The 57671-nt window shown below is 49.5% G+C and carries 45 protein-coding genes and 2 riboswitches (1 of these 47 running past the window's edge); of the genes, 28 read left to right on the top strand and 17 right to left on the bottom strand.

Features of this window, described 5'->3' with window-relative positions; genetic code table 11:
• On the top strand, positions 1-814 hold the 3' portion of the coding sequence (locus tag R6242_RS06285; protein WP_318425151.1) for a GAF domain-containing sensor histidine kinase. The gene continues 2015 nt to the left of window position 1, outside the view; the window shows 814 of its 2829 coding nt (coding positions 2016-2829); the start codon falls outside the window, past its left edge; it ends in the stop codon at positions 812-814.
• Positions 815-915: 101 nt separating this feature from the next.
• Positions 916-2937, top strand: a complete 2022-nt coding sequence (recG, locus tag R6242_RS06280) for an ATP-dependent DNA helicase RecG (RefSeq protein ID WP_318425148.1) — start codon at positions 916-918, stop codon at positions 2935-2937.
• Between the two features lie 206 nt (positions 2938-3143).
• On the opposite strand, the gene R6242_RS06275 is transcribed toward recG, so the two are convergent.
• The 12 genes from R6242_RS06275 to R6242_RS06220 form a co-directional block, all read right to left on the bottom strand.
• Positions 3144-5099: a BglG family transcription antiterminator gene (locus R6242_RS06275; RefSeq protein ID WP_318425146.1), complete on the bottom strand. Its 1956-nt coding sequence runs from the start codon at positions 5097-5099 to the stop codon at positions 3144-3146.
• Between the two features lie 607 nt (positions 5100-5706).
• A complete protein-coding gene (gene dagF, locus R6242_RS06270) occupies positions 5707-6456 on the bottom strand; it encodes a 2-dehydro-3-deoxy-phosphogluconate aldolase (RefSeq protein ID WP_318425144.1) in 750 nt (249 codons plus the stop codon).
• Positions 6447-7571: a DgaE family pyridoxal phosphate-dependent ammonia lyase gene (locus R6242_RS06265; protein ID WP_318425142.1), complete on the bottom strand. Its 1125-nt coding sequence runs from the start codon at positions 7569-7571 to the stop codon at positions 6447-6449. The genes dagF and R6242_RS06265 overlap by 10 nt, the downstream gene beginning before the upstream one ends.
• Positions 7555-8691 (bottom strand): amidohydrolase/deacetylase family metallohydrolase, encoded by a 1137-nt coding sequence (locus R6242_RS06260; RefSeq protein WP_318425139.1) that lies wholly within the window; start codon positions 8689-8691, stop codon positions 7555-7557. The genes R6242_RS06265 and R6242_RS06260 overlap by 17 nt, the downstream gene beginning before the upstream one ends.
• A 552-nt stretch (positions 8692-9243) precedes the next feature.
• Positions 9244-9906: a DUF4310 family protein gene (locus R6242_RS06255; protein ID WP_318425136.1), complete on the bottom strand. Its 663-nt coding sequence runs from the start codon at positions 9904-9906 to the stop codon at positions 9244-9246.
• Positions 9907-9916: 10 nt separating this feature from the next.
• Positions 9917-10690, bottom strand: coding sequence for a DUF4311 domain-containing protein (locus tag R6242_RS06250; protein WP_318425133.1), 774 nt, complete (start codon positions 10688-10690; stop codon positions 9917-9919).
• A 12-nt stretch (positions 10691-10702) separates the two neighbouring features.
• Positions 10703-11011 carry a DUF4312 family protein gene (locus R6242_RS06245; protein ID WP_318425131.1) on the bottom strand — a complete coding sequence of 103 codons (309 nt, stop codon included), beginning with the start codon at positions 11009-11011 and terminating at the stop codon, positions 10703-10705.
• Positions 11012-11374 carry an SFCGS family glycine-rich protein gene (locus R6242_RS06240; RefSeq protein WP_318425128.1) on the bottom strand — a complete coding sequence of 121 codons (363 nt, stop codon included), beginning with the start codon at positions 11372-11374 and terminating at the stop codon, positions 11012-11014.
• A gap of 45 nt (positions 11375-11419) precedes the next feature.
• Positions 11420-11740 (bottom strand): hypothetical protein, encoded by a 321-nt coding sequence (locus R6242_RS06235; protein ID WP_318425126.1) that lies wholly within the window; start codon positions 11738-11740, stop codon positions 11420-11422.
• 444 nt (positions 11741-12184) lie between these two features.
• Positions 12185-12865 (bottom strand): amino acid ABC transporter permease, encoded by a 681-nt coding sequence (locus R6242_RS06230; protein ID WP_318425124.1) that lies wholly within the window; start codon positions 12863-12865, stop codon positions 12185-12187.
• On the bottom strand, positions 12862-13596 hold the full coding sequence (locus R6242_RS06225; protein WP_318425120.1) for an amino acid ABC transporter permease: 735 nt from the start codon (positions 13594-13596) through the stop codon (positions 12862-12864). Before R6242_RS06225 ends, R6242_RS06230 begins: the two co-directional genes overlap by 4 nt.
• A gap of 212 nt (positions 13597-13808) precedes the next feature.
• Positions 13809-14612, bottom strand: coding sequence for an ABC transporter substrate-binding protein (locus R6242_RS06220; protein ID WP_318425117.1), 804 nt, complete (start codon positions 14610-14612; stop codon positions 13809-13811).
• A gap of 289 nt (positions 14613-14901) precedes the next feature.
• Between R6242_RS06220 and R6242_RS06215 the strand changes: the two genes are divergently transcribed.
• Both R6242_RS06215 and R6242_RS06210 read left to right on the top strand, forming a co-directional pair.
• Entirely contained in the window at positions 14902-15687 is a 786-nt protein-coding gene (locus tag R6242_RS06215; protein WP_318425114.1) for a M949_RS01915 family surface polysaccharide biosynthesis protein, read from the top strand.
• Between the two features lie 187 nt (positions 15688-15874).
• Positions 15875-16417 carry a putative metalloprotease CJM1_0395 family protein gene (locus R6242_RS06210; protein ID WP_318425111.1) on the top strand — a complete coding sequence of 181 codons (543 nt, stop codon included), beginning with the start codon at positions 15875-15877 and terminating at the stop codon, positions 16415-16417.
• Positions 16418-16491: 74 nt separating this feature from the next.
• On the opposite strand, the gene R6242_RS06205 is transcribed toward R6242_RS06210, so the two are convergent.
• Both R6242_RS06205 and R6242_RS06200 read right to left on the bottom strand, forming a co-directional pair.
• Positions 16492-17247 carry a type IV pili methyl-accepting chemotaxis transducer N-terminal domain-containing protein gene (locus R6242_RS06205; protein ID WP_318425108.1) on the bottom strand — a complete coding sequence of 252 codons (756 nt, stop codon included), beginning with the start codon at positions 17245-17247 and terminating at the stop codon, positions 16492-16494.
• A gap of 487 nt (positions 17248-17734) precedes the next feature.
• On the bottom strand, positions 17735-18037 hold the full coding sequence (locus R6242_RS06200) for a c-type cytochrome (protein ID WP_318425105.1): 303 nt from the start codon (positions 18035-18037) through the stop codon (positions 17735-17737).
• Between the two features lie 175 nt (positions 18038-18212).
• Between R6242_RS06200 and cysG the strand changes: the two genes are divergently transcribed.
• The 6 genes from cysG to R6242_RS06170 all read left to right on the top strand — a co-directional run bounded on the left by cysG (position 18213) and on the right by R6242_RS06170 (position 31183).
• A complete protein-coding gene (cysG, locus tag R6242_RS06195) occupies positions 18213-19595 on the top strand; it encodes a siroheme synthase CysG (protein ID WP_318425102.1) in 1383 nt (460 codons plus the stop codon).
• Between the two features lie 594 nt (positions 19596-20189).
• The gene (locus R6242_RS06190) at positions 20190-22181 is read left to right on the top strand and encodes a S41 family peptidase (protein WP_318425099.1); all 1992 of its coding nucleotides are present in this window, start codon (positions 20190-20192) and stop codon (positions 22179-22181) included.
• 233 nt (positions 22182-22414) lie between these two features.
• A riboswitch (glycine riboswitch) is annotated at positions 22415-22533 on the top strand.
• 38 nt (positions 22534-22571) lie between these two features.
• Positions 22572-22669, top strand: a riboswitch (glycine riboswitch).
• A gap of 265 nt (positions 22670-22934) precedes the next feature.
• Positions 22935-24335 (top strand): L-serine ammonia-lyase, encoded by a 1401-nt coding sequence (locus R6242_RS06185; protein ID WP_318425096.1) that lies wholly within the window; start codon positions 22935-22937, stop codon positions 24333-24335.
• Between the two features lie 353 nt (positions 24336-24688).
• Positions 24689-25966, top strand: coding sequence for a 4-aminobutyrate--2-oxoglutarate transaminase (gene gabT, locus R6242_RS06180; protein WP_318425094.1), 1278 nt, complete (start codon positions 24689-24691; stop codon positions 25964-25966).
• Between the two features lie 600 nt (positions 25967-26566).
• Positions 26567-28027 (top strand): NAD-dependent succinate-semialdehyde dehydrogenase, encoded by a 1461-nt coding sequence (locus tag R6242_RS06175; RefSeq protein ID WP_318425091.1) that lies wholly within the window; start codon positions 26567-26569, stop codon positions 28025-28027.
• Between the two features lie 393 nt (positions 28028-28420).
• Positions 28421-31183 carry an insulinase family protein gene (locus tag R6242_RS06170; protein WP_318425087.1) on the top strand — a complete coding sequence of 921 codons (2763 nt, stop codon included), beginning with the start codon at positions 28421-28423 and terminating at the stop codon, positions 31181-31183.
• 60 nt (positions 31184-31243) lie between these two features.
• Here the strand turns inward: R6242_RS06170 and R6242_RS06165 are convergent, their stop codons facing one another.
• The gene (locus R6242_RS06165; protein ID WP_318425085.1) at positions 31244-31780 is read right to left on the bottom strand and encodes a DUF2087 domain-containing protein; all 537 of its coding nucleotides are present in this window, start codon (positions 31778-31780) and stop codon (positions 31244-31246) included.
• A 220-nt stretch (positions 31781-32000) separates the two neighbouring features.
• Complete coding sequence (gene nhaR, locus R6242_RS06160; protein ID WP_318425083.1) at positions 32001-32903, bottom strand: transcriptional activator NhaR; 903 nt, start codon at positions 32901-32903, stop codon at positions 32001-32003.
• Between the two features lie 344 nt (positions 32904-33247).
• Between nhaR and R6242_RS06155 the strand changes: the two genes are divergently transcribed.
• From R6242_RS06155 to R6242_RS06115, 10 genes are all read left to right on the top strand, one after another.
• Positions 33248-34090, top strand: coding sequence for a M48 family metalloprotease (locus R6242_RS06155; protein WP_318425080.1), 843 nt, complete (start codon positions 33248-33250; stop codon positions 34088-34090).
• Positions 34091-34112: 22 nt separating this feature from the next.
• Positions 34113-35069, top strand: coding sequence for a TerC family protein (locus R6242_RS06150; RefSeq protein WP_318425077.1), 957 nt, complete (start codon positions 34113-34115; stop codon positions 35067-35069).
• Positions 35070-35173: 104 nt separating this feature from the next.
• Entirely contained in the window at positions 35174-36112 is a 939-nt protein-coding gene (locus tag R6242_RS06145) for a sodium-dependent bicarbonate transport family permease (RefSeq protein WP_318425074.1), read from the top strand.
• Positions 36112-36420: a P-II family nitrogen regulator gene (locus R6242_RS06140; RefSeq protein ID WP_318425071.1), complete on the top strand. Its 309-nt coding sequence runs from the start codon at positions 36112-36114 to the stop codon at positions 36418-36420. Before R6242_RS06145 ends, R6242_RS06140 begins: the two co-directional genes overlap by 1 nt.
• A gap of 260 nt (positions 36421-36680) precedes the next feature.
• On the top strand, positions 36681-38621 hold the full coding sequence (locus R6242_RS06135; protein ID WP_318425070.1) for a helicase-related protein: 1941 nt from the start codon (positions 36681-36683) through the stop codon (positions 38619-38621).
• 171 nt (positions 38622-38792) lie between these two features.
• Entirely contained in the window at positions 38793-39992 is a 1200-nt protein-coding gene (locus tag R6242_RS06130) for a hypothetical protein (protein WP_318425068.1), read from the top strand.
• 299 nt (positions 39993-40291) lie between these two features.
• Positions 40292-40606: a 7TM-DISM domain-containing protein gene (locus tag R6242_RS22275; protein ID WP_412099668.1), complete on the top strand. Its 315-nt coding sequence runs from the start codon at positions 40292-40294 to the stop codon at positions 40604-40606.
• Complete coding sequence (locus R6242_RS06125) at positions 40542-41123, top strand: 7TM diverse intracellular signaling domain-containing protein (RefSeq protein ID WP_318425066.1); 582 nt, start codon at positions 40542-40544, stop codon at positions 41121-41123. The genes R6242_RS22275 and R6242_RS06125 overlap by 65 nt, the downstream gene beginning before the upstream one ends.
• 7 nt (positions 41124-41130) lie before the next feature.
• Complete coding sequence (locus tag R6242_RS06120; RefSeq protein ID WP_318425063.1) at positions 41131-42174, top strand: diguanylate cyclase; 1044 nt, start codon at positions 41131-41133, stop codon at positions 42172-42174.
• Between the two features lie 10 nt (positions 42175-42184).
• Complete coding sequence (locus tag R6242_RS06115) at positions 42185-42673, top strand: retropepsin-like aspartic protease (RefSeq protein ID WP_318425061.1); 489 nt, start codon at positions 42185-42187, stop codon at positions 42671-42673.
• A gap of 5 nt (positions 42674-42678) precedes the next feature.
• Here the strand turns inward: R6242_RS06115 and R6242_RS06110 are convergent, their stop codons facing one another.
• Positions 42679-44580, bottom strand: a complete 1902-nt coding sequence (locus R6242_RS06110) for a B12-binding domain-containing radical SAM protein (RefSeq protein ID WP_318425059.1) — start codon at positions 44578-44580, stop codon at positions 42679-42681.
• A 331-nt stretch (positions 44581-44911) separates the two neighbouring features.
• Here R6242_RS06110 and R6242_RS06105 point away from each other — a divergent pair, with 331 nt between their 5' ends.
• The 8 genes from R6242_RS06105 (at position 44912) to R6242_RS06070 (ending at position 57645) form a co-directional block, all read left to right on the top strand.
• Positions 44912-45919 (top strand): putative 2-aminoethylphosphonate ABC transporter substrate-binding protein, encoded by a 1008-nt coding sequence (locus tag R6242_RS06105; RefSeq protein WP_318425057.1) that lies wholly within the window; start codon positions 44912-44914, stop codon positions 45917-45919.
• 236 nt (positions 45920-46155) lie between these two features.
• The gene (locus R6242_RS06100; protein WP_318425054.1) at positions 46156-47271 is read left to right on the top strand and encodes a putative 2-aminoethylphosphonate ABC transporter ATP-binding protein; all 1116 of its coding nucleotides are present in this window, start codon (positions 46156-46158) and stop codon (positions 47269-47271) included.
• Positions 47268-48935 (top strand): putative 2-aminoethylphosphonate ABC transporter permease subunit, encoded by a 1668-nt coding sequence (locus tag R6242_RS06095; RefSeq protein WP_318425051.1) that lies wholly within the window; start codon positions 47268-47270, stop codon positions 48933-48935. Before R6242_RS06100 ends, R6242_RS06095 begins: the two co-directional genes overlap by 4 nt.
• A gap of 414 nt (positions 48936-49349) precedes the next feature.
• Positions 49350-50435, top strand: a complete 1086-nt coding sequence (locus R6242_RS06090; protein ID WP_318425049.1) for a 2-aminoethylphosphonate--pyruvate transaminase — start codon at positions 49350-49352, stop codon at positions 50433-50435.
• A gap of 131 nt (positions 50436-50566) precedes the next feature.
• Positions 50567-51400, top strand: coding sequence for a phosphonoacetaldehyde hydrolase (gene phnX / locus R6242_RS06085; RefSeq protein ID WP_318425046.1), 834 nt, complete (start codon positions 50567-50569; stop codon positions 51398-51400).
• A complete protein-coding gene (locus tag R6242_RS06080) occupies positions 51397-52797 on the top strand; it encodes an FAD-dependent oxidoreductase (protein WP_318425043.1) in 1401 nt (466 codons plus the stop codon). Before phnX ends, R6242_RS06080 begins: the two co-directional genes overlap by 4 nt.
• A gap of 105 nt (positions 52798-52902) precedes the next feature.
• Positions 52903-53556 carry an HAD family hydrolase gene (locus R6242_RS06075; protein ID WP_318425039.1) on the top strand — a complete coding sequence of 218 codons (654 nt, stop codon included), beginning with the start codon at positions 52903-52905 and terminating at the stop codon, positions 53554-53556.
• A gap of 555 nt (positions 53557-54111) precedes the next feature.
• Positions 54112-57645 carry a hypothetical protein gene (locus R6242_RS06070; protein WP_318425036.1) on the top strand — a complete coding sequence of 1178 codons (3534 nt, stop codon included), beginning with the start codon at positions 54112-54114 and terminating at the stop codon, positions 57643-57645.
• Positions 57646-57671 lie beyond the last annotated feature (26 nt).

Below are 57671 nucleotides of genomic sequence, written 5' to 3'. Positions count from 1 at the left end.
GCAAAGCTTAGCTGATCGCGCACTCAGTGATTTGCGCCAAACACAGGGCGAGCTGATTCAAAGAGAAAAACTCGCCTCGCTTGGCTCCCTCGTGGCAGGGGTGGCGCACGAGTTGAATACCCCGATCGGCAATAGCTTATTAGTAGCCAGCACCATTAGTGATGATAGCGAGCGTTTTTTGCGGCAAATCAAGCAAGGTGGCGTGCGCCGCTCTGATTTAGAACGCTATTGCCTCAGCGCCGAAGAATCATCGAGCCTGCTTATCCGTTGCCTACAAAAAGCCGCTAGTTTGATTACTAGTTTTAAACAACTCGCCGTTGATCAAACCTCGGATCAGCAGCGATCATTTGATTTACGTACCGAATGCGAAGACGTGGCGCTGATGCTAGGCAGCCGTATTCGCGGCGCAGGCCACGAGCTAAAGCTCGATATTGCTGACGGCCTGCAAATGAATAGCTACCCAGGCGCATTTGGCCAAGTGCTGAGTAATCTGATTATCAACGCGATTGTGCATGGCTTAGAAGGGCGTAAGCATGGTTTGATGAGCATACAAGCTAATGCCATCAATGAAAGCCACGTCAAAGTAATCTTTAAAGACAATGGCCGTGGTATCAGTAGTGATCATATTGATCGTATCTTTGAGCCATTTTTTACCACGCAACTAGGGCAGGGCGGCAGTGGCCTAGGTTTACACATTAGCTACAACATTATTTACTCGGTGCTAGGTGGCAGCATCAGCGTGATCAGCCCAGAAGGCGAAGGGGCCATCTTTGAAATGATTCTGCCGTTTGTGGCTCAAGCCTCACCAAGTTAAGCCTAAAAATAAGGGCTTGTTTGCATAAACTCCACATCTACCCTTTCCCTTACGCCACTTATGCCCTAAAGTAGCGTTCAATCGAACGATCGTTCAAAGATATGGATCTGGCTGCGCTACCTGAAGCACTTAAAACTCGTCTCACCAAATTAGGGCTGTTGCGCCCGTTTGATCTGGTGCTGCATCTGCCCTTGCGCTACGAAGACGAAACCCACCTTTACCCCATGCGCGATGCGCCGATGGGGCAATCGGTGTTGCTAGAGGGCACGGTTGAATCCTGCGAGGTGCAATATAAGCCGCGTAAGCAGCTGATTGCTCGGGTAAGCGATGCATCTGGAACCATCTCGGTGCGCTTGCTTAATTTTTATCCCAGCGTAGCCAAGCAGCTGGCGGTAGGTAAAACGGTGCGCCTTTATGGTGAAATCCGCCGTGGATTTTTGGGCGATGAAATGGTGCACCCCAAAATACGCGCAGCTAATGAGCAGGGCCTGAACGAAGCACTGACGCCCATTTACCCAACCACGGCGGGTTTAAACCAGCTGCAATTAGCCAAGCTGATTCGCCTAGCTTTAAAGCATTGCAACTTAGCCGATACCCTGCCAGAGCGAGTGCTTGGGCCGCTGGATCTGCCGGATTTTTCATCTAGCGTGCAGCTATTACATGCCCCTACGCCAGATATCCCGAATATCTTACTGACTGAACGCACCCACCCCGCTTGGCAGCGGCTGAAGTTTGACGAGCTGCTGGCCCAGCAGCTCAGCCTGCGCACAGCCCATGCCGCAAGGCGCGAGCGTACCGCACCGGTGATTGCGCCCAAAGGTGAGCTGGCGGCAAGTTTGCTGGCGAGTTTGCCGTTTGCCTTGACCGGTGCTCAGGGCAAAGTTTTAAAAGAAATTACCCATGATTTAAACCAGCCTCACCCTATGCAGCGGCTGTTGCAAGGCGATGTCGGCTCGGGCAAAACCATTGTGGCGGCGTTGGCGGCGTGTCAGGCGATTGAATCGGGCTATCAGGTGGCACTGATGGCCCCGACCGAGATTCTGGCCGAGCAGCATTTTAATAAATTATCCGCATGGTTTGCGCCGCTGGGCATCAAGGTGGTGTGGCTGGCGGGCTCTTTGGGGGCAAAAGCCAAGCGGCTAGCTATTGAAGACGCCGCACTGGGCACCGCGCCGCTGGTGGTGGGCACGCACGCTATTTTTCAGGCCAGCGTCACCTTTGCTAAGTTAGGGCTGGCGATTGTGGATGAGCAGCATCGCTTTGGCGTAGCGCAAAGATTGGCGCTGCGTGAAAAAGGCGGTAGCCCGCATCAGCTCATGATGAGCGCCACGCCCATCCCACGCACGCTCGCCATGAGCTACTACGCCGATCTGGATGTGAGCGTGATTGACGAACTGCCACCAGGGCGTACGCCGATTGTCACTAAGTTAATCAGCGATGCACGCCGAGATGAAATCATTCAGCGTATTGCCGCCAAGGTTGAAGAGGGCCGTCAGGTGTATTGGGTCTGCCCGCTGATTGAGGAATCTGAAGCGCTGCAATTACAAACCGCCGTGGATACCCACCAGCAATTATCCGAAGAGCTAGAAGATATCGCCGTGGGCCTAGTCCACGGGCGTATGAAAACCGCCGAAAAAGCCGAGGTGATGGCGGCATTTTTAAGAAACGAAGTGCAAGTACTAGTTGCCACCACGGTGATCGAAGTCGGCGTGGATGTGCCCAATGCCAGCCTGATGGTGATTGAGCACGCCGAGCGTATGGGCTTGTCGCAATTGCATCAGCTAAGGGGACGAGTAGGGCGTGGCGCGCATGCCTCGCTGTGCGTCTTGCTTTATACCACCCCGCTGGGTGAGCTGGCCAAGGCGCGCTTACGGGTGATTTATGAAAATACCGACGGCTTTGAAATTGCCCGTCAGGATATGGAAATCCGTGGGCCGGGCGAGTTGGCCGGTGTAAGGCAATCTGGCGTGCCCATGCTGCGCTTTGCCGATTTAGAAAAAGACGCCGATTTACTCGAAGAAGCGCGCTTGGTTGCAGAAGACTTGCTGGCAAACGATGCCGCTACCGCCTTAGCGCATCTGGATAGATGGCTGCCAGGGCGAGAGATGTTGTTGAAAGTGTAAGCTGGGCATTCAAATAAATGTATTAGCCCTCATGAGGCGAAGATCAAAGATCTCTTTGTGTCTTCTCTTTGGTTTACGGTAGAGGATAAAACGCAAGTATTTGCTGTATTTAATTTAGCAGCAGAGCTGCAATATTTTGGATCGCTGTTTTTGGAATAACGAGAAGGGCGGGGAGTTGTTGGGTAAATTTCGCTGGGTGATTGCCCTTAATGCGCTTTTAAAGTGCGAATTGCAGTGGCCTTAAATTCAGCAAAATCCATACACTCCAGCAAACGCGCACTAGCGCACTCTCTGATTAAAGAGATAAATAAGTCATAAATTGTCATGGCTTCTTCGTAATCTTCTTTGCTAATTGCTAGTAAGAAAATCACCGAAGCCTCTGCGCCATCCCCCCATGAAATGCCCTGCGGGGCGAGCACGGTGTACACCACGGAACGCTTGGCAAGTAGGCCTAAGGAATGAGGCACGGCAATGCCATTGCCTTGAATCGTAGATAAAATCGCTTCGCGCTCGGCCACTGAAGGATAGAAATCTTGATTCACGATTCCCTCTTGCTCTAATTGCTGGCAAAGGCGCTGAAATAATTCATCTTGAGAGATGGGCTCATCAATGCGCAAAAAGTGGTTGGCATCAAAATAGCGATCAAGCATATAAGGATGGGTGCGGTTGATTTCCACCGTTTTAGCCAATTGCTCTAGCTGAAACTCGCTTGGAAACGGCGACAGCACAATCACAGGTTTTCCTTTGCTTTCTAAGGGTTGGGTAGAGATCACAAAGTCGTCAGCTATCCCATCTAAGGCGTAATAATCTTGCTGCGATATTGATTTGCTCAGCAACACCTGTGGAAATTTTCGCTGCAACATGGCTTCGATCATTCGCGTGGTCGAATTACCCATATCGCAGACCAACAAGGCTTGCGGGCGGCAGACAAAGGCAATTTGATAATGCCGCTCCAGCCCCACGCCAATATGTAGCACCAAATAGCCAATTTCATTTTCATTCACTTGATAAGCCGTGTGCTTGGCCCAGCTGGAAACGGCGCTCAGAGTAAAGTCATAAGCCAAAGCGTAATGCTGCTTGATATCGGTCAGTACGGGATTGGGTAAATTAATTTGATAGCGTAAACGCGTCATCATGGTTTTAACGTGGGTGAGCAAATCCAAGCGCAAACGGCTATCGTGGCGCAAATCATAGTGATAATGGTGATTGATATAATCCAGAATATAGCTAACTAGCGCATCAGCATCGTCGGCATTAATCGTATCTGGCAAGCTACCTTGCATACTGCGTGCGGCAATATTAATGGCTAAAAAGTGCTGTTCAGCACACGATAATTCGCAGAGAGTGATTTGCTTTAGCTCTGCCACCAATTCACTGGCAATGGCTGCAATCTCATGGCTAACTTCTTCTTTCGATCGCTCTTCGATGGGGAAACCATCACTAATTCTTTTGCTTGCTACGGCACAATATTGGCTCAGAAAATGAAAGCCTTCATCCGTTAAGCGCACCGTACTATGTGCAAGTAAACGCTGCAAAGCGCTCACAAACCTTATAGAAGCATTGGCCAAAACCGGATCACTCGCCAGCAGCGGATGGTGGTTTTCTTCACGGTGAAGCTGGCAGAGTAAATCGCTTAAGCACACTCGAATCGCTGATTCTTTACCCATCAGCTTCATACCGTAATGCGGCCGAGTTTCGATGCTTAATTGGTAGTGGGCAAGCTGGCTGCGCACCTCCGCCATATCAATTTGTAGCACCGCGCGGTTTACATACCAAGAATCCGCTAGATTTTGTAATTTAAGTGCATAGGCGGAAGTCAGAAAGCGCATCAATAAATATTGAACCCGCTCGCCTGCGGTACGTGGCAACGCTTTGCTTGATTGATGGCTTAAAGTGAGCTGGGCAAAGCGCTCTTCATTATGAATACTGAGCACATAGCCTTCACCGCGCTGCAAAACAAATTGCGCACCATGCTCGAGTAAAGTCTCATTCAGCGCCGTAATATCAGTGCGCACCGTGCGCGTAGACACCGAAAACCGACGCGCCAGCTCATCCTGCGGCAGCGTTTCTGCCTGCAAAGTACGATAAAGCAAAGCCAGACGCTTATAAGGAAAACGAACCATAATGACCTTGACCCCAGCAAGGCGCAGCTTCTTCGCCACAAGAAGCTCACCATAAATCGATCAATCAAAATCGCCTGAATCAGCACGAAGTGAACAGAGTGAGACAATGCTCGCTTTAGTAAGTTTCTGGGCTGCATCGTAAGCTTTTACGCTATGTACATCGAGTTAAACCACTCCCATACAGTGCATGTAGGGCGGGTGAAACCCGCGAGCGATGCTGAAAAATACGCGGGTTGCAGCTCATGTGCGCTAAGCAAAATACAAAAAGATCTTTTTAGTGCCTTCGGCACGTTGATTTAGGTGCGGGATTCCCCCGCGTGGGACTCACTTTCTTGAACGGCCAAGAAAGTAAGCAAAGAAGGCCGCCCCGACCAGCACGAAAACCCCTCACTGCGGATAATCAGCTCGGCGAAAAAGGCTGCTCGCTCGCTGCCTCGCTACCCCTTTTTCGAAACCCCGAGCAGCTTATTCCTCGCTTCGGCGTGCTTCAAGGGGGATTTAAGCCCCGTGCTGAAAGCGTGGTCATTACGTTTTTGTTGTTGTCTGCTAATACAAAAACAAACTAGTTAGCGCGTATGAAGTTCAACCCGCGAGCCAAACTAGAAAGCCCGCGGGTTTCACCCGCCCTACGAATACAGCCGCGCACTTAGCCCAGCTTTGCCTTCACCATTGCCAGCAAAGTGGCCACATCTTCTGGGCGGGTGTTGCCGCTGGCTTTGTCGATAATCGAGCTATAGATATGGGGGATGATTTTTGTTACCCCAGCGTCCAGCGCGATGCTGAGGATTTCTTCGAAATTTTGCAGATCAATTCCACCGGTGGGCTCTAACCAGAAATCATTGGCCGCGCAGGCTTTGGCCACGGCGATATATTCATCGCGGTATTTCAGGCCGTCCATTGAGAAATACTTTACCGAATTGCCGCCCATATCTTTCAGCATGGCAATGGCGGTGGCAACCGGCACAATGCCATCTGCCTGCTGGCTACTTAAAGGGCCAGTAGAGATTTTTACCATGCCAACTTGGCCGGTAGGGGAGATTAAGCCATTCACCACCGTATTATCTTGGCCAACAAGGGCACGGGCGGGGCCAACGCCGGTGAAAACTTGGTTAATATGCTGTGGCTGAATCTGGCGGCTGATCTCATTCACCATCGCTGATTGCCTAGGATCGCCTGCTCCTAGGCCCACAGAAATCGCATTCTTAATCAATTGGGCATAGGCCTGCATATCTTCAACGGCACTGGCTACATCGGGGTAGTTTTTAGAAAGTAAGCCCACCACCACTGCACCCTCTGCGGCCTGATAAATATCTACAGCATTTTGCTTAGTACCGCCTAAAACATTTAAACACACACGATCACGATAAAAATTTGGGCTTAATTGGCTTAATTGCATAGTGATTTTTCCTTTAATAATTGCTGAATCTGCTCGCTAATGGTGACAAGCTGGCTGTCACTGACGCTGCGCACATCCACCTCAACCTTGCCCTCATTAGCTTTGTACTCTCGGAAATAAATAGCGATAGGGCCACCTTTAAGCGCGGCCACCATTTCGACGGCGCTGCGGCCCAAAGCGGCCTGATCAAAGGATATTTCTGTACGGGCAATATCACGCCCTGCGCCATCCCAAACCACTTTGGCGCTAATGCCATGAATCTCGTTGAGCGCCGCAATAAAGGGCTGCATTTTGGCGACCATTTGCTCGCCGCTTTCTTTCTCCCGCAATAGATAGCTTTCGATGGCGCAAGTCAGGCCCAAAATGCCTTCTTTGCCAACCTTCATCGCGCGGCCAATACCTTTGCCCTGCTTTTTAACCCAAGCCACATACTGCTCACGGCCCAGCACTAGGCCGCTGGACGGGCCTTCGATGGCTTTTGCGCCGCTGTAAATCACCAAATCTGCGCCAAGCTGATAATAAAGACGCAAATCTTCTTCAGCAGCAGCATCCACAATCAAAGGCAGGCCATGGTTTTTAGCTACAGCCACCGCTTCTGCCACGCTCAACATACTTTTTTGCACGGTATGGTGCGATTTAATATATAAAATCGCGGCGGTATTGGGCGTAATCACCGCAGCCAACTGCTCAGCCGAGCACTCATTGGCCCAGCCCGCCTCAACCACCTTGCCGCCGCCAAGCGCCACCATCGTCGCTATTGGCGCGCCGTAATTCACGTTATGGCCTTTTGCCAGCACAATCTCGCAAGGGCCATGAATAGGCTTGGCATGTAAATTAAGCAGCAAATCTGCATCGTCTTTAATAATTACAGCGGCCACCGCCTGAGCGATTCCGGCGGACGCGCAAGACACCACCACCGCGCTTTCTACCCCCAGCAAACCCGCAATATATGTACCGGTTTTATCGACTAAATCTTGCATCTCGAAATAATGATTGAGCCCCAGATTAACCGCCGCCACCACTTCAGGCTGCGGGGTAGACACGCCCAGAATAGTCATCCGCCCAGAAGCGTTAATTACCGGCTTAAGTTGGTACTTTTTATAAATCGAAGACATGAGCTTTTTTTCCTTCTTCAGTCAAAAATACCTTAGCTGCGACAATCGCTGCCAAAGGCCTGAGTTGGTGATCAGAAATAAGCGATTCGCCCTCACAATCACGCTGGGTATTGGGCGTTTTATCCAGAGCAAAAATCGAAATATCAGCATCAAAGCCAACAGCAAGTTGACCTTTACTAGGCAAATTAAGCGCCTTAGCCGCATGGGCAGTTACGCAGTTAATGACCTGCGCGAGGCTCATACCCAAAGACAGAAACTTTGCCATCACCGGGGCCAAGCCATAGACCGGGCCAGCGATGCGGTTGCGGCAGTAAATATCCGAGCTAATCGTGTTCGGCAAAATACCCTGAGCAATCGCTTGCCTTGCCACCGCAAAACTAAAGCTCGCCCCGCCATGCCCCACATCTAGGCAAACACCGCGCTTCATCGCCCGATAGATACTGGGCCGTACTACTCCTTCGGTATTCAGAATGCGATTAGGTTTGCTGTTATAGCAGTGGGTTAAAATATCGCCCTCATCGAGTAGCTCGGCAATATCATCCAAATCGGGCGGGGTATTGCCCACATGCACCATCAGCGGCAGATGGCGATGTTTTTGCTGAATCGCCTTGGCCATTTGCAAAGGGATAATCCCATTGCCACCCACCACGCTTGCGCTTAAACGCGCTTTTAAGCCAACAATAAAATCTGGGAATTGGCCAATCGCCTGGCTGGCGGCGGCCGCATCAATATCAGCCAAATCAGCCAGCTCGTGCTGAGTGACCAAACCGATACGTGAAATATTCAATAAAGCCCGCACCTCGGTTTGGCAGTCCTGCGCCAGCTGATAAAAATGCGCAATATCATTGGCCCCACAACTACCTGCATCCACCACCGTGGTCACGCCACCTGCAATACCGACTAAATCTGGCTGATCGTTATAAATAGGGGAGGCCGAATAGCAATGCACATGGCCATCAATCCAGCCTGCGCTGGCATAAAACTGACCTTTTAAATCCATAGTTTGACGAGCTTGGGCATTGATCTGGCCAATGGCCGCAATCTTGCCGTCCTTCATCGCAATATCAAAAATGGCATCGTCTGTGGGGCTCACTGCACGACGGATGATTAAATCAAACATGGGATTCCTTTTTTTTTGCTGCTTATACCGCATCCAAGCTGAGCCAACGCCTGCAGTGTCTTTCGTAGGGCGGGTAAAACCCGCCGAGCAATACTGAAAAGTACGCGGGTTGCACCCTGCGCTAACCAAAGTCAAAAAGACCTTCTTAGTGCCTTCGGCACGTTGATTTTGGAGCGGTAGCCACCGCAGGGGCCTTCCTTTCTTGCTTCGCCAAGAAACGAAGCCAAAGAAGGCGACCCCACGAAACACGAAGGCCCCTGCGCTGCGGACAATCGAGTCGGCGGCAGGCGGGATTCGCTCGTTCCTCGCTCCCTGGCCGAAACCCCGCCCCGCTTGTTCCTCGCTCCGGCGTGTTTCAAGGGGACTTTAAAAAGCCCTATGCAAAGAGCGTGGCCATTACGTTGTTTCATTGTTTGCTAATTCAAAAGCAAACTGGTTAGTGCATATGGAGTTTCACCCGACCTGCGAATAGCTGTTTTTCTCCGTGAAACTCCGTGTTCTCTGTGGCCTCCGTGGTTCAAGATTTGGGTTTCCCAGCAGCAAATCAGTAAATCAAACAATCGCCACCGGAAACACCGAGCCAAATAACATCGCGCCTAAAATAGCGCCGCCAGTAATAGGCTTGCCCCAGAGGTAGAATGCTAATGCGCCGATTAAAGAACCCACACCAATGGGGATTGATGCGCCAATGGCCGTGATAATGATCAAGGGCCCTAAAAATCGCCCGGATGAATTACCCGCCCCCATCATCACATCGGCACCAAAGGTTGAATTGGATTGGTTCACGGTAAACTTGCGCGCTAAAATAATAATCCCGCCAATGGCGCAGCCAATCACCATGCCTGTGGCAAGCGCGGCAAAAAAGTTATCCAGCGGATAAGTCACGCCTGCGCCCAAAAACATGGCGGGAATACCTAGACCCACGCCGGTCATAATCGCGCCGCCGATATCTAAAATACCCACCAGCGCACCTTCAATAATCCGTGCAAATAAAAAGCTCGCCCCAAAGGCCGCCACCGCGCCATAAACGCCGGTATCCATTCCCGCACGCAGCATCGAAACAAAAGCCACTTCATTGAATGCGCCAATGCCGTAGACGTAATACATATGCGTTCCGGCAAATACCCCCGCTGAAAGCAAGCCTACAAAAAAAGGAAAACTCCAATCGGCGAACCAGAAATTAGCCTGTACTTCTTCTTTAGTCAGTTCAGTCATTTTTGTCTCCTTAAGGCTTCAGCGTGGCGTGCAGCAGCTCATACCAAGCCGGTATGGCTAAATGGAAGGATTGAATCATTTTTAAATCAAAGCCACGGAAGAAGGCGCTTAATACAAACAGCATCACCACGCTAAACATCATTGATTTGGTGATTTTGTTCCAGCCACCATCATCAACGCCTTTACCAATCAAGATGCCCAGCACTAGGCCCGGCACGGCATTGCCCATAATGAGCTGTGCCAAACCACCAAAAATCGTCCCCCAAAAGCCTGAGCGCTTACCCGCTTCAATCGCTGCTAGCCAAAAAATCACTGGCATGATGATATTGACCAGCATATTGGCCGCAGGCACCAAGACTTTAATGGCGGTCACTTGTAAAGAAGGCGGCACTGCCGAGGCCGTCGTATTTAAAAAGGCCACCACCGCCATGCCGATCAAGCCACAGGCCAGCGCCATTTTTCTAGGGTTGTGCAGGGTTTCGGCAAGATTTGGATTTTTGCTCATCAGCGCCGCAGCACCCCAATGTGGAATCACGCGGTGATCCACATCCTGAGTAAACGCCCCAGCGGCCACAGAAGAAGCCCAAGCATTAAAAAAGAAACCCAAGCCAAAGGAGAAATGCGAAGCCGCATCGCCCTCACAAGAATTAAGCTCGCCTAAAGTACGAAATGCCCCAATCCCCTGTGCCGTTGGCGCATGAAACATCCGTGCAGCCCCCGCTCCAACAGCAAAACCAACCAAGCCACCAATCACCAGCGACTTCATCAATATCATCAGCAACATACGGCCTTCCTCTTAGGACTTGGATGGGTGAGCAGTAAAAGACACCTGATTGGTATCAATCGCCGTCACACTCACGCTGACTTCCAGCTGCACTTTGTAATGCGAGCGAATCCGCGGCAAAAACAAGAATAAAAATCGCTCCTTCCTTTGAGCCTCCTCAGCCTTTAGCACCAGCACATCTTGCGGCTCGATACGCAGCAACACCTTTTGGCTGCCTGCCATCACGGCACGCTGCACTTGGGATAGCGCATCGGCAAAGGCCTTGTCCTTGCTGTTGCCCATGCCGCTCACAATCACCTTGCTCTGGAAGTGTTCTTTCATTTAATTGCCGTACTTTTTCTGATAAGCCACAACAAGGCGCTGGCCCAGCTCTTCCTTATCCATAAAGCCAAAGCCTAGGACGATGTAGCCTTCTTCAATCGCAGTAATGCCTTCTTCAACCGAGCGCATGCCGTATTTCGCTTTATAGCCATGCTTGGTCTGCGCCGTAATTGCCCCGGCTCCGCCGCTACCGCAAAATGAAATACCCAGCTGCGCGTTTTCAGCCTTCATTACATCGCCTAGCTTCATATCAGCAGCCATACCTGGAATCACCACCGCACGCCCCTCTGCCAATTCAACACCAGCACCCACTTTTTGGCCTTTACCTAAACGATCGCCAATTACCACGGTGATTTGAGTCATTTTTAATTCCTTTTTAATGAAGTGCTTATTGCGCGGAGATGGACGTTATTTATTCTTTGCCACTTCAAAATGAATTGATAACAGCAGCGCTTCCTTGTTTGGTAAATTGCCAAACATTGCAGTTACCGTTTCGGATAGCCGCATCGCAGGGACCGAAATTTCGTCGAACAAATCGGCATCAAAATCAGGCAAACCCTCACCGGTTAAAGAGCGCCGCGCCATCGCCTTGATATGCGAATCCATCTTCATTTGCTGCACATCGCTGAGGTATTTGTTTTCTGCCTCCAGCAGTTCAGTAATCTGCCCCAGCACCCGCTCTGCCAAAGCCTGAATCTCTACCTCGCTTACTTCTGTAACTTCACCCATGTTGTCTCCCAAGCCCGTCATAGCCAGCTGTGATTAATTCGATGACTCATCGTAAGCAATCTGGGATGCGCTTTGTACCTGTTTTATTTCCACTACAAAGTGGAAATTTGAGGGCTAGTGGAAATGGCAGGTGGAAGTCGCGATGGGGGACGTTGAGGAAATCCTATCAACGTAAGGAAATGTTTTTCGTAGTGCGGGTGGAACCCGCGAGCGATGCTGAAAAATACACGGGTTTCACCCGCACTACGATGATTCAATGTTTGTCATTACGTGGCAAACATGGCTTATTGCTAAGTTGATAGGATTGGGCTTTAAGGGGAGGTGGGGGGCATTACAAAAGGAAACAGGCAAAACAATGCTGTTTCGCCTGTAGGTAATACTAGAACTAGGGTGCAAAAATCACTTGCCTAAATGCAAGCTTAAATAAGCTACTTCTTGGCATAGCTAAGCCGCCAAACGCTTAGCCAGCACTCTCTTCCCCAGCCATTGCACGGCGGTGCAGAGCAGCAGGTACACCAGGGCGATAAAGCCGAAGACTTCCAGCGGGTAGACTTGTTCGCGGCTGTTTACTTGGCTGGCGACGAAGGTAAATTCGGCGACGCCAACGATATAGGCCAGTGAGGTGTCTTTCACCAGCACTACCCACTGATTCACAAAGGATGGCTGCACAATTCTTAAGGCTTGCGGCAGGATGACGAGGCTTAAGACTTGATAGCGATTTAAACCGCTGGCGTGAGCGGCTTCCCACTGGCCATCTGGCACGGCGCGTATGCCCGATTGCACGGTGTAAGCCAGATATGCGCCAGAAACTAAGGACAGCGCGGCAATCACGGTGAGCACGCCAGGGATATCGATGCCAAAGGCAATCGGTAGTAAGAAGTAACACCAAAAAATTAGCAGCAAAACGGGGATAGCGCGCAGCAGCTCGCAAACAGCCAGCAATATCCGCCGCAGCCAGCCTTGGCTGAGCGTGAGGCTAATGCCCCAGACTAAGCCTAAAACACTGGCGAGGATGGCGGCGCTAGAGGCCAGAATCAAGGTGAGGGCGATGCCACCCAGCGGGCCGTTGGGCCACGCGCCAACCAAAAAGAACAGCAAATTATTGCTAATCACATCCGTATTCATGCCCACCTCCGTAACGGTACAGCCACGGGGCCTGCTAAAGTGCGCTGCACCAGCACAATCAGCAGCACGTAAAACACGCTAGCCACGGCAAAAGCTTGGAATGTCAGCAGGGTTTGGGCGTCGATCTGGCGTGAGCGATAAGAGAGCTCCATCACGCCGATCGCCATGGTGAGCGAGGTATTTTTAATGGTATTAAGCCATTGCCCCAAGAGCGGCGGCCATGCGGTTTTAATCGCCTGCGGCCAAATCACCCAGCGTAAAACATCTAGGGGGCTCAGCCCCAAAGCTCGGCCCGCATTCCACTGGCCTTGGCTTACGGCATTCATGCCAGAGCGAATATCTTCGGCAATAAACGCCATAGCGTAGAGCGATAAAGCCACCCATGCCGCCATAAATTCAAACGAGGGCAAGCCTAGAAATAAATCCCCTGCCTGCCAAAGCACATGCGGGCTATTCAGCCATAGCATCCAGCTTTCAGGCAGTAGCGAGCCCACAGCAAAATACCAAAACAGCACTTGCACCAGTAGCGGAATATTAAGGATCAGCTGATGCGGCAGCGCCAAAATTCGGCTCTTTAATTGATGGCGTGCAATGCCTAGCAGCACGCCTAATACAGTGCCAGTAAAGATCACGGTGCTAGAGAGTAATAAAGTAATCAGCAAGCCTTGGCCCAGCGTCAGAATATGCGGCCAATCTAGCCAGCCATTGCCCAGCCATGCGGGGGGATTCATTTCCCTTACTCCAATAAAAAATGCGCAAGGGCAAGCCCTTGCGCTAAAAGTCGAGAATGTCGATACCAGGAGATAAAACAATGTCTAAAACAAGCTGCGTTTGTGCGGTACAACAACTACATCCACACTCACACGGCCTTTACTACACCTACACAAAAACTTGTTCCTCATCTGCCCACTGAGCAGCAGCAAAGCAGGGAGGGGGAATCACTTTAAACTTTGTCACCAATCTTAAAATCACGCGGTAGGGCTGCGCGGCTTTTGGGGCCAAACCAATGATCGTAAATCTTCTTTGCCTGACCAGACTTCTCTAGCTCCAGCAAAGCGTCATTCACCTCTTTGCTCAGGCGCTCTTCGCCACGCGGGATGCCAATAGCCTGATATTCACGCGTTAATGCAAAAGGGGAAATCTCGTATTTAGTTTTGTCCGGCGCATTGGCCAGCAATGCCAGCAGCTTGGCGTCATCTTGGGTAATGGCTTGTACATTGCCATTACGCAGCGCGGTGAAAGCCAAAGGCGTGTCGTCATAAGCCACCACTGGTGTGCTAGGGTATTTTTCGCGCAGCAGAGTTTCTTGCGTGGTGCCTTTATCTACGCCGATGCGCAGTTTGGCGATGTCTTCAGGGGTTTTTAGTACGCCTTTTCTGGCGATAAACTTTTGCCCAGTGGCAAAATAAGGGGTGCTGAATTCAACCTGCTTACGGCGCTCTTCGGTGACCGTAAAGTTTGCCGCAACCAAATCCACTTTATTTGCGGTGAGTAAAGGAATGCGATTAGCCGGATTAGTCGCCAGTAGCTCCAGTTTTACGCCCAGCTTTTTGGCAATAGCCTGAGCGATTTCCACATCAAAGCCAGCCAGCTGACGTGTTGTCTCGTTGACAAAGCCAAAGGGTGGGTTGCTATCAAATGCTGCTACGCGTAAAACACCGGCTTTTTTAATGTCATCGAGCTTATCGGCCAATGCTGGCCCAGTAATAGTTGTAAGAATAAGTGCTAGTAAAAGTGAGCGTTTCATGTTTTTTCCCGCATAAAGTTTTATTTTAAACTTGGGTGAATCTTTGCTTTAAGATTCAGAATTTGGTAATTAACTGCAATGAATGCATCATGCCTGATGGCTTAAAGCTTTAAAAAGAATTTAAAATTAGATTTATATAATTATTTAGAATATTAAGTGACGTAGATGTTTACTGAGTGGAGATATGCGTGGTTTTGCTAGGTCTTGCGTAAAATGCAATAAAAGTCATTTTTTGATAAAGGATTGTGAAAGCATGAGTAATTATTTTTGTCAAAAAGAGAATACCTAGATGCGATTTTTATTAGCGGCAGCGCTGTTGGCTTTGACGGCCTGCAAGCAACCCAGCCAGCCAGTGCAGGCGGATAGTAGCCATGCTTCTGCCCCACTTGGATTGCCAACTGAAGTGAAAGCCATTCCCGCTGGGATCAGCATCCAAGGGAAGCTGCGGCAGGCATTACGTTGGCAAGATAAAAGTGGTGATAATTTGCTGCTGCTTAGTCAGGCTGAGGGTGATTTTCAGCCCTCTAAAGATGGATCTGATGACGTACGTGATGCTCATGTCTACGCGGCACATTATTTACTCAGTGGCGATAAACCAAGGCGCTTATGGTTGCTGAAGGATGGGGTGGAGCAGTGCATGTTTGATGTGGCGGCCGAGTTTGATCTAGCCGCTACCCACGTGGCTGATTTGGATGGTGATGGTGTTATGGAAACCATCGTTGCTTATAGGCAGACCTGCACTAGTGATGTTAGCCCTTCTAATTACAAGCTTATTTTGCATGCAGGCAAGGCTAAATACGGATTGCGGGGCACAGACCGTTTCGGTGTAACCTGGCGGGATGCAGATACCGGCCAGCTGTCGGGTACACCACTACTTGCTGATTGCAGCCGCAACAGCCAGCAAGCTCTGCTTAACAGCAAAAAAACCGGTGGCTTTGATGAGCTGCCTTTACCAGGCTGCTATGCCGATGAAAAGGATTTTGCCGGAGCGCCCCCTGCATTTCTCTCTGCCATGCGCCAGCAGTGGCACAGCCTGATGCAGCAGCAAGAGGTCGAGTGGCATAAAAACCTATAATAACTTGGCAGGATTAACCGCTTTTTGCGAGCAGATGGCTTTATTGGCGCATCAATTTCACTTTGAACCATGTGTATTTCAGAACCAAAAATTTTAAATAAACACAAGAGAATACAGATAGGCGGATGGTTTTCTTTCGATTTGAGGGTGGTATAATTATCTATATCGCATAAGTGATTGACGGATCATGAGCAATATAGCCGGAGTTTTTTCTGCTGCATCTCCACCGCCCAAAGTTCAAACTTTGGCGGCACTGGGGGAGTCTGCCAGCAAAACTAAAACGGCAAATACGCAAACCAAAGCAAATGGGGAGCCATTAAGTGATGCAGAGCTTGCCACGATAGAAAAACTAGCTAAGCGGGATAGAGAGGTGCGCCAACACGAGCAAGCGCACCTTGGTGCAGCGGGGGGCTTAGCCACTAGCGGTGCAACTTATTCGATGGAGACAGGGCCAGATGGAAAGCAATATGCGGTGGGAGGGGAGGTAAAAATTGATGTTAGCCCAGGCCGGACACCAGAAGAAACATTAAGTAAGGCTAGAATAATTCAAGCGGCGGCTTTAGCCCCAGCAGATCCTAGCGGGGCGGATCGCGCTATTGCTGCAGAGGCCGCCACAATGGCACAAACCGCTCAAATGGAAATCGCCAAACGCAGCCCCTCCGCGCAAAAGCTGGCCACGCATTATGGTCAGAATGATTACCCACACAGCACTTTGGCGATATCGGCTTAGCCACTTGTAAAAGCGGCTAAGCACTTTGTTTACAACAAACTGCCTTTGCATTTAAGTAGCCTCATTGCAATGGCTTAGTTGCCCATTTTTTCGTACTGACCTGCTATCTTATCCATGACTTCTAATAAACGTTCGCTAGTGCTGGCGATGTTTTTATCTGCATCACTATCTAGCCCACTCAGCGCGTTCTCTAAAAACACCCATTGCATTTGCGCTAGATCGAGCTGCTTGATAATGGAGGGGGTATTTTGCGGGGATGCACGCAAGGTAAGCAGGCCAGCGGAAAACTCTTTTTGAGCCTGAGCTTGCTGTTGTTTTAATGCTGGGTTTTGCTTGCCCCAGGTTTGCAAACAAGCAGTTTTAGCAAGGCGCTGGCTGAGCATGCGCTGACGGCCCGCAATGCGAATCAATTTGCCCTGCGGCTTGCCGAAGCTTGCTTCTAGGCGTTTTGCCAACTCACCTGCATCGTATTGCATCACTTCGGCAATATCATCCAGCTGCTTGGCTGTTTCTGGCTTGGGTGGAGTAAGCGCGAGTGTGCGCATGTTTTGCCACTGTGTTTCTTGTTTTTTTACTGTTTCAATACTTTCTGGTGCTGTTGCGCTTTCCAAAAGATTACTTAGCTGAGCAGAGAACTGTGTAATAGACGAGCTAATTTGTAATTTTGCAGCATCGCTTTGAATCCCTCGACCTTGCTGGCAATAGGCTTTCACAATGCGTTGGGTTAGCATGCGCTGCCCGCCGATAGCACTAATCGCTGCGCTAGGGCTGAGCACAGTTGCATGAGCCATGAGGGGCAATAAAAGGAAAGGAATTAAAATGATACGCATGGAGCAATCTCGTTAAATAAATTAAATATAGTCATATTTTGTGCTTGGTTACATAAAGCAAAAAAATGACCCCCGTCTAGATAAACTCAGAGCGGGGGTTTAAATGAGCGGGGATGCTCAGAATGCCGAAGTTTAGCGTGATCTATTGATATGCAGTAGCAGGTAAATTACCCATTTATTCTATTTGATCTTGCCGTTGACATATGAATACGTTGGCATGATGTTTGCTGCTAACACACTTGGTGTTACCCAGCGAGATCACAAAACAAGCCGTTCACGAAATACACAAAAATCACGGGTAGATGCCACTTTGCGAGCAATTTTTGCTGTATTTAAACCATAAAACGCCTAATCAATCCCTTAGAATGTAAAGCAAAAAAAATACCCTGATGAAGAATAAATCGAGCAGAGACGATGCATTTTTGTCGGTTTTTTCGTGCATTGAGTGTTTTTCGTGGACGTGAGATGTTGTGCGTAATATGGGTAATTACTTAATACTTAGTACCCATTTCGCCAAATCTTTTGCTTCGGCATCGCTTACGGTATTAGGCGGCATAGGCATGGCACCCCAAACACCACTACCGCCTTTTTTGATTTTATCTGCCAGTTTTCCTGCGGCACTGGCATCGCCTTTGTACTTGGCGGCAACGTCTTTATAGGAAGGGCCAATGAGTTTTTTATCGGTTGCATGACAGGCGAAGCAGTTTTTGGCTTTGGCTAAATCAGCTGGGGCGACGGCATAGGCGCTGCTTACAATAAATAGGCTGAACAAGAAAATCACTTTTTTCATATTATAACTCCTGAGTAGTCAATAAAATACAGGCAGCATGTTTGTTTGCTGTCAGTAAACATGAGATACGGCTTTCTATATTTGATTTAGATCATATCTATAGCTGAATGTGATTTTGCAAATGCAGAAAGACTAGCTCAAACTACTGCCAAATAGAATTTAAGGTTACTTGAGTATGAATTACTTCCCACTTTTTTTAAATTTACACGAGCAAAATTGCTTGATTATTGGTGGTGGTGATGTGGCTGCGCGCAAAGTTCGCTTGCTGGCCGCTGCGGGTGGGAAAATCACGGTGGTCGCCCCACAGCTCTGTGAAGAGTTGGCGAGCGCTGCCGTTGCGGGGAAATTAATCTATTTGGCCGCTCGTTTTTGTGAAGCACAACTGCAAAATGTAAGACTAGTTATTGCTGCCACTAATAATGAAGAGGTTAATCGTCATATTTTTGAGGCCTGTGAGGCGCGCGGTATTTTAGTGAATGCGGTGGATGATCCCGCTAGCTGCCGTTTTATTACCCCTGCTATTGTTGATCGATCACCACTGATGATTGCTATTTCTACCTCGGGTGGCGTGCCGGTGCTGGCGCGGCAATTACGCACCCAGCTTGAGGCGCTTATCCCACATGGCTACGGCGATTTAGCCCAAATGGCGGCTGATTTTAGAGATGAAGTTAAAAACACCCTGTCAAGCACAGATGCTCGTAAGCAATTTTGGGAAAAAACTCTCGCCGGGCCTATCCCAGATATGGTGTTTGCTGGCCAACATGCAGCAGCGCGTCAGGCATTAAGCGATTCGATTAAGGCCGATGCCGATGCCCCCTTACAAGGTGCGGTGTATTTAGTAGGCTGTGGGCCGGGTAATCCTGATTTACTGACCTTTAGAGCCTTACGCTTAATGCAGCAAGCCGATGTGGTGCTGTACGATAATCTGGTTTCTGCGCCTATTTTAGAAATGGTTCGCCGTGATGCCGAGCGGGTTTATGTAGGGAAAAAATCCAATAACCATGCCGTGCCGCAAGAAGAAATAAACCAGCTTTTGGTGCGCTATGCCCAGCAAGGTAAAAAAGTTTTGCGCTTAAAAGGTGGCGATCCATTTATTTTTGGCCGTGGCGGCGAAGAGATCGAAGAGCTTGCTGCCGCAGGCATTGCCTTTGAAGTAGTGCCGGGCATTACCTCGGCGGCGGGGGCATCGTGCTACGCCGGTATTCCGCTCACCCACAGGGATTACGCGCAATCGGTGACTTTTGTCACCGGCCATCGCCGTGATGGTGAGGTGGAGCTCGATTGGCCTCGTTTGGTTAGCCCCACGGAAACGGTGGTAGTGTATATGGGCGTGGCGCAGCTAGAAAAAATTTGCCAACAATTAATAAAGCACGGTAGGAATCCAGACACTCCCGCTGCGATGGTCGAAAACGCAACGCTGGCTAAGCAGCGTGTGGTGGTGGGCACTCTAAGCAACCTACCGCAGCGTGTGGCCGAGCGCGGCATTAAGCCGCCAGCCTTGATTATTATTGGTGAGGTAGTCAGCTTGCACGATAAGCTGAAATGGCGTGAGGATTGATGTAAGCGCACTAAGCCCGCCTATCGCGCCAAGATCAATCGACTAAAAACTAATCTGAAATAAATGGAATCTAAGCACTAGCTCTTTTGCAAAGGGCTAGTGCTGCTTATCGTCTTGTGTTTTTTGTAAAATAAGATATTTTTTTTGCGGTATCTAAAATATTAATTAAAATTTTTTTTTGAATAAAAGTACTATTTAAACAATGACTACTTATGGATAAGTGTTTACACCACCTTGGTGACGGATGCAGATTGGCCTTGCTTTATGTTCAAGTGAAGCATGTTTTTTTAGATCTTATGTTTATTACTTTATATTAAATTGGATTGTTTTATTTTTCTGGTTTTGTTTTTTGTAATAAATATAATGCTGTTATGTTTGTTTTGTGTTGGTTTTTTTAAAATATTAAAAATAAAAAATATAATAAGATCAATGACTAATAACGATATGTATTACGGATGAGACAGGTTTTTTATGCCATTTTTTAGAAGATTGTTGACAGTATGTGTCAGTGTTGAAATACTGTATTGTCATAAAAAACCACGGTACTGAGCTTGTGAACTGTTAACCCTCATTTCATCTGAAGCAGGAAAAACCATGAAGCTAATTAAAGTTGCAACGATTGCATTGGCAATGATGTCTGCCTTTGCGCACGCAGAATTTAGAAATGATTTTTTATCGAATATCCGTTCAGAAATCAAGTTTGAAGAATTAAGCAGAAATGATAAACAGGTGTTGGCTGAGCAGGCTCAGTTATTGCTGCGCGATTTATATGTTAATCGCTATGCAAAAGATCTTTATTATGGCAATAACCCCGATTGGAATAAGGGCCACGTTAATCCGGCTGATGCAGTACAGCAGGTGATTAATAATTTGGATAAATTAAGCACTGCACAATTACATACCAAGTTAAGCCAGATTTTTTTGAATCAGCGTGATTTGCATCTAAATTATAATTTTCCTCTACCACACGCGGCATTTTTAAGCTTTTTGCCGATTAATTTTGCCCGTACCACCCAGGGTGCAGAGCAAAATGAAGTGCGCATTGATCGTGTTTATCCACGCTATTTTGATGCCTTGTTGTCTTCAATAAGAAAGCCTGAAGTAGGCGATCAAGTGCTTGAATACGGTGGGCTGCCCATTAAACAGGCGGTAAATAAAGTGGTGATTAGTGGTGCTGGGGCTAATCTATATGGCGGTTTTTCCCGTGCTATTCAGAAAATGACGTTGGTTTCACAATCATCTAATGTGCCTCCAGAAAATGATCGAGTTTTAATTAAATTACGCTCGGCTAAAACAGGTGAAATCTATTCAATTGATTTGCCGTGGCTGGTGCAATATGACGATGCTGCCTTGCAGCCTAAAGCCACTACTACGGCAGCGGCAAAAGCATTAAAAGATCAGGCTTTTTCGCAAAGCGTAGAAAAATATCAGGAACAATATAATCAGTTTGTTAGCCGCAATACGGCAGCGGATGATACTCAGGGTTTTATTAAGTATCCCACCTCAGAGCCAACTATTACATGGTCTATTGTCCCTAAGGGCGATAAGCAGCTTGGCTATATTAATATCAGCAGCTTTGTGCCGCAAAACCCCGATCAAGCTGTAGAAATTATTGCCGGTTTATTGCGCAATCAGCTGGCTAAAACGGATGCATTGGTGGTGGATGTCCGCAGCAATGGCGGCGGGTATATCAGCTATGCAGATAAATTACCGCAGCTATTTAAGCCAGGTAAAGCCACGACTAGCTCGGCACGCCTATTAAATACCAAGCTTAATAATCAGTTCTTGAATCAAGATGATTTCAGACAGTATTGGCCAGAGTGGGTAAAGCTGATTAATGACGCAGCTAAAACTAAAAATACCTATAGCAAAACAGGGGTATTTACTTCACCGGCAGAAGCCAATGCATTGGGTCAGGCTTATTACAAACCGGTGGGGGTATTAGCCAATGCCCGCAGCTATTCGGCAACCGATTTGTTTACTTGCCAGATGCAAGATAACGGCGCGGCCACAATCTATGGGGAAGACCCAGCCACTGGGGCGGGCGGTGCCAATGTGCTGGAGCACGGCTTTTTTGCAGAATTAGGCCCGAACTGGTTTAAGCCGCTGCCAGGTGGGGTATCCATGCGTGTGTCTTGGCGTCAATCAGTGCGCGGTGGTTATAACCCGAATACCATTATTGAAGACTACGGTTGCCAAGCTGACGTGAATGTACCGCGGGTCTTAAGTGATTTAAGTAATGGTGATCAAACCCAGTTTGATAAAATTGCGGCGGATTTATTGGCTAAGCCGGTGAGCAAATCTAGCTTTCAGTTCTTAAGCCCCGTTGCGGATGTGATTACGGTGAAAGATGCTGCGGGAACGCTGGATATTCAGGTAGCTGAAACAGAACACGTAAAGGTTTATGTGGATGATCAGCTATTTGAAACAAAAACCGTTTATGCCTATGGCACGCCGCAAACGGTGCGTTTATCGCTACCGAAAAAAACAGCAGGACAATCCTATGTGATTAGTATTGCTGGGGTAGATGCTGGGCAGGCGGTGTTGTGGAACACTAAACGCGTGGTGAAGGTGCTGGCTCAGTAAGTGAGAGCATTGCGCTGATTAAAAAAGAGCAGGCTTTGGCCTGCTCTTTTTTGCCTGTAATCTCTATGAAATTTAAACTTTATTGCAGGATATTTACACCATGATGTGGGCTTATCTTGCAAAGCCCTCACTCAGGCTTATTATAATTTATTGTTGATGATGATCTAGGGCTAATCGTGAATTGACAGCTTGCGCAAGCTTGACTAGATTGGCGCAGCTAGGTGGGAATATCCACAGCGATGACAGGAGAGACTGTGCCAGATTTATGGCTTGCATCAGTAAGCTGCAAGCGGCGTAGCGCCGAAGGGGAATCGCCCAGAAAACTCTCAGGCAAAAGAACTGTCATGGCTAGGTTTTGTTGGAATAGATTGTGACGCGATCTAAACAAAACCAGAGCACTCTGGAGAGTAGGCTTAAATGCCTCGCCGAAGAAGCATGGCCGACACGTCGCGCCGCAATCTCTCAGGCAAACGGACAGAGGGGCATCGCTCAGCCAGCGCTGAGCGGGCACCCTTGTCAACTGCTATCGCCCGCTTAACTCTGCTGTACTTCCCCATTTAAGATTTATAAAGAGCCGTGATGATATGTGCTGGATGATTAAGCCATTCAGCCTGCTGTTTCAGATTGAACGATAAGCGCTTATCTAGCTCAAACTAAAAATATACTTATAAACCGTTACCTTACGCGCACTGCTTGTCAGTGAGATTCCCATATTGAAATGGGGCTGCGTAGGAACCACCAGAGATACTCAAAATGGCTATCAGCGTTTTCGATTTATTTAAAATTGGCCTTGGGCCATCCAGCTCACACACCGTAGGCCCGATGCGTGCTGCGCGCACCTTTGCTCGCCGCTTAGAGAAAGACGGCCTGCTTGAAAAAGTGAGTAAAGTAAAAAGCGAGTTATTTGGCTCCCTAGGGGCCACCGGCAAGGGCCACGGCTCGGACATCGCCGTTTTATTAGGCTTACAAGGCGAATCCCCCCGTCTTGTGGATACCGATAAGGTGGATGAGATGGTGGCCGCGATCCGCGAAGGCCGCGTACTCAACTTGCTGGGCAAGCACGGTGTTGCTTTTGTTGAAGCCGAGCATCTGATCTTGCATAAGCGAAAAACCCTGCCTTTTCACCCAAACGGCATGATTTTTGAGGCCTTTGATGCAGAAGGACAGAGCCTATCTAAGCGCGCTTATTACTCGGTGGGTGGTGGCTTTGTAGTGGATGAAGCGGCCGTGGATGCTGGCTTTAACCCGCCAGGCGTCACTGAGCTAAAGCACCCATTTAAGAGTGGAGCCGAGCTATTAGCGCTGTGTGAGCGCCATGGCAAAAACATCAGCCAAATCATGCTAGAGAACGAGCTGGCTTGGCGCACCGAAGATGAAATTCGCGCTGGTTTGCTAGAAATCTGGGCGGTGATGCAAGCCTGTGTTAAACGCGGCTGCGAGCATGAGGGCATTTTACCTGGTGGGCTAAAAGTAAAACGTCGCGCCGCTGATATGTACCAAAAGCTGCTGGCATCCCCCGAAGCCGCGTTGCGTGATCCGCTAACGGTGCTGGACTGGGTGAATTTATACGCGCTGGCGGTGAATGAAGAAAACGCCGGTGGTGGCCGTGTGGTCACCGCCCCTACCAATGGGGCCGCAGGGATTGTTCCTGCCGTCATGCACTATTACGCCCGCTTTACGCCCAATCCGACGGATGACGGCATTGTGCGATTCTTTCTAACTGCCGGTGCGATTGGTATTTTGTTTAAGCTTAACGCATCGATCTCTGGTGCCGAAGTAGGTTGTCAGGGTGAAGTGGGCTCGGCTTGTTCTATGGCGGCAGGTGCCTTGGCCGAAGTGCTAGGTGGCACGCCCGAGCAAGTCGAAAACGCGGCCGAGATTGGCATGGAGCACAATCTAGGCCTAACTTGCGATCCAGTAGGTGGCTTGGTACAAGTGCCGTGTATTGAGCGCAATGCCATGGCATCCATCAAAGCGATCAACGCCGCCCGCATGGCGCTACGCGGTGACGGCCAGCACTTTGTATCGCTGGATCGAGTCATCAAAACCATGCGTGACACCGGCCGCGATATGAATACCAAATACAAAGAAACCGCCCGTGGTGGCCTAGCCATTAATATGATTGAATTGCCGGTAAATATTGTGGAGTGTTGATTGGGGCGTGATGCTTAACTGATGTTACGCAGGCAAAACCCAAATCTTGAACCACAGAGAACACGGAGTTTCACAGAGAAAAGCAGGCGCTAAATTTAGACTTTTTTAGGTTGATCGCTGCGTAACATCCGTACTTAACTGATATCAAACATTGCTACAAAAATCACCAAAAAGGACGCAGAGAGCTGCGTCCTTTTTGCATAGACATTACCGTTGGCGATAGGATGGGGCATGGCTGGATGAATCAGGCCCAGAGGCTGACGACATACATACAGGTAACACCCCTGCAGCATGGGGCTAAGTACGCGCTATATTGCAATCAAACTTTCTAAATAAAGCAGAGGATGAAAGCTATGTTGAGCAATGCATCGTTGCAGGAAAGGAAAAACCAAGCCACTCCCCGTGGTGTGGGGGTGATGTGTGCGATCTATGCCGATCGAGCGGAGAACGCCGAGCTGTGGGATGTAGAAGGCCGCCGCTATATTGATTTTGCGGCGGGGATTGCGGTGACCAATACGGGGCATCGCCACCCTAAAGTGATCGCTGCGATGCAGGCACAGCTCGAGCGCTTTACCCATACGGCGTATCAAGTGATGCCCTATGCCTCGTATGTAGAGCTTGCCGAACGGATTAATCGGGCCACACCTGGCACGCACGCCAAGAAAACCGCGTTTTTTACTACAGGCGCAGAGGCGGTAGAAAACGCGGTAAAAATTGCGCGGGTTGCCACTGGCCGCACGGGGATTATTGCGTTTCATGGCGGTTTTCATGGGCGTACCATGATGGGCATGGCGCTGACTGGCAAAGTCTCCCCTTATAAAGCAGGCTTTGGCCCCTTTCCTGGTGATGTTTATCACCTGCCTTTCCCCAATTCCCTGCATGGCGTAAGCGTTGCAGACACCTTACAAGCGCTCAGCCAATTATTTAAGGCTGATATCGAGCCTAGCCGTGTGGCGGCCATCATCATCGAGCCAGAGCAAGGCGAGGGCGGCTTTTATGTGGCCCCTGCAGAACTGATGCATGCCTTACGCCAGCTCTGCGATGAGCACGGCATCTTGCTGATTGCCGATGAGGTGCAAACCGGCTTTGCACGCACTGGCAAATTATTTGCAATGGAACATTACGATGTAGAGGCGGATTTAATCACCATGGCGAAAGGTTTAGCCGGTGGTATGCCCTTATCTGCCGTTTGTGGCCGCGCCGAAATCATGGATGCCCCCAATCCTGGTGGCTTAGGCGGCACTTACGCGGGTAATCCGATTGCGGTGGCTGCGGCCCATGCCGTGCTGGATATTATCGAAGAAGAACAACTCTGCGAGCGGGCCAATATCTTGGGTGCGGCCGTCAAAACGCGTTTAAACGGCTTACGTGAGCGCGTGCCGCACATCGCCGAGGTGAGAGGCTTGGGGGCGATGGTGGGAGTGGAGTTTATCCGCGATGGCAGTGCCGATGTGGCATTTGCCCAGCAAGTACAGGCCAAGGCGCTAGAAAACGGTTTGCTCTTATTGATCTGTGGCAGCTATGGCAATGTGATTCGCTTTTTGTTTCCACTTACCATCAGCGATGCCTTGCTCAATGAAGGGCTGGATATTCTTGAGCAAGCGCTGCTGAGCACCGTGGTGAAATTTTAAACTTAACAAGGGATGTGACGCACAAAGACGATTTATCCACGAAAAACACTAAATGCACGAAAAAAATGGGTTAAACAAGGATAATCTCCCTCTGTTTTTTAGCTTGATGCGTCAATGAATAAATCATTAACCATTTGATAAGTACTCCAAGCTAAATTTTCTTGTATTTTAAACGGGCTAAAAAAGCATCATCCCCGAGTGTTTTTGTCGGGGATCCATCAGCGTCGCTGGATTCCCGCCTACGCAGGAAGGACGCTGCTGATTGTCGTGATACACGATAACTTATGGTGTAGTAGTGATTAAATATAATTATTAAAATAAATAAAAAGAATAACCTTTTATGTCTCTTGCTTATTTTTTGTTGTTGGTCTGAGAAGATCAATGCCAATTCTGCTAACGCGTAGGGGCGCTGCTTGCTGCGCCCTCGCTGAACAGGGCGCAGCAAGCAGCGCCCCTACAACATATTCATGGCTTTGTTTGAGAAAGAGACATAAGTAGTAAAAATGATGCGGTATCTGTTCGTGCTTTTTGTGTTTCTAGTGGATTACGTATTTTTTGATCTTGCTGCGTAACATCAGTTAATAAGCATAAGGAAACCTAATGTTGAAGCTAAAAGATGCAGATCTACTCCGCCAGCAGGCATTTATCAATGGTGTTTGGCAAGATGCTTTAGATGGAAGCCGCTTTGCTGTGCATAACCCTGCAAGCGGCGAGTTGATTGCCTATGTGCCCAATATGGGCCGCCTAGAAACGCAGGCGGGGATCGCTGCGGCCCATGTGGCTTGGGCGGGTTGGCGTAAAAAAACGGCTAAGGAGCGCAGTGGCTTGCTAAGGCGCTGGTTTGAGTTGATGGTTGAAAACACCGATGACTTAGCCGCAATCATGACCGCCGAGCAGGGCAAGCCTTTGGCGGAGTCACGGGGCGAGATTGGCTATGCGGCGTCTTTTATTGAATGGTTTGCAGAAGAAGGCAAGCGCGTCTGTGGCGATACCTTACAAACGCCTGCTGCAGATAAACGCCTCTTGGTGATTAAAGAGCCGATTGGGGTATGTGCTGCCATTACACCGTGGAATTTCCCTGCGGCCATGATTACCCGTAAAGCGGGCCCTGCCTTGGCTGCCGGCTGCACCATGATTATTAAGCCAGCAGAAAGCACACCGCTTTCTGCCCTAGCGCTAGCAGTATTGGCCGAGCGTGCGGGGATTCCTGCGGGGGTGCTCAATGTACTTACTGGCAAGCCACGCGAAATTGGTGAGGAGATGACGAGTAACCCGCTGGTGCGCAAACTCAGCTTTACCGGCTCTACCCAAGTAGGGCGTATTTTAATGGCACAAAGCGCCCCAACCATCAAAAAGCTGTCTTTAGAGCTAGGCGGAAACGCCCCTTTTATTGTGTTTGAAGATGCCGATCTGGATGCCGCCGTGCAGGGGGCGATGGCATCTAAATATAGAAATGCGGGGCAAACCTGCGTCTGTGCTAATCGCCTGTATGTGCATGATCGCGTTTACGATGCGTTTGCCACCAAATTAGTGGCTGCGGTCAGCCGCCTTAAAGTGGGTAATGGGATAGAGCCAGGCGTGGATCAAGGCCCGTTAATTAATGAAGCGGCGGTCGCAAAAATAGAAATGCATATTGCCGATGCACTGCAAAAAGGAGCAAGCCTACTATTAGGCGGTAAGCGCCATGCACTGGGGCATACTTTTTTTGAGCCAACGGTGCTCGCTGGAGTAGATAGCAGCATGTTGGTGGCCAAAGAAGAAACTTTTGGCCCATTAGCGCCTTTATTTCGTTTTCATAGCGATGCTGAAGTGATCGCAATGGCCAATGATAGCGAGTTTGGCTTGGCCAGCTATTTTTATAGCCGCGATATTGGCCGCGTTTGGCGCGTGGCCGAAGCCTTGGAGTACGGCATGGTGGGGATTAACACCGGCCTTATTTCCAATGAAGTTGCTCCATTTGGAGGCGTTAAGCAATCGGGCTTAGGCCGCGAAGGCTCTCATTACGGCATGGATGATTATTTAGTCATGAAATACCTGTGCATGGGCGGGCTAGACCAGTAAGTTTTAAACCACCCGTTGATTCGCGGCTTTGTAAGGGCACTGTGGATCGTTAAACGCTAAGCGATCAATTTAGATCTATCTATTGCAAGTATTAAAACATCGTATGGCGGGTGCAAGCCGCGTTTTTTAGCATCGCTCGCGGGTTTCACTCGCCCTACGAATGGCATATTGCTTAAGTTGATGGGCTACGCTTAAAGTCTTTGAGGGCGAGTAAATGACTAATCAGCAACCGTCTTTAGCCAGTTGGCTTGCGGCCTTGCTAGGGAGCTGCTGAGCCTGCTTGCAAAAAGGTACTTAGCCAAAATAGGCGCGATGATAAGTTTTGAATGAGAATTGATTGTTTTTAATGGCTGCCGTAATATTTGCACCCTCTGAAAGCATTGGGTGGTTTTCTTGAAAAATACAGTCAGTTTGTGCCTGCTATTGCTCTTAAATGCGCTTGCATCTGCGGCGGGCAATAAAATAGAGCAGCTTCCTGTGTTGGCGGCAGATATCCGTCATGGGCAACTGGCCAATGGCTTAAATTATTATATAAAGCCAAATGCTTTGCCTGCCGGTAAGGTTGAATTGCGGCTAATTGTAAATGCGGGCTCGATGAGCGAGGCCAAAGAAGAGCGTGGCGTGGCGCATTTGCTAGAGCATATGGCGTTTCGCCGTACCAAGCATTTTTCCCCGCAGCAACTGAAAGCTTTTTTAGAAAGCCAAGGCATGCGCATTGGCAGTGATTTTAATGCCTTCACCTCGAATGAAAGAACGATTTATCAGATCAGTGTGGCTAGCGATGCCGCGCCACAGGCCTTGCAATTATTAGCCGATTGGGCGGCTGGCATTGAGCTAGATGCGGCGGAATTAGAGCTAGAACGCGAGGTGGTGCTGGATGAAGGGCGTCAAAGCCAGTGGAGTACAGATTTTTATCAATCTTTGTTGAAAGCCATGTATCCCAAAGAGGATTATCACAAGCAGCTGGCGATGGGGGATGCAGATATCGTTAAAAATATCCCCTTGGCCAAGATCAAAGCCTTTTATCAGCGCGAGTATCAGGCTCAGCGGATGACGGTGTTGGTGGCTGGGGATGTGAAGCCACAGGCTGTTGAAGAAAACATTAAAGTGCTGTTCGCTGGCGTGGTGAAGGGCGATCTACCCAATGGCTATCCTCTTCCTGCTGAAAGCGCTGGATTACGTTTTTTTAGCCACCGAGATGTGTGGAGTGTTTCGCATCCAGTGGTAGGCTGGGGCTGGATTTTACCTGCAGAGTTGAATGGGGATGTGGACACTGAATTAGCTCAGTTTAAGCGTAGCTTACTGGGGGATTTACTCTATCAACGTCTGCTGATTCAAACGGGCAATAGCCCAATCTTAGAGGCCAGTTGGATTAATGGTCATGGTGCAAGCTTACCCACACGGCAAACCGAATTTAGTTTTTCTGTGACGGTTAAAGACAAGCAAATGAAAGAGGCTTTGCAGGCCTTGTACCGTGAATTTGAAAGAGCAAAACGCTTTGGCTTTACTCAGCAAGAGCTGGATAACACCTTTGCTAAATGGCAAAAATTGCGACCCACTCAGCTTAATCATCTTGACTGGGCCTCGCGCTTGCAAATGCATGTGCAATACGGTGAATCAGCCAGAGATTTAGCAGGCTCGCTACAGCAGCAAAAAATATTATTTGCTGCCATCAAGCCAGAAGATCTGCAAGCCGAGCTAAAACGATTATTACTTTTGCCAGATCAGCTAGCAACCGTGCTTTTGCCCCCGGCAGTGACAAGCTTCTCCTTATTTATGGACAATACCGCGCAAAAGATTGTGGATGCGGTGCAGGCTGAGCCCTTGCAAAATATTGTGGCGCTAAAGGCCGATAAGCCTCTACTCAGCAAGCCGCCACAGCCGGGTAAAATTATGGCAGAGCAAATCGATGCCGTAACAGGGGGCACGTTATTTACATTAAGTAATGGGATTGAAGTTCTTACTATTCCCCCTAAAAATACGACGGACAGAATCGGTTTTTCTGCCCGATCTATAGGCGGGATGGCGGCCTTAGGCAAGAAACTCCACCCAGCCGGTTTATCGCTGACGGACTATTTTTTAGATGCGGGATTGGGAGAGTGGAGCGGTGTTGAATTAAAACGGCAGCTTGCTGCCTCTTCATTGCAGCTACAGCCGTTTATTGGCCCTAATCAGCATGGTTTGAAGGGGGAAACCAGTGCGCAGGATCTGGAGCAATTCTTGCAATTGCAATACTTGATATGGACCGCGCCAAGGGATGATGCGGCGGTATACAAACAAAGTATGGCATTGGCTTTTCAGCAAGCTAAAGCTTCTGCAAGTTCGCTCTATATGGGGCTGAATGAAAAGCACTATGGTGAAAACTGGCCCTATCCTGATTTTTGGCATGAATATCAATTTGAAGCTGCATTTGCAGATTTTGCTGAAGCAAGAAATATCCTATTTGCTAATCCACTGGCATTTCGCTTTGTATTTACGGGTTTAAATAAGCAAGCGCAAACTAGGCAATGGATTGAAAAATACTTAGCAAGTTTGCCCACTCAGGCTCTGAGCAGCTTTAAGCCAGAGGCTTTAGCGCATGGCCGAAGCAATGAATTACACCAAACCATGCAGGAGCAGCGAGCCGTTCGTGTCTGGCATGCCTATATTCCAGTGCCTGCGACGTCGGCCAGTGCCGATATGGCAGATTTTCTGAGCCAGCTATTACAGCAGCGGCTTTGGCAAGCCTTGCGCGAAAATACTGGCGAAACGCATGGGGTTTACAGTAATTACGAGTTAAATGCTTGGCAAGGCTTATTGATAAAATTAAATTATCAAACCGATATTAAGCAATGCGATCAAGCTGCAAAAATAACCGTGGATGAAATAGCTCGTTTACGCAAAGAAACACCTAGTGTGGATGAGATTAAAAATATTCGAAATATTTTAATTAAATCGCAAAAAGAAAGAGTGGATTCACCAATACAGTATGCAGAATTTATCTCTTGGAATTGGTTGGTTGATGCCTCTTTAGTGGGTAATGCCGCGGATTATTCGCAATACACGCCTGAGCTGGTGCATAAATATGCGCGGAGCTGGCTCTCAGAGGGCTATTGGGCGGTGGGCAATATCAATTGCCAAAATACAGCTGATTTAGCGGCTTTAAGAGGGGATTGATTCGCTACAAAACATAGAGCGGCTTGGGTAGTTTTTGGCCTAAGCCGCTCTAAGCAAGGTTTAGGTGGTCGTTATGACTCTACGTTTTTGTATTTCGGCCATAAATTCAGTTAATTCCTCAGGAACACTCTGCTCCAGCCGCTGGTAAACGCGGCAATCGGGGGTGCGGGTGATGAGCTGGTCATTCACCAATTCGCGGCGCAGCAGCACATGGTCGCCGATGGCTTCTGCAGATTTAATCCACTCATTGGCAGCCTTTTCTGTCATCTCTGTTGCTGCCGGAATATTGGCCCACACCGGCCATAGGCAGTGCCGTTGCTCGGAAAACTTCTTAGGCCAGTGAATTAAGCGCCCCTGCTCATCAAAATGCTTGAGTAGACGTTTTGTTAGCGCAGATTGCGTACTGGCAGGCAAGGGGGCAGGTGCTTCTGCGGCGGCGCGCAGATGCTGAAAATTACTAAAGCCCGCAGCACGCGCTAGCATATTTAAAATTTGTAAATGGCCGGGAGCGGTAGGCTCAGCAGCCCATTGCTGCTTTAATGAGCGGGCTAGGGCAGAGATATCAGAGGTATAAAAAGGGTAGGTGGTGCGCGACATGGTCGAATTCTCCTGTCGTGCCGAAGTCGTTGAGACTGCCGCTGGTCGCCGTTACGGCTTGGCACTAGGGTTCGGGCCAAGCAAAAGTTTCAAATATTTTTCGCCATAACAGGTTTAGCGTGCTTCAAGATGAAGCGGCGACGCCTAGGTGAACTGCAGACCTAGCCGCATCATAACTTAAAAGTAGTTTTGGATTCAAGGTGTTGTAAGTATTTAAGTATTACCCTTTCTGCATCAATAGCGATCGCCTTGCAGCTTCACTGACAGCCAAGACCGCTGGGTGGCTAAGCCTTCTTTCTACTGAGATGGCAAAATAGTTGACCTGTACGCTTGAAACATGGCCGATTAATTGGGCTCCGTGCTGGCTGAGGATTTCTTCTTCCATAATGGCGGGCGCAGCAAAAACCCCTGCTCCGGCTTTGCCAAAAGCCTTCATTAGCGCGCTATCGTCAAATTGCCCCACTATTTTTGGGCTAATTCCTTGCTCTTGAAACCAGCGTAAAAGCGGCGCTTGCATCGCTACTTTATCGCCAGGGAAAAGCACGGGCGCGTCTTTTAGCGATTGTGGAAAACCACTGCGATAGCGCGTAGCAAGTTCTGCCACCGCATAAAAAGCGATGCCACATTTACCTAAGGCATGGTTATAACCCTTCACCCCCAGCTCTGAGGGAAGGGGCTGATCGGCAATCACCAAATCAAGCTTATGGATGGCCAGCTCGGCAAAAAGGCGCTCCAGTTTGTCTTCATAGCAAATTAAGCGCACCGGCTCTGCCAGCGTAATCGCCGGGGCTAAAAGCTGGTAAGCAATGGATTTGGGTACAGCATCAGCCACTCCAACTTTAAAGACTAATTCAGGGCTAGCTGCGCCACTTTTTAGTGATTGCTCTAGCTGATTGCCAATCTGAAATATTTCTTCGGCCTGCGTTTGCGCCAGTTTGCCTGCTGAAGTGAGCTCCAAGCGCCTGCCTACGCGGCGAAATAGATCCGTACCTAATGAGGTTTCTAACTCTGATATTTGGCCGCTAATGGTTTGCGGGGTGAGATGAAGCTGTTCGGCGGCACGCGTAATGCTGCCCACTTTGGCCACATTCCAAAAATAGTAAAGCTGTTTGTAATTCATCATGCTGCTTGGCTCTATGATCAGTTTTTTACGAACTATTAATCAATAATAATCTGATTTTCTTTGTGGAAGTGCAAGGTTAATATCAAGCCCATGGGTTTTAATTGAATAAGATTGTCGATTAATATTCAGTTGATTCACCTAGATTGATAGAAATAGTCTTTTGTTTTTGTAAGTTAACAAGTGGATTTTTAGCTTTTAATCGTCAGAAAAACATGGATTGACCGCTCACAGACTCAATTCCTAAGCTATTTAAAGTGATAAGGCTAAATCCTGTAAGCTTACATTGAAGCGCTTGCCATTGGGGTGAGCGGCCCTAGGGCCAGCGGTAATGTAAGGAGTAGATCATGAAAAGGCTGAGTGTGTTTTTTTTAAGTAATGGGGTGCTAGTACTGTTGTTGTCGCACGGTATTTGCGCGTTACAGCCTTATTTTAATGTTTTAAGCTTTGATCTTTTTGTGTGGTTTTGCGCCTTCCTGTACTTGGGTGCTGCCTTTGTTGCATTTGCTATTTCAAAGCACAAAGCGCAGCAATTATTGGCCGCCAAACCGCTAAAAATCCCCAGTAATTCAGCAGAGTCTTGGCTGCTTGCTACGGTGGCAAAGCAGGCTAAATTGGCAGGTATTCGTGGGCCAGCGGTGGCTATTTATGATTCGGTTGATATCAATGCGTTTGCATCAGGGCTATCAAAGCACCATGCTTTAATCGCTGTTTCTTCTGGTTTATTGTGGCGTTTACCCACTTATGAAGCAGAGGCGGTGCTGGCTCATGAAATTAGCCATATTGCTAATGCGGATATGACTAGGCTGATTATGATGCAAGGGCTAGCCAATATTTTGGTGGTGGTGTTTGCCTATCTTCTTGCCAATCAATTTGTCATGCCCCATTTTCAAGAGTGGGTCACTGTGGCCGTGTTTATTGCCGTGATTGCGATGGGTTTGATGTTGGCGGCACTCGCGGTAATGTGGTTTTTGCGGCGTATAGAATTTTTAGCCGATTTAAGCGGAGTAAGGTTAGCGGGGGGTGAGGCCATGATTGCCGCTCTGGAATTTTTAAATGGCGTACCTAGCCCAGAGCAGCCGCAAGCTGCACTTGGAATTGCAGGGAGTATTGAGCTTGGTGTAAAACGCCTATTTATGTCGCATCCCTTGCTCAGTGAACGGATTTTGGCACTAAAGTTAAGGCATTAATTTTATAAAATAGGAGAGTGATATGGATGCAGCCGTTTCAATCGGTGAGCCGTGGATGTGGGCTAGTTTTATTGGCTTTGTATTGGTGATGCTGGCTCTTGATTTATTTGTATTCGGCGGCGGTAAAGTACACAAGGTGAGTATTAAAGAGGCGGCGAGTTGGTCCTTGGTATGGATTAGTTTAGCGCTGTTATTTAATGCCGGTATGTGGTGGTATTTAAATGGCACGGTAGGCGCGGAGATTGCTGATCGAAAAGCGCTGGAGTTTTTTACCGGCTATGTGATTGAAAAATCGCTCTCGGTTGATAATGTATTTGTATTTTTATTGATTTTCTCGGCTTTTAATGTGCCCGCAGAATATCAACGCAGGGTCTTGGTTTACGGTGTAGTTGGTGCGATTGTGATGCGGGCAGTCATGATTTTGGCCGGTGCCTGGGTGGTCCGTGAATTTAACTGGATTCTGTATTTCTTTGGTTTCTTCTTACTGGCAACAGGGATAAAAATGTTATTTACGGCGGATTCAGAGCCGGACATGACGCAAAACCCTGTACTTAAATTAGCCAGAAAATACCTAAGGGTGAGTGATACTCATCATGGTGAGCAATTTACCGTGATGCAAAATGGCGTGCGCTATTTTACCCCGCTATTTTTAGTGCTGATTTTGGTAGAAGTATCGGATGTTGTATTTGCGGTGGATTCTATTCCGGCTATTTTTGCGATTACAACTGATCCATTTATTGTTTTTACCTCTAATATCTTTGCCATTATGGGTTTAAGAGCGCTGTATTTCTTATTAGCGGATATGGCTGATCGCTTTCATTTACTTAAATACGGCTTGGCGCTGGTGTTGGCCTTTATTGGTACCAAAATGCTGATTATGCCTTGGTACCATATGCCGGTTATGGTTTCGCTATCGGTGGTGGGGATATTGATTGGCGGCAGCGTGGCGGCTAGCTTATATCTAACGCGTAATCGCTGATTACGCTGCTTATCGCGAAGAAGCTAGCTGGCCTAGCTTCTTTTTGCAAGCGCGAAGGAATGGTCAATTGGGCTTTCTGCCCAGCTTTTAATAGGGATAAGTGAATGATTGATGTTGTGGTGATGTTTTTCTTACTTGGACTTGCTGCAGGACTTATGCGCTCTGATTTAAAACTGCCAGCGGCTTTATATGAGTCACTGGCCGTTTTTTTATTACTCGCCATTGGTTTAAAAGGCGGGTTGGGACTGGCACAGCAACCCATCTTGCCGCTGCTGCCACAGCTTGCATTAGTGATTGGCCTTGGTGCGGTGCTCACTTTGATCGGTTTTACTGTGCTGAAAGGTTTTGGCAGATTAAATAGGGCCGATGCGGCCTCTATGGCTGCGCATTATGGCTCGGTCAGCGTTGCCACTTATGCCGTGGGTGTGAATTGGCTAAGTAGTCGCCAAATTGCATTTGAATCACAAATGGTCATTTTTTTGGCTGTGATGGAAATCCCCGCAATTTTGGTGGGGATTGTGCTGGTACGTGGTATGGGCAAAGACACGCAATGGGGCAAGCTGGCGCATGAAACTTTTTTAGGTAAAGGCGTAGTGTTGTTACTGGGTGGGATGGCCATTGGTTGGGCTGCGGGGCCAGAAGGGCTAGCACCCATTAAGCCGCTGTTTTTTGATTTATTTAAAGGGGTGTTGGCATTGTTTCTATTAGAAATGGGCCTGATTGTGAGCCGCCAGTTTGATGAAATTAAAAAACGCGGTGCCTTTATTCTAGCGTTTGGCGTATTGATGCCCTTGTTTTCTGGTGCACTGGGTTTGTTCTGCGGCTTATTGCTGGGCCTCTCTGTGGGTGGGCTTACCTTACTGGCCACTTTGGCCGCCAGTGCTTCATACATTGCGGTGCCAGCCACAATGCGTTTAGCCGTGCCTGAGGCGAATCCGGTTATTTCGCTTGCCGCTGTTTTAGGCGTGACTTTCCCATTTAATGTTGTGTTTGGGATTCCTTTATATCATCGCTTAGCCACGCATTTTTACGGAGCATTTTGATGACCATCCATACAGAACTACGCACCCTGCTAACCGCAATTACGGAGGCTGCTGTGGAGCAGGTATTGCTGCGCGATCTTCAGCAATTAGGCATCAAGGCCTACACGATATCTGATGCGCGTGGCCGAGGCATGCATGGCTTAAGGGATGGCGCTTGGGGTAAATCGGCCAATATACGCGTTGAAATGATTTTGCCGCGTCCACAAGCTGAAAGTACGCTGCTGTTTTTGCAAGAACACTATTTTACTAACTTTGCCATGGTGGCGTACCTGCAGGATGTGGAGGTGATTCGAGCCGACAAATTTTAACAATGCGTGAGTTCACGAGTAATCCTGTGATACAGCGGCTAGTGCTTGGGGCTTTTCTGATGGGTTTAGCGCTTGTTGCGTGGTTGGTGTTTTTGCTGCCTACAGAAAGTGGGTTTGTTTATCGGGCCAGTTGCTTTATGTGGCATTAGTCGTGTGGCGGGAATGGCTGGAGGATGAGCGTGCTTGACCCTCAGCAAGGGTTACAGGCTGTATACTTCGGCGCTTATAGGCGCACGCCATTTATATTATCGTAGGAAGCCATGACTGAACCCTTGATCGACACCCCAGACATTTTGCAAATCAATCATTATCTGCAGCTGCATCACGCCACGCTGGTGACTACCGATGGCTGCTATGCCGTATCGGTGCAGGGGGAGATTGAGCTGGGCGGGCGGCAGATTGCTTATCATCTGGTGCCAGATGAAGGTTTTTTGGGTAAAACCAGCAAGTGGCGCAAGCTGGATGCTGCGGCGCGTTTTGAGATGCTCAAAGCGCGTTGGAATAATGAGGCCCGCGCCAAGCTTGAGGCGCAGCTATTACACTGCGCTGAGCAAGTGCTGGCGATTGCCAATGATTTTGAGCTAGACCCAAGCAGCACCTTTACCGCGTTTCAGGCTAAATATGAGCTGGCGCGGTTTCGCTGCCAACTGGCCTTGGATCGGATTGCTGCACAAAAACTGGGCAAAACGGCCACGCGGCAAGAGGATAAAACCCATAATGCGGTCAATTTATCGCTCTACCCCGAATCCTTTACCGTGGCGCAGGCCATGCCTCGGCACTTTATTGCTATTTTAGGCCCAACCAATTCGGGCAAAACCCACGCCGCCATGCAGCATTTACTCAAAGCTAAATCGGGTGTGTATCTGGCCCCTTTACGCTTGCTGGCTTTAGAAAACTATCGCCGTCTCTCTGAGGCGGGCGTGGCGGTGAGTTTAATTACCGGCGAGCAAAGAAAGCTGCACCCAGAAGCCACTCACGTAGCCAGCACGGTAGAAATGCTTAATCCCAATCGGATGATTGAGGTGGCGGTGATTGATGAGATTCAGCTTTTAGAAGATCAGGATCGTGGTGCGGCTTGGACGGCGGCAGTGTGTGGTGTACCGGCCAGTACCGTGTATTTGCTGGGCGCATTAGAGGCCCAGCCTGCCATTGAATCCCTAGTCAAACGCGTAGGCGGCACGCTGGAAGTGCGCAAATTAGAGCGTATGTCGCCGCTGGAAATGGAGAAAAAACCGCTAGGCTCGCTATCTAATTTGCAAGCTGGCGACGTGCTGATCGCTTTTTCCCGCCGCGAAGTGCTGAACTGGCGGGATCAGGCGATTGAGCAGGGCTTTAAGGTTTCTGCCATTTACGGCAATTTATCCCCTGAAGTGCGCCAAGCACAGGCCGAGCGATTTATTGATGGCACCACCAAAATTGTGGTTGGTACCGACGCCATCGGCATGGGCCTCAATACCCCCGCTAGGCGGATTATTTTTACCACCGCCAATAAATGGGATGGTTACGCCGAGGGTACTATTGCCGCATCGCTAGCCAAGCAAATTGCTGGGCGGGCAGGGCGCTTTGGCGAGCATGAAGCGGGCTTTGTGGCGGGCTTAGATGCTAAAACCCACCAAATGATTGCCGAGCTACTTAAGCAAAAAATAGAGGCTTTACCGGCAACCGGCTTTTTTGTATCGCCAAACCTCGATTATTTGCAGCAGATTTCTGGCGCAACCGGCGAAACCAAATTGCAGCCGCTGCTCGAGCTATTTGCCAAGCATATTAATGTGCACGATGAGTTTTTCTTACCGGCCAATTTAAGCGAGCAAATCGAAAAAGCCCGCTGGCTAGATACCTTGCTCTTGCCGCTTACCGATAGATTTGTGTTTAGCCTTTGCCCCATTTCCACTAAATTTGCCATGCTAGAATCAGCATTCAAAGACTGGACGCAAGCCAGAGCCAAGCGCAAAACCGTGCCACTGCTGCGCATGGATGGCCTAGGCGGGCGCAATGAGCTGCAATATTTAGAAGACACCTGCAAGCTCTATTCTGCCTATGCTTGGCTGGGCTTTAGAATGCCGGATACCTTTCCTAGCGGTGAAATGGCCGAATCTTTGATGCAATCCACTTCAGAGAAAATTGACCAACTGCTACAAAAGCAAAACACCAGCCGCCGGCCAAGCCCCGTAGGCAAAAGTCGCCGTGGCGGCAAATGGTGATATTAATGTAGGGTGGGCACGATTGTGCCCACGTGGAAATAGCTAACATTGCCACGCGTGGGCACAAAATCGTGCCCACTCTAAGTTGCAGCAGCAATCAAACTATATGTGGATACCCTGTTAATTTTCATCTAGAACTAGGAGCAATTCCTATTCTTTTGCGAGGTTTTCATGCGTGCCATGTATCTGTGCGTGCTGGGCTGCGCCAGCCTGACGTATGCCGCAACCCCCCCTAAGGCAACGCCACCCGTGGCGCAAGTTTGGATGGATTTGGCCACTTACTCAGGCTCGATGATGCCTGTTGGATTAGGCGGAATGGGTGGATTATTGGGCGGGATGTTTGGGGGAGGCAAGGGCGGTAATGTCTTTGGTAATACCCAGACAGGCCAGGTGGGGCGCTGGATGGATGTAACGCTAAGCACGCGCAAAAACCCGAATCTGCAAGAAGGCATACAAAAAGTACCTGCCGCTAGTCAACTAGCACTTAGCTTAAGTTTGCTCAGCCCACAGGAAGGCAAGCCGGTTCCCGCCACTGAAGGCGATGATGAAGCCGCCCCTGCCCCCGAGTTTCAGCGGCCTAAGGGTAAAATTTTGCTGTATTGGGGCTGTGGTAGCGAGGTACGTAAAGGCCAGCCGCATGTGCTGGATATGGCAACGGCCAGCATGGCGGAATTTGCCAAGGTTTTTCAAAGCCGTCGAGCCACCACGCGCGGCGCGCATAGTACGCTGGGCCGCCCAATTTGGCCTAATAAAAGCGATAGCCGCATGATTAGCGACGGCGCCTCTTTGCAAGGCGAGCACGAGTTTAGCGGGGATGGCGTGCCCGATGGCTTAAAATTTAGCCTAGATGCTCAGCACGATTTAATGCCTGCCATTGATTTAAAGCAGCGCGATGAAGGCCAGGCGGTGGTGTTTAATTGGCAGGCCATGCCGCAAGCAAGAGCGTGGTTTATGGCTAGCATGAGCATGAAAAATCAAGATGAAATGGTGTTTTGGAGCTCTAGCGAATTGCCCGATACCGGCTTTGGCCTGCTGGATTACCAGCCTAATACCGCGATTGATCGCTGGCTAAAAGAAAAGGTTCTGCTCCCTGCCAGCAGCACAGAATGCAAAGCGCCCAAAGAAGCCGTTGGCCAAGGCATGTTGCGCATTATTGCCTATGGCGATGAGCTTAATCTAGCTTACCCGCCTCGCCCTAAAGACCCCAAAGCCGTATGGAACCCACAGTGGGCGGCAAAAATTCGGCTGAAATCTATGGCGACCAGCATGATGGGCATGCCCGCCATGCAGCATGCGCCAGATGGTGAAAAATCAGAAAAGCCTAAATCGCCTAATGCGGTGGATTTATTAAAGGGGATTTTTGGGATGTGAAGCATTAAAAAGTTTCTTCAATAGCTACGTAGGGGCGCTGCTTGCTGCGCCCTTTTCAGCGAGGGCGCAGCAAGCAGCGCCCCTACGAGTTAACTCTATTCACGTTGATATGCTCAGACAAACGACAAAAAATGAGCAAGAGACATAATCAGGTTTTATTTTGTCAGATTTCTATTGTTTAGCGTTTAAAATAGTAAGTAATTGTTAATTTGCTACTAGTTAGTGTTTTTTATTTATTATTTCATATTAATATTTTAAAATGAATTATTGGATAAAACAGAGTATTAAAATAACAATATATGCTTAAATTGCTTATTGTCTTGTTTGTGTGTGGCCTACCTTCGTTGATTATGGCGAATCAGGCTGCTTCACCTTTGGTTTTAAACGCAAATAGCAGCGGGGGTGCAATCAATGGGCAGCTAGAATATTTTATTGATCCCACTGAAAAAATGAGCTTTGATGAGGTCCGTTCCAAGGCGGATTTTACGGCTTGCCAAGGGCGTACTGTTTTAGCTCAGATCCACCATCCAGTTTGGTTTCGTTTAAAACTTGAGCGAACGCCAAACACGTCTAAACGCTGGTGGATTGATTATTCCTTATTTACCCCCCCCTGAATTATGGTTCTATGCTCCCGATGAAAAAGGCAATTACACGGTTAAAAAATCAACTAAGCTGAGCCTGCTCACCACCCGCAGCGAGACTAACCCTCAGTACTTACTTCCCTTTGATTTTAATCATGAATTGTCTACTACTCTTTATTGGCGGGCAACAAGCTATAGCGCTTATATATTCCCCTTAAAAGTTTGGCAATTAGAAGATTGGACCGATAAGGCATTAAAAAAATATCTATTCTATGGTGCCTTAATGGGGGTCATGCTTGGCTTAGCTATTTATAATTTATTAATATATTTTAGGCTGAAAGACCGTATTTTTTTGATTTATTTTTTTACTATTATAAGTTATATGTTTTTTACTTTGAATATTAGCTCCTTAGGGTGGAGGACGATAGGGTTGGCCGAGCTGCACCAATATTTTGGCATTACCTCTATTGTGGTTGCAATTACGGGGATGTTTTCAATACTATTTGCAATTTCTTTATTGGGTAATTATAAGCAAAAAAAAATGGTTTGATTTTATTATGTATGCAGCAGTGCTTGTTTACCTGTTTGCGCTTGGTTTAGTGGCTTTGGGGCGATTTACTGAGGCAGAAAAATTCACCCAATGGGCAGGTGCATTATGGCTTCCGCCAGTATTGTTAATGTCTATTTATTTAAGCTTTAAAGGCTCACTCTGGGCAAGATATTATTTGCTAGGCGAGGGGCCAACTGTTGTTGGTAATGGTTTATTAGTGATGGTGACTCAAGGCGTAATTGAGGCTAATTCATTTAATACCAAATTTTATTTTATTGCCGGTGCTTGGAGTGCTATTTTGTTTTCTCAAGCCTTGGCTGAAAAAGTAAATAGCCTAAAAAGAGAAAAAGCTGCCGCATTACGTGTAGCTGTTGCAGAAAAAACAGCACGTTTATTGGAGGCCGAAGAATATAAAAACTCTTTGGAAGAAAAAGTAAGCCTCAGAACCAAAGAATTATCAGTAGAAGTATTAATGCATAAAATCACTTCACAGCAATTACGTGTTAGCCAAACTAAGCTAGAGGAAATGGCATATAGCGATGCATTAACGGGCCTGCCAAATAGAAGAATGTTTCAAGATCGATTAGTGCAAGCATTCACTTGGGCACAAAGGCAGCAGTGTGAATTTGCCTTGGCCTTGGTCGATCTAGATCACTTTAAGCGAATCAACGATAGTATGGGGCATGGTGCAGGCGATCAGCTTTTGCATTTGGTGGCACAGCGTTTAAATTATGCGCTACGCCATTGCGACACGGTGGCGCGTTTGGGTGGCGATGAATTCGCTTTGATTTTTACGGCACCGATTAGCCGAGAAGGCGCAATCACTATTTGCCAGCGTATTTTGGCCAGTTTTGATGAGTTGGTGGTGATTGACGGCCAATTAGTGCAAGTAGGAATGAGCATTGGCTTGGCGTGGTATCCGGCCGATGGGGACGATATGGATGCCTTGATTGGCTCGGCCGATGTGGCGCTGTATAAGGCTAAAGCGGCTGGGCGGCATACATTGCGTTATGCTGGCTACCTTAGCGATGAGCCAAAATTAAATTCTTAACTGGAGTGGTATGCGTTCTACGTTTTCTATTGTGATGGTATGGCTGGTGGTGGCGGCGGGAATTTACTGGGGTTTTAATGTTTTTTTAGCGCATCAATATAATCCAAATACGCGTATAGCATTGAGTGCTGGCCAAGGGCAGACCTTAGTTTTAAAGCGTTCTAAAGACGGGCATTTTCGCCTCAATGGCAGTATTAATGGCCAACCTGTAGTGATGCTGATCGATACAGGCGCCACCACTATCGCGCTGAATGCGGCTTTGGCGCAGCGTTTGAATTTAGAGCGCGGCGAGCCGATGCTAAGCCAAACAGCCAATGGCGAAGTGGAAGGCTATGCATCTCGCTTATCCCAACTGCAGTTTGGCCCCTTTGAGTTTGAAAACGCCAGCGTTGGCGTCGTGCCTAATATGAGCGATGAAGTCTTATTAGGCATGAATATTCTTAAGCGCTTTGATATTACGCTGAAGAATGAGCAGATGATTTTGCGGGTAAGCGAGTAAAACGGCTAGCCCTTAGCCGCTAGCGCTTTAGCAATTTTATTTCTTGGCACGGTGGTGCGTGGCACTTTTCCGCTAAACCATACCCGCACATCGTCATCCAGACCAATGCCGTGCATATAGTTGTACAGCGCTTTATTCAGCGCTACGCCAAGGACATCGTGGTCTACGCCGGTGGGGTCAATAAAGCCCACATCGTTTTTGGCGAAGGTGACTTCCGGCAGCGGCAGCAGCTCAATGCCGTATTCTTCGGGGTGTTGGCCGACAGGCGAGTGCACAGTGCAGGCAAAGCGGTGGAAAAAGCCGGATTGAATGCAGCCCTCGGCAAACAGCTGACGCACGTATTCCAGCGCATCCACGGTATCTTGCACGGTTTGGGTCGGGAAGCCATACATCAGGTAAGCGTGGACTAAGATGCCGGCATCGGTAAAGGCCCGCGTCACTCTGGCTACTTGATCGATGGATACACCTTTTTTCATTAAGGTAAGCAATCGATCCGAGGCGACTTCTAGCCCGCCAGAAATCGCAATACAGCCGCTATCTGCCAGAGACTGACACAGCTCGGGGCTGAAGGATTTTTCAAAGCGGATATTACCCCACCAAGAAATCGCCAGATTGCGCTTTTGTAATTCTGCTGCCAGTGTTTTTAGTGCTTTAGGCGGGGCGGCTTCGTCAACAAAGTGAAAGCCGGTTTGGCCGGTCTCTAGAATGATTTCTTCGATACGATCAACCAAGGTGGCGGCGGATGCGCCGTCGTAGCGCGAGATGTAATCAAGGCTAACATCGCAAAAGCTGCATTTTTTCCAGTAGCAGCCGTGCGCCACCGTCAGCTTATTCCAGCGCCCATCTGACCACAGCCGGTGCATGGGGTTGAGCATATCTAATAAAGATAAATAGCGATCAATTGGCAAGCCATCCCACGTGGGGGTGCCGACTTCGGCAAAGGCGATGTCTGGCTCGACAAAGTTAATATATTTGACCACCCCATCGTTTCTAACAAAGGTGCGCACCAAGCGTTGCTGGCTGCGCTTGGCATAAAGATGATCGAGCAGCGCCAGTAGCGGGCGCTCGCCATCGTCCAGCGTCACATAATCAAAATAATCAAATACGCGCGGGTCGGACATCTCGCGCAGCTCGGTATTCACAAAGCCGCCGCCTAGCGCCAGCACGATATCAGGGTGATGCTGTTTAATCGCCTGAGCAATTCTAAAGGCTGCATACACCGCGCCGGGGAAGGGCACCGAAACCAGTACGATGGTAGGAGCGTGCTTTTTAACCGATGCCAGCGTTAATTCTAGCAGCGTGGCATCGACTAGATTGAGTGGCTCGCCCAGCGCCTTAGCCAGCGGATCAAAGGTGGGTTGGCTGGATGCTAGGGATTCGGCATAACGCACAAATTCAAAACGTGGATCAACCGCATCGCGTAATACATCCGAAATATCATTCAGATACAGCGTAGCCAAATGCCGCGCCCGATCTTGCATGCCCAGCGCACCAAAAGCCCAAGCCAGCGGATCGCCGCCTTCGTCGTCCACATATACATCTAAGGATTCAAAGCGGGAACCCTCAGGCAAAAATTGGCGCGAGCAAATGCGGTGGCCCACCGTGGAGTCTCTGCCCTGCAAAAAGGCAATGGCGGGGCTGATGGTGGCAAGGTAAAGATCAAACTGCTCATAAAAAGCTTGCACCTGAAAGCTGCGCTGACGCGCTGGCATGGCTTCGATACAGCTTTTAACCTCGAGCAAACCTTGCTTAGAAAATAGCCTGAGCACCAGCGCCAGCGCCAAATCCTCCTGCACGGCATCCACATCACGCGAGCGCAAAAAACCCGTGATATAGGCGGTAGAAGGGTAGGGTGTGTTGAGCTGCGTCATCGGAGGGATAACAGACAGCACGCGGGGCGTAGACATAGCAAAATCCAGAAAAATACGCGGCAGGGCAGAGCCTGCCGCTAAACGCGCATTGTAACTCAGAGCTGCTTTGTTGGCTTGTGGGGGGGGCGCACCAAAATCAACGTGCCAAAGGCACTGAAAAATGACTGCTGCGTAACATCCCTTAAAATTACTCAAGCCCTATGGCGCCATACGATTTGCTTACGCCCTATCGCACATTGGGTGCAGCAAACAGCGCCTCACTCCCTCGTCATTGAATATTCGTCTAGACGTCATGCTAGTGTAATGTAACTTTCTTAGAATCCTTCACGTTCCCCAGCTACTTTACCGTTCGTGAAAGGATTGAATAATGACCCGTATTGCCGTATTGCTTTCCGTGCTGCTTGCCGGACATGCTTTTGCAGAGACTTCTCTGACTGTTTATACCGCATTAGAAGCCGATCAACTTAAGTCTTATCAGGCTCAATTTGAAGAGCAAAACCCAGGTATTAAGCTGAAATGGGTACGTGATTCAACCGGTATTATCACGGCTAAATTGCTGGCAGAAAAAAGTGCACCGGTTGCCGATGCGGTGCTAGGTGTGGCGGCGACCAGCCTGCTGGTGTTAGAAAAAGAAGGTATGTTGCATGGATATGCGGCTAAAGGCGTAGAAAAATTATCTAAGCAATACGTTGATGATGCCAATCCACCTGCTTGGGTAGGGATGGATGTATGGGGCGCAACGCTTTGTTTTAATACCGCAGAAGCCGCCAAGCTGGGCTTAAAAAAACCGGAAAGCTGGAAAGATTTATTAAAGCCTGAGTACAAAGGCAAGATCGTGATGCCTAATCCGGCTTCAAGCGGTACGGGTTATTTTGATGTAACGGCGTGGCTGAAAATGTTTGGTGAGAAAGACGGCTGGGCTTATATGGATAAGCTGCACGAAAACATGGCGCAGTACACGCATTCTGGCTCTAAGCCTTGCAAACAAGCCGCCGCTGGCGAATTCCCGATTGGCATTTCTTTTGAATACCGTGCAGCCAAGCTTAAAGACGGCGGCGCGCCGCTGGATCTGATCTTTCCTAAGGAAGGCTTGGGTTGGGATGTAGAAGCCACCGCCATTATGAAAGGCACTAAAAACCTTGATGCGGCTAAAAAGCTAGCGGATTGGTCTGCTTCCAAAAGCGCGAATGAGCTGTATGAGAAAAACTTTGCCGTGGTGGCCTATCCTGGGGTCGCCAAGCCTAACGCGCATATCCCTGCCAACTACGAGCAGCTGTTGATTAAGCAAGATCTGCGCTGGTCGGCAGCTAATCGCGACAAAATCCTCGCCGAATGGACGCGTCGTTACGATGCTAAATCGGAAGCAAAAAAATAAGATTTAATCCCTCTGTAGGGGCACGGCATGCCGTGCCCCTAGCAGCCTGTCAGACTTAGGACTGTCCTACTGCAAAAACGTCGGGTTCGGCCATATTTCGCGCATTTTTTCGTTAAATAGCCAGCTATTCGCCTCAAAAACGCACAAAATCTGTCTCGAACCGAGCGTTTTTTCGCTACGGACGCCTAAGTCTGACAGGCTCCTAGATTTTTTTGCAATCGCATTAGGCAAGATCAATGAATAGAAATACAGATATAAACCCCGTGCAAAGCGCTGATTATTTAACGATTGAAGGTTTGGTTAAATATTTTGGCGCGTTTACCGCGTTAAAGCAGATCTCGCTTTCGGTAAAAAAAGGGGAGTTGCTGTGCTTGCTTGGCCCTTCTGGCTGCGGCAAAACCACTTTGCTGCGCCTGATTGCAGGCCTTGAAGCGGCCGATGCGGGGGAAATGTGGGTAGAGGGTAAAGACATTACTCGCCTGCCTGCGGCCAAGCGTGATTACGGCATTGTGTTTCAGTCTTATGCTTTATTTCCTAATTTAAACGTGGCTGAGAATATCGCTTATGGGCTGAATGGTCGGAGCAGCGATAAGGCGGCACGCGTCAGCAGCTTGTTGGAGTTGATTGGCCTTTCAGGCATAGAAAAAAAATATCCGGCGCAATTATCGGGTGGCCAGCAGCAGCGGGTGGCTTTGGCGCGCGCACTGGCTACTTCACCTGGGTTGTTATTGCTGGATGAGCCACTGTCTGCGCTGGATGCGCGGGTGCGTGAGCATTTGCGTAAAGAAATTCGCAGCCTGCAACAACGTCTCGGCATTACCACCATTATGGTGACGCACGATCAAGATGAAGCGCTCACCATGGCCGATCGGATTGTGGTGATGAACCACGGCGTGATCGAGCAAATTGGCACGCCTGAAGAAATTTACAGCCATCCGCAAAGCCGCTTTGTGGCAGATTTTGTAGGTAAATCCAACTGGCTGCCCGCCACGGTGCTGGGCAATCAGTGCCTTGCTGTAGGCGGGGCGGAGCTCTATGCCTTGCATCTGCCGCCGCATCCGGTGGGCTCGGTTTTAGAATTATTTATTCGCCCTGAAGCCGTGCGTTTGCACTCGGTTTGGGATTCGGTGCTATTGCGTGAGCCCAATACGGCGCTAGCGGATGTAAGCAAAATTGAATTACTTGGCGGCTTTTATCGCGTTAGCCTGTGGGTGCCGCAATGGAACACCTCGCTGATTGCCGATCTAAGCCGCGATCAAATGGCGGTACTGCAGTTATCGATTGAGCAACGCATCCCCGTGACTTTGCCGCATAAAGAACTGCGCGTTTTTGCCGCAGGAGCCACGCAATGAGCCTTGGTATAAAGCTGGATCTGCCAGAAAGAATGGCGGGGGGCATCAGCTATTTGATTGCTGCGTTGCTATTGCTAGGCGTGGCTGGCCCCTTATTGGCGATTCTTGGCAAAGCCATGCTATCGCAAACGGGCGAGTGGATTTGGCTGGCTAATTTTATTGAAATCACCGCCGTTGCCAGCTTTTGGCCAGCGGTGATCAATAGCCTGTGGGTGTCGATTGCAACCACCCTGATTGTGCTGCCGCTGGCGTATTTATTTGCCGCAGCTTTAACGCGCAGCCGCATGCCGGGTAAGGGCTTGTTTCGCTATCTGGCTTTGATTCCGCTGCTTGCGCCTTCGCTTTTACCTGGGATTTCGCTGGTTTATTTATTTGGTAATCAGGGCTTATTAAAAAGCTGGCTGCCGCTGGGCGTAAGCATTTATGGCCCGCTTGGCATTGTGCTGGGTGAGGCGTTTTACACCTTTCCCCATGCCTTAATGATTTTGCTGACTGCCTTGGCGATTGCCGATGCGCGGCTGTATGAAGCGGCTACATCCTTGGGGGCAGGGCGGATCAGGCAATGGTTTACGGTGACCTTGCCTGCCGTGCGCTATGGCTTGATTTCGGCAGGCTTTGTGGTGTTCACCTTGGTGATGACTGATTTTGGCGTGCCAAAGCTGATTGGTGGCCAATTTAATGTGTTGGCGGTAGAGGCGTATAAGCAAGTCATCGGCCAGCAAAACTTCCCCAAGGGGGCGGTGATCGGCTTGCTACTGCTCTTGCCCGCCGTGTTGTCGTTTATGGTTGATTATCTGGTGCAGCAAAAGGCCTTGCTCACTTCGCGCGCTCAGCCCCTCGTGCCCAAACCTGCCGCCCTGCGTGATGCCTTGGCTTTGCTCTGGTGCTGTGGCGTTGCAACGTGGTTGCTGGTGATGTTGGGCGTGGCGGTGGCGGCATCGCTGATTACGCTGTGGCCCTACAATATGAACTTAACGCTGGCGCATTTTGATTTCGAACAAATGGACGGCGGTGGCTGGTTGGCTTATTTCAATAGCCTAAAACTCGCGTTTTGGACGGCGGTTTGTGGCGTAATCACGGTGTTTACCGGTGCTTATTTAAACGAAAAACTCCGCTCAGCGCCAATGGCACAGGCCGTATTGCGGGTGCTAGCGATGTTGCCGATGGCCGTGCCGGGCTTGGTGCTGGGTTTGGGCTATGTGTTTTTCTTTAATGCGCCAAGCAATCCCTTGCATGGGCTGTACGGCACGATGAGCATCTTAGTGCTGTGCACGGTCACGCATTTTTATACCACGGCGCATCTCACGGCCAGCACCGCGCTTAAGCAAATGGACAGCGAATTTGAAGCGGTAGCCGCATCACTCAAAGTGCCGTTCTGGAAAACACTCCGCCGCGTCACCGTGCCGGTTTGCCTGCCTGCCATTTTAGATATCGCCCGCTATTACTTTGTGTCGGCCATGACTACGGTATCGGCAGTGATTTTTCTCTATACGCCAGACACCGTGCTCTCATCGCTTGCGGTGTTAAATATGGACGACGCAGGCGACACCGCCGCCGCCGCAGCCATGGCCACCCTCATCGTCATGACCTCGGCCTTGGTGTGCTTATTATTTGTGCTGGCATCGGCGCTATTAGGCAAACGCTCGCAAGCTTGGCGCGGGTGATGACATCTTGATCGTTTTGATACCGTGCGAAACCTTGGATCACAGAGAGCACAGAGGTCACGGAGGAGGGCAAGAGAAACGTGAGTTAAGTCGGTCAAAAAAAGCAGATAAGTAGGTAACTGTAAGTTTTCTTGCCATTTAGGCCTATTTAAAAAACGTCATCCCCTAGTGTCTTTATCGGGGATCCAGTAGTGCAGCTGGATTCCCGCCTGCCCGAGAATGACGATCTAGATTGGCATCATATTGGAAAACTTACGTCGAAGTGCCTATTCGTTTTTTGATTAGATTTTCTCTGTGAACCTCTGCGCTTCTCAGTGTTCTCTGTGGTTCAAGATTTAAGGCTCTCAAAAACAACACCGAGCATCAAGCTCATTTTTTTGTATTTAAAAATTCATCTAGATGACTGGAGTAACTATGCGTGAAGCCGTTTTATTAACCCCCGGCCCTTTGACCACCACGCTGGCTACCAAGACCGCCATGCTGACAGACTGGGGCTCTTGGGATGCTCGCTTTAATCAGCTTACGGCCAGCATTTGTCATGATTTATTACAAATTGCCGAAGTAGGAGCGGATTACTGCTGCGTGCCTTTGCAAGGCTCAGGCACTTTTGCGGTTGAAGCCGCGATTGGCAGCTTGGTGCCGCGTGATCGAGAACTACTGGTGTTGGTGAACGGCGCTTACGGCCAAAGAATGGCCAAAATGGCGCAGGTGATGGGGTTAAAAGTACAGGTATTGGCCGTTACCGATGGCATCCCAGTGAGTGCGGCAGCGGTGAAAGAAGCTTTAGCGGCTAATCCAGCCATTTCACACGTGGGCATGATCCACTGCGAAACCGCCACAGGGCTGCTCAACCCCGTGGCCGAAGTGGCTAGCGTGGTGCAGGCGGCGGGGCGCGGGCTGATCTTAGATTCGATGTCGGCATTTGGGGCGCTATCCATAGCAGGGCTGGCGTTTGATGCCCTGATCTCCTCGGCCAATAAATGCCTTGAAGGCGTGCCGGGCATGGGTTTTGTGATTGTTAAAAAAACGGCATTGCAGGTGGGGCGCAGCCCATCGCTATCGCTGGATTTGTGCGATCAATATGAATATATGCAAAAAACCGGTCAATGGCGCTTTACCCCGCCCACGCATGTGGTCGCCGCGTTTCGTGCCGCGCTGGATCAGTATTTGGCCGAGGGCGGCCAGCTTGCCCGCCTTGCCCGCTATCAGGCCAATGGTGATCTGCTGGCGGCTGGCATGGCCAAACTCGGCATAAAGCCATTTTTAGTCCCGCCACTCCAAGCGCCAATCATCTACACCTTTTATGCGCCAGCGCATCCTGAGTACAAGTTTCAGCGCTTTTACCAAGCGGTATGCCAGCGTGGATTTTTGCTCTATCCAGGCAAACTCACCGAAGTGGAAACCTTTCGAGTGGGCTGCATCGGCGCTATCGATCAAGCCGAAATTAGCCAAGCGATTGCCGCGATTGGCGATGCTTTGCTTGAGCTGGGTTGGTTGTAAACAGCTTGCATATTTAAGCGATGCCGCGTGGGCAGAAAATCCTGCCCACCCTAAGTGGAGTTGTAGGGGGGGGCACCTGTGCCCACGCGGGCGACGCGCTATCCACCCCATCTATATAAAGGAATCAAATCATGAACTATCGTTACTCCCGCGCATACTGTGGCCCCATTCAAGCGGTGATTTTTGATTGGGCGGGTACGGTGCTTGATTTTGGCTCGTTTGCACCGACACAGGTGTTGATTGAGGCCTTTGCTGGCTTTGGCATTGCGGTGTCTTTGGCCGAGGCGCGTGTGCCTATGGGCCGAGCGAAGTGGGATCACATTAAGGCGCTGGGCCAGCAGGCTGAGGTGGCCGCGCGCTGGCAGGCTAAATTTGGCCGAGCCATGACGGACGCCGATGTTGATGCGCTTTACGCCGCATTTATGCCTTTGCAAATCGCGAAAGTAGGTGATTATTCTCTGCCTATCAGCGGTGCTTTAGACGTGGTGGCCCAGCTGCGCAGCAAGGGCATAAAGATAGGCAGCTGCACTGGCTACCCACGCCAAGTGATGAATGCACTGCTACCCATTGCGCGTGAGCGGGGTTATGCGCCCGATTGCACGGTGGCTGCAGATGATCTAAAAGCCGGGGCGCGTCCTGGTCCTTGGATGGCTTTGCAAAATGTGCTTGAGCTGGCGGTCAGCGATGTGGCTGCCTGCGTAAAAGTGGACGATACCGCGGTGGGCATCACGGAAGGCTTGAATGCAGGCATGTGGACAGTGGGCCTTTCGGTGTCAGGCAATGAAGTAGGTTTAACTGCGGCCGAATGGAGTGATCTAAGCGCCGCTGAACAGGCCGCTAAGCGATCGATTGCCGTTGAAAAACTCGCCCAAGCAGGGGCGCATTATGTGATCGACAGCATTGCCGATCTGCTACCGGTGCTCGCTGATATCGAAGCACGCTTAGCCAAGGCAGAGCGCCCATGAGTGTGTTTCGGCCATGGTGGTTTGAGCAGGCATTAATTCAAGAAACTCCAGCGCCTGCCCAGCCATTAACTGAGCATATCCACGCCGATGTCTGCATCGTGGGGGGCGGCTACACTGGCTTGTGGACGGCGATTATGCTTAAACAAGCTCAGCCCGATTTAGCCGTGGTGCTGATTGAGCGAGATCTGTGCGGCAGCGGCGCATCAGGGCGTAATGGCGGCTGCTTGTTGACTTTGGCGACCAAATTTTTAACGCTGAAGCGCTTGTTTGGTGAGGCAGAAGCCTTGCGTATTGTTAAGGCTTCTGAAGACGCGGTCTACCAAATCGCCCAGTTTTGCCGCGAGCACGCCATTGAAGCCGAAGTGCGTATCGATGGCACGCTGTACACGGCAACCAATACTGCGCAACTTGGCAGTATGGATGGCGTGATGAACGAGCTGGCACGGCATCAGTCGCTGAGCTGGGCGGCTTTGCCTTCGCAGGAAGTACGGCTAATGGCAGGTTCCGATCAACACTTGGCGGGGGCTTTTTCGCCCGTAGGGGGTAGCGTGCAGCCTGGGCTTTTGGTGCGAGGATTGGCCCGAGTGGCGCGGGCGATGGGCGTGACGATTTATGAATCCACCCCCATGACGCGGTTGATCGAGAGCGAGCAGCCGCAGGTGCAAACCCCGCACGGTAGTATCCGCGCCAAAAGCGTGGTGCTGGCGCTGAATGCCTCAATGGCGACGATGTTCCCCGCCCTATCGCGCAGTATTGCCGTAGTGTCGTCCGATATGATTATCACCGAGCCTTGCCCCGATTTACTGAAGCGCACGGGTTTAACACGCGGCGTAGCGGTGTGTGATTCGCGCATCTTTGTCAATTATTATCGTAGCACCGTGGATGGCCGCCTCATGCTGGGTAAGGGCGGCAATACCTTTGCCTATGGCAATCGCATGCTGCGCTCTTTTGATCGGCCAAGCCGCTATCAAGCATCACTCAAACAAACCTTGGGGCGGTTTTTTCCCGCCTTGCAAGACGTGCCCATTGCGGCGTCGTGGAATGGTCCATCTGATCGATCGGTAACGGGGCTGCCTTTTTTTGGCAAGCTAAACCAGCATTCGCGCATCTTTTATGGCTTTGGTTATTCTGGTAATGGCGTGGGGCCAACTTATCTAGGCGGGCAGATTTTATCTTCCTTGGTGCTGGGTTTAGATAACGCCTGGACCCGCAGCTCCTTAGTCAGTGGGCCTAAGGGTTATTTCCCGCCTGAGCCTATCCGCTGGTTAGGTGCGCATATGGTCAGAAACGCTATCCGCCGCAAAGAAAACGCTGAAGATCACGACCAAACCGCCAGCTATTTAGATTGCAAATTGGCAGGCTTTGCGGCGGCGGCAGGCAAGGCGGATAAAGGCTAGAAAGTCATGCTATGCAAAACATCTTTTGTAGGTGGGTGAAACCCGCGAGCAATGCCGAATAAACACGCGGGTTTTACCCGCCCTACAACGAGTGAAGGAAGCCCTATGGCACTCGCCATTTTTGATTTAGACGACACCTTGATTGACGGCGATAGTGCCAGCTTGTTTTTACAGTTTTTAGTGGATGAGGGCGTGGCAGAGCACAGCATGCTGGCACAAGAAGCGGCCTTGATGCGCGCCTATCACCAAGGCGTGTTGCGGATGGAAGACTATATGTTGTTCACATTGCAAGCCTTGCGTGGGCGCAGTGTGGATAAGGTGGCTGCTTGGGTGGCAGTGTTTATTGAGCGCTGCATTGCACCGTGCGTATTTAGCCAAGCGAGTGCCACGCTGGCTAAGCATCGCGCCGCAGGCGATAGAATTGTGATTGTTTCTGCAACGGGTGAGCATATCGTTGGGCCGATTGCTCACTATCTTGCCATAGATGACTATTTGGCGATCAATCTGGTCGTAAAAAACCAGCAATACACTGGTGAAGTGCAGGACGTTTTGACTTATCAGCAGGGTAAAGTTTTGCGTTTGCAAGAGTGGCTGCATGGGCAAGATGAAACCCTGCAGGGGAGTTATGGATATAGCGATTCAGGCAACGATATCCCGCTGCTTTCTGCCGTTAGTCTGGCTTACGTGGTGAATCCCGACCAGCGGTTAAAGCAATATGCAAGTCGGCAAGGCTGGAGATGTTTGAGTTGGAAAAACTAAAAATTAGCTCGCACTTACAATAAAAGCGCATTTTATCGGGAAATTTTTATGTGATTTCTACGCATTAATTGCAGTAAGAAAACCATAAAAAATAATGTTATTTCATCGTTTTTAAATGAATTTTATATGTATTTTGTAAGGCTGTTTTTAATGCTTGGCATTTGTGATTATGCATATCTATATCTTAGTGAGGTGTTTCGGCTTAGCGCTGCCGCTAAGGGTTCATTAACGTAGTCAGTAGTATGTAATTTGATGAAGTTGATTTGCAAACAAGGCGTTGTGTCGCTGCTCACGTTTAAATTACTTGGGTGAGAAATGCTGATTAGTGGTGAACGCAAGTCAAAAATACAAGCGCAAAATCTATATTCAATTGTTATTTTCCTTACATGGCATTTAGGGTGCAAGCACCTTATGATCTTGACATAAAGTTACTTAAGCTTTTGCCGATACATCATTGGTAGTCCAAATGGGTCATTTTGGCGGTTGTTGGGTAGGCCGATTTTTGAAGTCATGCATCGGTGTTGTGTATTAAGAACTAGTTAAGGAATATATAAAATGAGCTTCGTTACGGGTCTGACAACAAGTCAAATTGCTGCACTTACCACCCAGCAAATTGCTGGCTTTAATACAGCAATTATAGCGGAGCTCAGCACCAGCCAATTTATGGCGCTGACTACATCCCAAGTGGCGGTACTTAGCACTGCCCAGATACGTGCCTTAACCAGTGATCAAACTGTCGCCCTAACTACGGATCAAGCTGCAACGTTGTCGTCCAGCCAAATCGCCGCACTTTCCACCAGCAGCATCGCGGCGCTGGAAACCACTGATCTACAAGTGTTAAAAACCAGCGGTATTGCGGCATTAAGCACCGCGCAATCCAAAGCTTTTACCACCGCCCAAGTCGCCACTTTGACTACCGATCAAGTGGTTGCTCTGAGTACCAGCGTGGTTGCCAGTGGTTTAGGCACCGATCAAGTTGCAGCCCTCACCACCGCCCAAGCGGCAGTGCTGAGCTCTCGCCAAGTGGCCGCGCTTAGTACCAGCAATATCGCCGCCCTAGAAACTCGTGATCTAGCGGTGATCAGTACCAGTGCGATTGCCATCCTCTCTAGTGCACAAGTCAAAGCTTTAAGCACAGATCAAGTGACGAACCTTACCACCGATCAAGCCGTGAACTTAAGCACGGGCGCTTTGGCGGGTTTAACCACCGATCAAGCGGTTGCACTGAATAGCAACCAAGCTGCGGTCTTGACTTCACGTCAAGTGGCCGCCTTAAGCACCAGCAATATTGCGGCCTTAGAAACCCGTGATTTAGTCGTGATTAGCACCAGTGCCATTGCGGTCTTGTCTAGCGCCCAAGTTAAAGCGCTGACGACTGATCAAGTGACCAATCTGACCACCGATCAAGCGATCAACTTAAGCACCAGCGCTTTGGCGGGCTTGACTACAGATCAAGCGGTTGCACTGAATAGCAACCAAGCTGCGGTCTTGACTTCACGTCAAGTGGCTGCGCTCAGCACCAGCAATATCGCCGCCCTTGAAACCCGTGATGTAGCTGTGCTGAGTACCAACTCGATTGCTGCCTTGTCGACCAGCCAAGTGCGCGTCTTAACCAGCGATCAAACTGTAGCGCTCACCACAGATCAAGCTGCAACACTCTCCTCTAGCCAAATTGCGGCCCTCTCTACCAGCAGTATCGCGGCACTAGAAACCACCGATCTACAAGTGTTAAAAACCAGTGGCATTGCTGCATTAAGCACCGCGCAATCTAAGGCTTTTACTACGGCCCAAGTGGCCGCATTAACCACAGATCAAGTGGTGGTTTTGAGCACCAGCGTGGTTGCCAGTGGTTTAGGCACGGATCAAGTCGCGGCACTGACCACAGCTCAAGCCGCAGTGCTGAGCTCTCGCCAAGTAGCCGCGCTCAGCACCAGCAATATTGCAGCGCTAGAAACCCGTGATCTAGCGGTGATCAGTACCAGCGCAATTGCGGTGCTATCTAGCGCGCAAGTGAAAGCCTTCACTACAGATCAAGTTACCAACCTCACTACCGATCAAGCAATCAACTTAAGCACGGGTGCCTTGGCGGGTTTAACCACCGACCAAGCCGTTGCGCTGAATAGTAATCAAGCTGCAGTCTTGACCACACGTCAAGTGGCCGCGCTCAGTACCAGTAATATCGCAGCATTAGAAACCCGTGACTTAGCGGTGATCAGTACCAGTGCCATTGCTATCCTCTCTAGCGCGCAAGTCAAAGCTTTAAGCACAGATCAAGTGACGAACCTTACCACCGATCAAGCAGTCAACTTAAGCACGGGCGCTTTGGCGGGCTTGACTACTGATCAAGCGGTTGCACTGAATAGCAACCAAGCTGCGGTCTTGACTTCACGTCAAGTGGCTGCTTTAAGCACCAGCAATATTGCGGCCTTAGAAACCCGTGATTTAGTCGTGATTAGCACCAGTGCCATTGCGGTCTTGTCTAGCGCCCAAGTTAAAGCGCTGACGACTAATCAAGTGACCAATCTGACCACCGATCAAGCGATCAACTTAAGCACCGGTTCCTTGGCGGGCTTGACTACAGATCAAGCGGTTGCACTGAATAGCAATCAAGCTGCGGTCTTGACTTCACGTCAAGTGGCTGCGCTCAGCACCAGCAATATCGCCGCCCTTGAAACCCGTGATGTAGCTGTGCTGAGTACCAACTCGATTGCTGCTTTGTCGACTAGCCAAGTGCGCGTCTTGACCAGCGATCAAACGGTCGCGCTGACCACGGATCAAGCTGCAACGTTGTCGTCCAGCCAGATTGCTGCACTTTCTACCAGCAGCATTGCGGCATTGGAAACTACCGACTTACAAGTATTAAGAACCAGCGGTATTGCCGTATTGAGCACCGCGCAAGTGAGCGCTTTTAATACTACGCAAATTAGCAATTTAACCACAGATCAAGTGGTGGCCTTAAGTACCAGTGCGGTTGCAAATGGTTTGACGACGGAGCAAGTGGTCGCTCTAACGACCGCTCAAGTTGCGGTACTGAGCTCTCGTCAAGTTGCCGTCTTATCTACTAATAATGTGGCCGCTTTGGAAACCCGTGATTTGGCGGTGCTGACAACCTTGCCTACTTCGATATTGTCGAGCAGTCAAGTTAAGGCACTGACCACAGATCAAGTGGCTAACCTCACTACCGATCAGACAGTTAACCTAAGTAGTAGTGCTTTGCTTGGGCTGCGTACAGATCAAGTGGCGGCCTTAACCACTGCGCAAGCCGCCGTTTTAACCACGCGCCAAATAGCGGCCTTTAGTACCAGTGATATCGCCGCCCTAGAAACCCGTGATTTAGTGGTGATTAGCACTAGCGCCATTGCCGTCTTGTCCAGTGCGCAAGTTAAGGCCCTGACCACGGATCAAGTAAACAACTTGACCACCGATCAAGCCGTCAACCTCAGCACTGCTTCCTTGGTAGGCTTAACTACTGATCAAGCGGTAGCGCTGAACACCGCCCAAGCTGCGGTATTAACTTCACGCCAAGTGGCCGCGCTCAGCACCAGCAATATCGCCGCGCTTGAAACCCGTGATGTAGCCGTCTTGAGCACCAGCTCGATTGCCGCCTTGTCGACCAGCCAAGTGCGCGTATTAACTAGCGATCAAACTGTTGCTCTGACTACAGATCAAGCTGCAACGTTGTCATCCAGCCAAATCGCCGCACTCTCTACTCTCAGTATTGCGGCGTTGGAAACCACTGATCTGCAAGTGTTAAAAACCAGCGGTATTGCAGCATTGAGCACCGCGCAATCCAAAGCCTTTACCACCGCCCAAGTCGCTAATTTGACGACGGATCAAGTGGTGGCACTGAGCACCAGCGTGGTGGCCAGTGGTTTAGGTACCGATCAAGTTGCGGCACTGACCACAGCTCAAGCTGCGGTATTGACTTCACGTCAAGTGGCCGCACTCAGCACCAGCAATATCGCAGCACTAGAAACCCGTGATCTAGCGGTGATTAGCACCAGTGCCATTGCTGTTCTCTCTAGTGCGCAGGTCAACTTCCGAAACTGGACGCGTGATCTCTCTTGTCGTTACCGTGACCACGATTAGTGGCGATCTAGTGCCCAAAGATCACG

Source organism: Iodobacter sp. CM08 (genome assembly GCF_033446605.1).
In the GTDB taxonomy this organism is placed as follows: domain Bacteria; phylum Pseudomonadota; class Gammaproteobacteria; order Burkholderiales; family Chitinibacteraceae; genus Iodobacter.
This window is presented reverse-complemented; position numbering and strand designations above follow the sequence as displayed.

Coding starts and splice junctions, on each gene's coding strand:
- R6242_RS06240 (WP_318425128.1), bottom strand. CDS start 11,374: ATGACTCAAATCACCGTGGTAATTGGCGATCGTTTAGGTAAAGGCCAA.
- R6242_RS06140 (WP_318425071.1), top strand. CDS start 36,112: ATGACCATCCATACAGAACTACGCACCCTGCTAACCGCAATTACGGAG.
- R6242_RS06130 (WP_318425068.1), top strand. CDS start 38,793: ATGCGTGCCATGTATCTGTGCGTGCTGGGCTGCGCCAGCCTGACGTAT.
- R6242_RS06110 (WP_318425059.1), bottom strand. CDS start 44,580: ATGTCTACGCCCCGCGTGCTGTCTGTTATCCCTCCGATGACGCAGCTC.
- R6242_RS06080 (WP_318425043.1), top strand. CDS start 51,397: ATGAGTGTGTTTCGGCCATGGTGGTTTGAGCAGGCATTAATTCAAGAA.
- R6242_RS06190 (WP_318425099.1), top strand. CDS start 20,190: ATGAAGCTAATTAAAGTTGCAACGATTGCATTGGCAATGATGTCTGCC.
- R6242_RS06105 (WP_318425057.1), top strand. CDS start 44,912: ATGACCCGTATTGCCGTATTGCTTTCCGTGCTGCTTGCCGGACATGCT.
- R6242_RS06230 (WP_318425124.1), bottom strand. CDS start 12,865: ATGAATACGGATGTGATTAGCAATAATTTGCTGTTCTTTTTGGTTGGC.
- nhaR (WP_318425083.1), bottom strand. CDS start 32,903: ATGATGAATTACAAACAGCTTTACTATTTTTGGAATGTGGCCAAAGTG.
- R6242_RS06205 (WP_318425108.1), bottom strand. CDS start 17,247: ATGCGTATCATTTTAATTCCTTTCCTTTTATTGCCCCTCATGGCTCAT.
- recG (WP_318425148.1), top strand. CDS start 916: ATGGATCTGGCTGCGCTACCTGAAGCACTTAAAACTCGTCTCACCAAA.
- R6242_RS06250 (WP_318425133.1), bottom strand. CDS start 10,690: ATGTTGCTGATGATATTGATGAAGTCGCTGGTGATTGGTGGCTTGGTT.
- R6242_RS06115 (WP_318425061.1), top strand. CDS start 42,185: ATGCGTTCTACGTTTTCTATTGTGATGGTATGGCTGGTGGTGGCGGCG.
- R6242_RS06150 (WP_318425077.1), top strand. CDS start 34,113: ATGGATGCAGCCGTTTCAATCGGTGAGCCGTGGATGTGGGCTAGTTTT.
- R6242_RS06220 (WP_318425117.1), bottom strand. CDS start 14,612: ATGAAACGCTCACTTTTACTAGCACTTATTCTTACAACTATTACTGGG.
- R6242_RS06145 (WP_318425074.1), top strand. CDS start 35,174: ATGATTGATGTTGTGGTGATGTTTTTCTTACTTGGACTTGCTGCAGGA.
- R6242_RS06260 (WP_318425139.1), bottom strand. CDS start 8,691: ATGTTTGATTTAATCATCCGTCGTGCAGTGAGCCCCACAGACGATGCC.
- R6242_RS06120 (WP_318425063.1), top strand. CDS start 41,131: ATGTATGCAGCAGTGCTTGTTTACCTGTTTGCGCTTGGTTTAGTGGCT.
- R6242_RS06175 (WP_318425091.1), top strand. CDS start 26,567: ATGTTGAAGCTAAAAGATGCAGATCTACTCCGCCAGCAGGCATTTATC.
- R6242_RS06210 (WP_318425111.1), top strand. CDS start 15,875: ATGAGCAATATAGCCGGAGTTTTTTCTGCTGCATCTCCACCGCCCAAA.
- R6242_RS06135 (WP_318425070.1), top strand. CDS start 36,681: ATGACTGAACCCTTGATCGACACCCCAGACATTTTGCAAATCAATCAT.
- dagF (WP_318425144.1), bottom strand. CDS start 6,456: ATGCAATTAAGCCAATTAAGCCCAAATTTTTATCGTGATCGTGTGTGT.
- R6242_RS06165 (WP_318425085.1), bottom strand. CDS start 31,780: ATGTCGCGCACCACCTACCCTTTTTATACCTCTGATATCTCTGCCCTA.
- R6242_RS06255 (WP_318425136.1), bottom strand. CDS start 9,906: ATGACTGAACTGACTAAAGAAGAAGTACAGGCTAATTTCTGGTTCGCC.
- R6242_RS06090 (WP_318425049.1), top strand. CDS start 49,350: ATGCGTGAAGCCGTTTTATTAACCCCCGGCCCTTTGACCACCACGCTG.
- gabT (WP_318425094.1), top strand. CDS start 24,689: ATGTTGAGCAATGCATCGTTGCAGGAAAGGAAAAACCAAGCCACTCCC.
- R6242_RS06100 (WP_318425054.1), top strand. CDS start 46,156: ATGAATAGAAATACAGATATAAACCCCGTGCAAAGCGCTGATTATTTA.
- cysG (WP_318425102.1), top strand. CDS start 18,213: ATGAATTACTTCCCACTTTTTTTAAATTTACACGAGCAAAATTGCTTG.
- R6242_RS06075 (WP_318425039.1), top strand. CDS start 52,903: ATGGCACTCGCCATTTTTGATTTAGACGACACCTTGATTGACGGCGAT.
- R6242_RS06265 (WP_318425142.1), bottom strand. CDS start 7,571: ATGTCTTCGATTTATAAAAAGTACCAACTTAAGCCGGTAATTAACGCT.
- R6242_RS06200 (WP_318425105.1), bottom strand. CDS start 18,037: ATGAAAAAAGTGATTTTCTTGTTCAGCCTATTTATTGTAAGCAGCGCC.
- R6242_RS06215 (WP_318425114.1), top strand. CDS start 14,902: ATGCGATTTTTATTAGCGGCAGCGCTGTTGGCTTTGACGGCCTGCAAG.
- R6242_RS06070 (WP_318425036.1), top strand. CDS start 54,112: ATGAGCTTCGTTACGGGTCTGACAACAAGTCAAATTGCTGCACTTACC.
- R6242_RS06225 (WP_318425120.1), bottom strand. CDS start 13,596: ATGAATCCCCCCGCATGGCTGGGCAATGGCTGGCTAGATTGGCCGCAT.
- R6242_RS06095 (WP_318425051.1), top strand. CDS start 47,268: ATGAGCCTTGGTATAAAGCTGGATCTGCCAGAAAGAATGGCGGGGGGC.
- R6242_RS06185 (WP_318425096.1), top strand. CDS start 22,935: ATGGCTATCAGCGTTTTCGATTTATTTAAAATTGGCCTTGGGCCATCC.
- R6242_RS06155 (WP_318425080.1), top strand. CDS start 33,248: ATGAAAAGGCTGAGTGTGTTTTTTTTAAGTAATGGGGTGCTAGTACTG.
- R6242_RS06245 (WP_318425131.1), bottom strand. CDS start 11,011: ATGAAAGAACACTTCCAGAGCAAGGTGATTGTGAGCGGCATGGGCAAC.
- R6242_RS06235 (WP_318425126.1), bottom strand. CDS start 11,740: ATGGGTGAAGTTACAGAAGTAAGCGAGGTAGAGATTCAGGCTTTGGCA.
- R6242_RS22275 (WP_412099668.1), top strand. CDS start 40,292: ATGCTTAAATTGCTTATTGTCTTGTTTGTGTGTGGCCTACCTTCGTTG.
- phnX (WP_318425046.1), top strand. CDS start 50,567: ATGAACTATCGTTACTCCCGCGCATACTGTGGCCCCATTCAAGCGGTG.